Source organism: Agromyces sp. NPDC057865 (assembly GCF_042796995.1).
Lineage (GTDB): Bacteria > Actinomycetota > Actinomycetes > Actinomycetales > Microbacteriaceae > Agromyces.
Window position 1 is genome coordinate 167,539 of sequence record NZ_JBHVMJ010000004.1, and the last position, 52,286, is coordinate 219,824.

Annotated in this window: 45 protein-coding genes (1 of these 45 running past the window's edge); 12 read left to right on the plus strand and 33 right to left on the minus strand. The window is 71.8% G+C overall.

Annotated features, from left to right (window positions below):
* Together ACFVN5_RS18555 and ACFVN5_RS18560 are read left to right on the plus strand one after the other, a co-directional pair.
* Nucleotides 1-115, plus strand: the final stretch of a protein-coding gene (locus tag ACFVN5_RS18555; protein ID WP_376957161.1) for a lysophospholipid acyltransferase family protein. Its footprint begins 650 nt before the window's first position; the window shows 115 of its 765 coding nt (coding positions 651-765); its start codon lies beyond the left edge, outside the window; its stop codon occupies nt 113-115.
* Between the two features lie 46 nt (nt 116-161).
* On the plus strand, nt 162-1,076 hold the full coding sequence (locus ACFVN5_RS18560; RefSeq protein ID WP_376957163.1) for a hypothetical protein: 915 nt from the start codon (nt 162-164) through the stop codon (nt 1,074-1,076).
* Nucleotides 1,077-1,097: 21 nt separating this feature from the next.
* Here ACFVN5_RS18560 and ACFVN5_RS18565 read toward each other — a convergent pair whose 3' ends face one another.
* Nucleotides 1,098-1,574, minus strand: a complete 477-nt coding sequence (locus tag ACFVN5_RS18565) for an OsmC family protein (protein ID WP_376957267.1) — start codon at nt 1,572-1,574, stop codon at nt 1,098-1,100.
* Nucleotides 1,575-1,721: 147 nt separating this feature from the next.
* On the opposite strand from ACFVN5_RS18565, the gene gabT reads away from it, so the two are divergent.
* Complete coding sequence (gene gabT, locus ACFVN5_RS18570; protein WP_376957166.1) at nt 1,722-3,098, plus strand: 4-aminobutyrate--2-oxoglutarate transaminase; 1,377 nt, start codon at nt 1,722-1,724, stop codon at nt 3,096-3,098.
* Nucleotides 3,099-3,102: 4 nt separating this feature from the next.
* Nucleotides 3,103-4,092 carry an asparaginase gene (locus ACFVN5_RS18575; protein ID WP_376957169.1) on the plus strand — a complete coding sequence of 330 codons (990 nt, stop codon included), beginning with the start codon at nt 3,103-3,105 and terminating at the stop codon, nt 4,090-4,092.
* A gap of 129 nt (nt 4,093-4,221) precedes the next feature.
* On the opposite strand, the gene ACFVN5_RS18580 is transcribed toward ACFVN5_RS18575, so the two are convergent.
* From ACFVN5_RS18580 to ACFVN5_RS18645, 14 genes are all read right to left on the minus strand, one after another.
* Nucleotides 4,222-4,986: an ABC transporter permease gene (locus ACFVN5_RS18580; RefSeq protein ID WP_376957269.1), complete on the minus strand. Its 765-nt coding sequence runs from the start codon at nt 4,984-4,986 to the stop codon at nt 4,222-4,224.
* Between the two features lie 131 nt (nt 4,987-5,117).
* A complete protein-coding gene (locus ACFVN5_RS18585; RefSeq protein WP_376957171.1) occupies nt 5,118-6,029 on the minus strand; it encodes an ABC transporter permease in 912 nt (303 codons plus the stop codon).
* A 2-nt stretch (nt 6,030-6,031) separates the two neighbouring features.
* Complete coding sequence (locus tag ACFVN5_RS18590; protein ID WP_376957174.1) at nt 6,032-7,231, minus strand: ABC transporter ATP-binding protein; 1,200 nt, start codon at nt 7,229-7,231, stop codon at nt 6,032-6,034.
* Between the two features lie 19 nt (nt 7,232-7,250).
* Nucleotides 7,251-8,438: a PotD/PotF family extracellular solute-binding protein gene (locus ACFVN5_RS18595; protein WP_376957177.1), complete on the minus strand. Its 1,188-nt coding sequence runs from the start codon at nt 8,436-8,438 to the stop codon at nt 7,251-7,253.
* A gap of 181 nt (nt 8,439-8,619) precedes the next feature.
* A complete protein-coding gene (locus tag ACFVN5_RS18600) occupies nt 8,620-11,538 on the minus strand; it encodes an FtsK/SpoIIIE domain-containing protein (RefSeq protein ID WP_376957185.1) in 2,919 nt (972 codons plus the stop codon).
* A gap of 109 nt (nt 11,539-11,647) precedes the next feature.
* On the minus strand, nt 11,648-12,394 hold the full coding sequence (locus tag ACFVN5_RS18605; RefSeq protein ID WP_376957188.1) for a hypothetical protein: 747 nt from the start codon (nt 12,392-12,394) through the stop codon (nt 11,648-11,650).
* The gene (locus ACFVN5_RS18610) at nt 12,391-14,688 is read right to left on the minus strand and encodes a transglutaminaseTgpA domain-containing protein (RefSeq protein WP_376957191.1); all 2,298 of its coding nucleotides are present in this window, start codon (nt 14,686-14,688) and stop codon (nt 12,391-12,393) included. The genes ACFVN5_RS18605 and ACFVN5_RS18610 overlap by 4 nt, the downstream gene beginning before the upstream one ends.
* Entirely contained in the window at nt 14,685-16,004 is a 1,320-nt protein-coding gene (locus tag ACFVN5_RS18615) for a DUF58 domain-containing protein (protein ID WP_376957193.1), read from the minus strand. The genes ACFVN5_RS18610 and ACFVN5_RS18615 overlap by 4 nt, the downstream gene beginning before the upstream one ends.
* Nucleotides 16,001-16,972, minus strand: a complete 972-nt coding sequence (locus ACFVN5_RS18620; RefSeq protein WP_376957196.1) for an AAA family ATPase — start codon at nt 16,970-16,972, stop codon at nt 16,001-16,003. Before ACFVN5_RS18620 ends, ACFVN5_RS18615 begins: the two co-directional genes overlap by 4 nt.
* A 13-nt stretch (nt 16,973-16,985) precedes the next feature.
* Complete coding sequence (locus tag ACFVN5_RS18625) at nt 16,986-22,865, minus strand: Ig-like domain-containing protein (protein WP_376957199.1); 5,880 nt, start codon at nt 22,863-22,865, stop codon at nt 16,986-16,988.
* Nucleotides 22,865-24,280 carry a serine/threonine-protein kinase gene (locus tag ACFVN5_RS18630; RefSeq protein WP_376957202.1) on the minus strand — a complete coding sequence of 472 codons (1,416 nt, stop codon included), beginning with the start codon at nt 24,278-24,280 and terminating at the stop codon, nt 22,865-22,867. The genes ACFVN5_RS18625 and ACFVN5_RS18630 overlap by 1 nt, the downstream gene beginning before the upstream one ends.
* Before the next feature lie 133 nt (nt 24,281-24,413).
* Entirely contained in the window at nt 24,414-25,241 is an 828-nt protein-coding gene (locus ACFVN5_RS18635; protein ID WP_376957205.1) for a PP2C family protein-serine/threonine phosphatase, read from the minus strand.
* A 25-nt stretch (nt 25,242-25,266) separates the two neighbouring features.
* The gene (locus ACFVN5_RS18640; RefSeq protein WP_376957207.1) at nt 25,267-26,640 is read right to left on the minus strand and encodes an FHA domain-containing protein; all 1,374 of its coding nucleotides are present in this window, start codon (nt 26,638-26,640) and stop codon (nt 25,267-25,269) included.
* Between the two features lie 45 nt (nt 26,641-26,685).
* Nucleotides 26,686-28,137: a gamma-aminobutyraldehyde dehydrogenase gene (locus tag ACFVN5_RS18645; protein ID WP_376957209.1), complete on the minus strand. Its 1,452-nt coding sequence runs from the start codon at nt 28,135-28,137 to the stop codon at nt 26,686-26,688.
* 192 nt (nt 28,138-28,329) lie between these two features.
* On the opposite strand from ACFVN5_RS18645, the gene ACFVN5_RS18650 reads away from it, so the two are divergent.
* The 3 genes from ACFVN5_RS18650 to ACFVN5_RS18660 are packed head-to-tail and all read left to right on the plus strand — an operon-like array spanning nt 28,330 to nt 31,757.
* A complete protein-coding gene (locus tag ACFVN5_RS18650) occupies nt 28,330-28,812 on the plus strand; it encodes an Lrp/AsnC family transcriptional regulator (protein ID WP_376957211.1) in 483 nt (160 codons plus the stop codon).
* A gap of 27 nt (nt 28,813-28,839) precedes the next feature.
* Nucleotides 28,840-30,312, plus strand: a complete 1,473-nt coding sequence (locus ACFVN5_RS18655; RefSeq protein ID WP_376957213.1) for an aspartate aminotransferase family protein — start codon at nt 28,840-28,842, stop codon at nt 30,310-30,312.
* A gap of 2 nt (nt 30,313-30,314) precedes the next feature.
* Nucleotides 30,315-31,757, plus strand: a complete 1,443-nt coding sequence (locus ACFVN5_RS18660) for an NAD(P)/FAD-dependent oxidoreductase (RefSeq protein WP_376957215.1) — start codon at nt 30,315-30,317, stop codon at nt 31,755-31,757.
* 8 nt (nt 31,758-31,765) lie between these two features.
* On the opposite strand, the gene ACFVN5_RS18665 is transcribed toward ACFVN5_RS18660, so the two are convergent.
* Together ACFVN5_RS18665 and ACFVN5_RS18670 are read right to left on the minus strand one after the other, a co-directional pair.
* Nucleotides 31,766-32,953 carry a DUF4192 family protein gene (locus ACFVN5_RS18665; RefSeq protein ID WP_376957216.1) on the minus strand — a complete coding sequence of 396 codons (1,188 nt, stop codon included), beginning with the start codon at nt 32,951-32,953 and terminating at the stop codon, nt 31,766-31,768.
* A gap of 99 nt (nt 32,954-33,052) precedes the next feature.
* Complete coding sequence (locus ACFVN5_RS18670) at nt 33,053-34,021, minus strand: aldo/keto reductase (RefSeq protein WP_376957217.1); 969 nt, start codon at nt 34,019-34,021, stop codon at nt 33,053-33,055.
* Between the two features lie 167 nt (nt 34,022-34,188).
* Between ACFVN5_RS18670 and ACFVN5_RS18675 the strand changes: the two genes are divergently transcribed.
* Both ACFVN5_RS18675 and ACFVN5_RS18680 read left to right on the plus strand, forming a co-directional pair.
* Nucleotides 34,189-34,680 carry a methylated-DNA--[protein]-cysteine S-methyltransferase gene (locus tag ACFVN5_RS18675; protein WP_376957218.1) on the plus strand — a complete coding sequence of 164 codons (492 nt, stop codon included), beginning with the start codon at nt 34,189-34,191 and terminating at the stop codon, nt 34,678-34,680.
* Nucleotides 34,677-35,303, plus strand: a complete 627-nt coding sequence (locus ACFVN5_RS18680) for a DNA-3-methyladenine glycosylase I (protein ID WP_376957220.1) — start codon at nt 34,677-34,679, stop codon at nt 35,301-35,303. The genes ACFVN5_RS18675 and ACFVN5_RS18680 overlap by 4 nt, the downstream gene beginning before the upstream one ends.
* Nucleotides 35,304-35,401: 98 nt before the next feature.
* On the opposite strand, the gene ACFVN5_RS18685 is transcribed toward ACFVN5_RS18680, so the two are convergent.
* From ACFVN5_RS18685 to ACFVN5_RS18755, 15 genes are all read right to left on the minus strand, one after another.
* A complete protein-coding gene (locus ACFVN5_RS18685) occupies nt 35,402-36,160 on the minus strand; it encodes a YaaA family protein (RefSeq protein ID WP_376957222.1) in 759 nt (252 codons plus the stop codon).
* Nucleotides 36,160-36,732, minus strand: coding sequence for an AAA family ATPase (locus ACFVN5_RS18690; protein ID WP_376957224.1), 573 nt, complete (start codon nt 36,730-36,732; stop codon nt 36,160-36,162). Before ACFVN5_RS18690 ends, ACFVN5_RS18685 begins: the two co-directional genes overlap by 1 nt.
* A gap of 10 nt (nt 36,733-36,742) precedes the next feature.
* Complete coding sequence (locus ACFVN5_RS18695) at nt 36,743-37,003, minus strand: F0F1 ATP synthase subunit epsilon (protein ID WP_376957226.1); 261 nt, start codon at nt 37,001-37,003, stop codon at nt 36,743-36,745.
* Between the two features lie 2 nt (nt 37,004-37,005).
* Nucleotides 37,006-38,466, minus strand: a complete 1,461-nt coding sequence (atpD, locus tag ACFVN5_RS18700) for a F0F1 ATP synthase subunit beta (protein ID WP_376957228.1) — start codon at nt 38,464-38,466, stop codon at nt 37,006-37,008.
* 21 nt (nt 38,467-38,487) lie between these two features.
* Nucleotides 38,488-39,384: a F0F1 ATP synthase subunit gamma gene (locus ACFVN5_RS18705; protein ID WP_376957230.1), complete on the minus strand. Its 897-nt coding sequence runs from the start codon at nt 39,382-39,384 to the stop codon at nt 38,488-38,490.
* Between the two features lie 42 nt (nt 39,385-39,426).
* Nucleotides 39,427-41,067: a F0F1 ATP synthase subunit alpha gene (atpA, locus tag ACFVN5_RS18710; RefSeq protein ID WP_376957232.1), complete on the minus strand. Its 1,641-nt coding sequence runs from the start codon at nt 41,065-41,067 to the stop codon at nt 39,427-39,429.
* A gap of 97 nt (nt 41,068-41,164) precedes the next feature.
* Nucleotides 41,165-41,959, minus strand: a complete 795-nt coding sequence (locus ACFVN5_RS18715; protein ID WP_376957234.1) for a F0F1 ATP synthase subunit delta — start codon at nt 41,957-41,959, stop codon at nt 41,165-41,167.
* A 3-nt stretch (nt 41,960-41,962) separates the two neighbouring features.
* Nucleotides 41,963-42,532 (minus strand): F0F1 ATP synthase subunit B, encoded by a 570-nt coding sequence (locus tag ACFVN5_RS18720; protein ID WP_376957235.1) that lies wholly within the window; start codon nt 42,530-42,532, stop codon nt 41,963-41,965.
* A gap of 28 nt (nt 42,533-42,560) precedes the next feature.
* On the minus strand, nt 42,561-42,794 hold the full coding sequence (atpE, locus tag ACFVN5_RS18725; RefSeq protein WP_022888426.1) for an ATP synthase F0 subunit C: 234 nt from the start codon (nt 42,792-42,794) through the stop codon (nt 42,561-42,563).
* A gap of 46 nt (nt 42,795-42,840) precedes the next feature.
* Complete coding sequence (gene atpB / locus ACFVN5_RS18730) at nt 42,841-43,620, minus strand: F0F1 ATP synthase subunit A (protein ID WP_376957237.1); 780 nt, start codon at nt 43,618-43,620, stop codon at nt 42,841-42,843.
* Nucleotides 43,621-43,799: 179 nt separating this feature from the next.
* A complete protein-coding gene (locus ACFVN5_RS18735) occupies nt 43,800-44,279 on the minus strand; it encodes a hypothetical protein (protein WP_376957239.1) in 480 nt (159 codons plus the stop codon).
* Nucleotides 44,260-45,621, minus strand: a complete 1,362-nt coding sequence (locus tag ACFVN5_RS18740; RefSeq protein WP_376957241.1) for an MraY family glycosyltransferase — start codon at nt 45,619-45,621, stop codon at nt 44,260-44,262. Before ACFVN5_RS18740 ends, ACFVN5_RS18735 begins: the two co-directional genes overlap by 20 nt.
* Entirely contained in the window at nt 45,618-46,496 is an 879-nt protein-coding gene (locus ACFVN5_RS18745) for an L-threonylcarbamoyladenylate synthase (protein ID WP_376957243.1), read from the minus strand. The genes ACFVN5_RS18740 and ACFVN5_RS18745 overlap by 4 nt, the downstream gene beginning before the upstream one ends.
* 142 nt (nt 46,497-46,638) lie before the next feature.
* Nucleotides 46,639-47,463 (minus strand): ABC transporter permease, encoded by an 825-nt coding sequence (locus ACFVN5_RS18750; protein ID WP_376957245.1) that lies wholly within the window; start codon nt 47,461-47,463, stop codon nt 46,639-46,641.
* 2 nt (nt 47,464-47,465) lie between these two features.
* Complete coding sequence (locus tag ACFVN5_RS18755) at nt 47,466-48,383, minus strand: ATP-binding cassette domain-containing protein (RefSeq protein WP_376957247.1); 918 nt, start codon at nt 48,381-48,383, stop codon at nt 47,466-47,468.
* Nucleotides 48,384-48,459: 76 nt separating this feature from the next.
* Here ACFVN5_RS18755 and ACFVN5_RS18760 point away from each other — a divergent pair, with 76 nt between their 5' ends.
* A complete protein-coding gene (locus tag ACFVN5_RS18760) occupies nt 48,460-49,533 on the plus strand; it encodes a TetR/AcrR family transcriptional regulator (RefSeq protein ID WP_376957249.1) in 1,074 nt (357 codons plus the stop codon).
* A gap of 30 nt (nt 49,534-49,563) precedes the next feature.
* On the opposite strand, the gene prmC is transcribed toward ACFVN5_RS18760, so the two are convergent.
* Nucleotides 49,564-50,433, minus strand: coding sequence for a peptide chain release factor N(5)-glutamine methyltransferase (gene prmC, locus ACFVN5_RS18765; protein WP_376957271.1), 870 nt, complete (start codon nt 50,431-50,433; stop codon nt 49,564-49,566).
* A 136-nt stretch (nt 50,434-50,569) separates the two neighbouring features.
* Between prmC and cysK the strand changes: the two genes are divergently transcribed.
* Together cysK and epsC are read left to right on the plus strand one after the other, a co-directional pair.
* A complete protein-coding gene (gene cysK / locus ACFVN5_RS18770; RefSeq protein WP_376957251.1) occupies nt 50,570-51,505 on the plus strand; it encodes a cysteine synthase A in 936 nt (311 codons plus the stop codon).
* 4 nt (nt 51,506-51,509) lie between these two features.
* Nucleotides 51,510-52,088, plus strand: coding sequence for a serine O-acetyltransferase EpsC (gene epsC / locus ACFVN5_RS18775; RefSeq protein WP_376957253.1), 579 nt, complete (start codon nt 51,510-51,512; stop codon nt 52,086-52,088).
* The last annotated feature ends 198 nt before the right edge of the window (nt 52,089-52,286 follow it).

Here is a 52,286-nt window from a genome sequence, read left to right on the forward strand (position 1 = left end):
GGCCGCGATCCACGAGCTCACCGGCCAGGAGCTCGCCGGGCGCTACAACGAGGTCCCACCCACGGGCACGCTCGCGAAGCTCGCCGACCGCGTTGCGCCGCGCGAGCGGGTCTGACGGTATTCCCAGCGGAGACCGGGCGCGGCCCGGTATCGTCGGCACGATGAGCCTCGCCGACGTCGCCGCCCGCCTCGCCGCGGTCGCCCTCGTCGTCGTGTCGTTGGCAGCCTGCACCGCTCCCGCCGACGGTGGCGCGCCCGCCGCCTCCCTCTCCACGCGGGCGACGCTGCCCGAGCCGCCGGCCTCGGAGTTCGACCCCGGCTACATCGTCAGCGACGACTCGTTCTACGACAGCGACGCCATGACCGAGGATGAGATCCAGGCGTTCCTCGAGAAGGTCCCGTGCCGCCCCGACGCGGGCGTGAAGTGCCTCGCCGACTACACCCAGTCGACGACGACCCAGCCGACGGTCGGCGGCGCGCACTGCGCGGAGTACCGCGGCGGCATCCGCGAGCGCGCCAGCCGCATCATCGCGAAGACGGCCGAGGCCTGCGGCATCAGCCCGCGCACGCTGCTCGTGCTCCTGCAGAAGGAGCAGTCCCTGCTCACGCGCCCGAGCGCCTACGGCTACGAGCGGGCGACGGGCTACGGATGCCCCGACACGGCCGACTGCGAGCAGAAGTACTTCGGCTTCTTCAACCAGGTCTACAACGCGGCCTGGCAGTTCCGTCAGTACACCGAGGAGCCCGACCGGCAGTACAGGATCGGCACGGTGAACGTCGGGTACCACCCCGACGCCGCGTGCGGCGCGTCCCCCGTGGACATCCGCAACCAGGCCACCGCGAACCTGTACAACTACACGCCCTACCAGCCGAGCGCCGCCACCCTGGCCGATCCCGACCGGGGCGATGCCTGCTCGGCGTTCGGCAACCTCAACTTCTGGCGGATCTGGCACCGCTGGTTCGGCGACCCCGAGTCCGAGCGGCTCCCCGCGTTCTTCCCGCCCTGCTCGCGGCTCGTCGGCGGGCATCCGTGCCCGCCGTCGGAACCGCAGCTGCCGTCGCCGCCGCTGAGCTAGTCGCCGCCGGGCGCCGCCGGCTCAGCTCGCGACGACCACCGTGGGCTCGTGGCGCACCGGGAACGCGACGGATGCCGCGATGAAGCACTTCTCGCCGGCCTCCCCGTGGATCCGCCTCGCCGTGTCGACCATCGACTCGTCGGCCACGACGACGCGGGGTCGCAGCACGACCTCGCTGAACGCGCCGCCGCCGCGTCCGTCCTCGAGCATGGTGCCCGTCGGGGCATCCGTGTAGCCGTGCACCACCACGCCGTGACGGGTCGCCACGTGCAGGTACGAGAGCATGTGGCACTGGCTGAGCGCCGCGATCAGCAGCTCCTCGGGATTCCACCGCTCGCGGTCGCCGTGGAAGACCCGGTCGCTCGAGCCCGCGAGGTCGTGCAGCTTCCCCTCGGCCCGCACCACGTGCTGTCGCCCGTAGGCGCGGTAGTTCGAAGTGCCCTCGCCCCGATCGCCCTGCCACTCGACCTCGACCGCGTAGTGGTGCTCGCCGAACATCCGGGCCTCCTGTCGCTGCGACCCGTCGGGCGCGGGTCGCGACTCCGATTCTGCACCCTCGGAGGCTCGGGCGGCCACGCGCGACCCTCGGGCGGCCACGCGCGACCCTCAGGCGGCCGCGCGCGACGGCGATATGGTGGGAGCACCATGACTGACACCAACATCCCCGCAGAGACCGCGACCGCGCCGGTGTACTCCGTGCCGCAGGAGCGTCAGATCGTGACCGCCGTGCCCGGTCCGAAGTCCGAGGAACTGCACGCGCGACGCATGAAGGTCGTCTCGGCCGGCGTCTCCTCGGCCCTGCCGGTGTACATCGAGCGCGCCAACGGGGCGATCCTCGTCGACGTCGACGGCAACCGGTTCATCGACTTCGGGGCCGGCATCGGCGTGACCACCGTCGGCCACACCGAGGAGCGCGTCGTCGCGGCGGCCGCGAGCCAGCTGCAGGACGTCATCCACACCCTCTTCACCATCACGCCCTACGAGGAGTACGTGCGCGTCGCAGAGCTCCTCGCGAAGCACACGCCGGGCGGCTGGGAGAAGCGCACCGTGCTCGTGAACTCGGGCGCGGAGGCGGTCGAGAACGGCGTGAAGATCGCGCGCAAGTACACGGGTCGCCGTGCCGTCGCGGTGCTCGACCACGCGTACCACGGCCGCACCAACCTCACGATGGCCATGAACTACAAGGCGAGCCCCTACGGCACCGGGTTCGGCCCCTTCGCGGGCGACGTGTACCACGCGCCCAGCTCCTACCCCTACCGCGACGGCCTCTCGGGCCAGGATGCCGCGGCACGCACGATCGCGTACCTCGAGAAGGCCGTGGGCGCCAGCGACCTCGCCTGCCTCGTAGTCGAGCCCATCCAGGGCGAGGGCGGCTTCATGGTGCCCGCCGAGGGCTACCTGCCGATCCTGCAGCAGTGGTGCACCGAGCACGGCGTCGTCATGATCGCCGACGAGATCCAGAGCGGCATGGCGCGAACCGGCCGCTACTTCGCGAGCGAGCACTTCGAGTGGACGCCCGACCTCGTGCTCTCGGCGAAGGGCATCGCGGGCGGCCTGCCGCTCGCCGCCGTCACCGGCCGTGCCGAGATCATGGACTCGTCGCAGCCCGGCGGCCTCGGCGGCACGTTCGGCGGCAACCCCGTGGCGTGCGCCGCGGCGATCGCGGTGTTCGAGTCGATCGACGAGAACCACCTGCTCGCCGAGGCCGAGCGCATCGAGCAGACGCTCCGCGCCGGCCTCCAGCGCCTCAAGCAGCGCTACGACATCATCGGCGACATCCGCGGCCGTGGCGCCATGATCGCGATCGAGCTCGTGCAGCCCGGCACCGGCGCCACCACGAAGGTGCCGAACGCCGAGGCCGTGTCGCGCCTCGTCGCGTTCGCGGCGCAGCACGGTGTCCTGTTCCTGAGCGCCGGCACCTGGGGCAACGTGCTCCGGTTCCTGCCGAGCCTCGCGGTCAGCGACGCCCTGCTCGACGACGGACTCCGCGTGCTCGACGACGGCTTCGCGTCGCTCGGGTGACCCGGTGACCGGCACCTTCACCGTCAACGACGCCCTCGAACTCGCCGTGGTCGAGCGAAGCGGTTTCATCGAGTCCCGTCACGCCGGCTCCGCCGTCGTGCTCTCCCCCGAGGGCGAGGTGCTGCGCGACCTCGGTGACACGCGCACGCCGATCTTCCCCCGGTCCAGCCTCAAGCCGTTCCAGGCGGTCGCCGTCATGACGTCGGGCGTCACGCTCCGCGGCGAGGACGCGGCGATCGCGACGGCGAGCCACTCCGGCACCGCCGCGCACGTCGCGCTCGTGCGCGGGCTCCTCGCCCGCACATCGCTGCCCGTGTCGGCGCTCGGCTGCCCGCCGGCGACGCCGACCGATCACGCGGCGCGCGACGAGCTCATCCGCAGCGGCGCTCCGCGCGAGCGGGTCTACATGAACTGCTCGGGCAAGCACGCCGCCATGCTGCTCGCCTGCGCCGCGAACGAGTGGCCGCTCGACGGCTACCTCGACCCCGAGCACCCGCTGCAGAAGCGGATCCTCGACGTGCTCGAGCGCTTCACCGGCGAGCGGCCGGCGGCCACCGGCGTCGACGGCTGCGGCGCGCCCGTGCACGCGATCAGCCTGCACGCGCTCGCGCGCGGCATCCAGAAGATCACGACCGCCTCGCCGTCCTCGCCGTTCGCGCTCTACCGCGAGGCGGCGGCGCTCACCGAGGCGTCCCGCGAGCACGCGTGGGCCGTCGGCGGGCCCGGCCAGCCCGACACCGTCGCGATGGAGCGCCTCGGCGTGTTCGCGAAGGTCGGCGCCGAGGGCGTCATGGTCATGACCGCGCCGAACGGCACGACGACCGCACTCAAGGTGCTCGACGGCTCCTCGCGCGCCTCGACCATCATCGCGCTGCGGCTGCTCGCCGCCGCGGGAGCCGTCGAGGACGACGCGGTCGACGCCGTGCAGACCGAGCTCGACCTGTGGGTCATGGGCGGCGAGCGCCGGGTCGGGCGCATCCGCGCGACCGTCTGACGCTTCCGCCTTCGACGCAGACGAACGGATGCCGCGGCGGGATCGCTCCTGCCGAGGCATCCGTCGCCTGCGACCCGGGCGCGAGCCCGGATCCGGAGCCGGCGGTTCGGGTTTCCGCCGGCTCCCGTCTCATCCGAGCTTGGCCAGGCGCCGCACCCTCGCCGCGCGGGAGACCTGCGCGGCGACCACGATCACGAGCGCGATGATGAACACCGCGGAGGCGATGACGTTCGCCTCGGCCGGGATGCCGCGCGACGCCGAGATGTAGATGTACTTCGGGAACGTCGACACCGAGCCGGAGTTGAAGTTGGTGATGATGAAGTCGTCGAAGCTCAGCGCGAACGACAGCAGCGCGGCCGCGAGGATGCCGGGCAGCAGCAGCGGGAACGTCACCCGCCAGAACACCTGCGACGGCGACCCGTAGAGGTCGCGGCCCGCCTCCTCGAGCGCGGGGTCGAGGCTCGCGACGCGCGCCTTGACCGTGACCACGACGAAGCTGATGCAGAACATCGTGTGCGCCAGGATGATCGTCAGCATGTCCTTCGGGACGCCGACCGCGAGGAACTGCGCGGCCAGGCCCGCGCCGAGCACGACCTCGGGGGTCGCCATCGGCAGGAACAGCAGCAGGCTGATCGCCGAGCGCGCGCGGAACCGGTAGCGCACGAGCGCGATCGCGATCATCGTGCCGAGCGTCGTCGCGATGACCGTCGCCACGAGGCCGATGACGATGCTGTTGCCGAACGCCTGGCAGACCGCGCCGCCCTCGACGTTGCAGACGTTGAGCCACTTGTCGAGCGTGAACCCGCGCCAGGAGATGTTCGACTTGATCGAGTCGTTGAACGAGAACACGAACGTGTAGACGATCGGGATCAGCAGGAACACGAACGCGATGATCGTGTACGCCGGGAGGAGCCAGTCGCCGAGGCCGAGCCGACGCGGCCGGGCAGGACCCGCCTGACGGCGGTTGTCGAGCTCCTCGTTCTCCTGGAAGCCGCCGAGCACGGCGGCGGCCTGGACTTCGCCGCTCACAGCAGGTCCTCCGTTCCCGAGCGCCTCACGTAGATGCCGACGAGCACGAGGATCGCGGCCATGAGGATGATCGACAGCGCGGCGGCCGCCGGGTAGTTGAGCAGCACGAGGAAGTTCGCCTCGATCACGTTGCCCATCATCTGGGTGTCTGGGCCGCCGAGGAAGTCGCGGCTCGCGTTCACGTAGTCGCCCGCGGCGGGGATGAAGGTGAGCAGCGTTCCGGCCACGATGCCCGGCATCGAGAGCGGGATCGTGATCTTGCGGAACACCGTGAACGGGTTCGCGTACAGGTCGGAACCCGCCTCGAGGTACCGCAGGTCGAGGCGCTCGAGCGTCGTGTAGAGCGGGAGCGTCATGAACGGGATGAAGTTGTAGGTGAGGCCGAAGATCACCGCGAACGGCGTGCCCGTGAAGTGCGCGTCGGGTGCGAGCAGCGACAGCGCCTTCAGCGACGTGATGATGAACGACTCGTCCGACAGCAGCTGCTTCCACGCGAGCGTGCGGAGCAGGAAGCTGATGAAGAACGGGGCGATCACGAGCACGAGCATCAGGCTCTGGAGCAGCGGCCAGCGCCGCGCCTTGACGCCGATGAAGTACGCGAGCGGGTAGCTGAACAGCAGCGCCAGCACGGTGGCCACGAGCGCGTAGCCGAACGAGCGGAGGATGTGCGGCCAGTACAGCTGCACCACGTCGACGTAGTTCTGCCAGTTGAACGCGTAGTCGTACTGGCCGATGTCGCCGAACTCGCTCGGCACCTGCAGCGACGTGAGCGTCAGCGAGATGAGCGGGGTCAGGAAGAAGAGGACGAGGTAGAGGATGCCGGGCAGGAGCAGGAAGAGCGCGATGCGGCTCTTCCGCTTCGGTGCCTGTGGCTGCGCCTCCGTCGTCGCGAACGCTGCGAAGGCCATCGTCAGTGCTCCTCGAGCTCCGAGACCAGTGCCTCGCGTCGCTGCACGGCGATCGAAGTGGTCGAGTCGTCGGCGGGGAAGCGCCCGGTCTCGGCCGGCTCGTCGGCGAGGCCGAAGCCGTGCGTGACGTCCCAACTCAGCCACACCTCGGTGCCGAGGCCGGCGACCGGGGCGAAGCCGATGTTCTGCGCGAATACGAGCAGCGTGCCGAGGGCCCCGAGGTCGACGAGGTACTGGGTGCTCACACCCGAGAACGACACGTCGATGACGCGGCCCGAGCCGATGGTGTTGCGGTCGGCGGTCTCGGTGGGCTCCTCGGTGTGGAGGACGACCTTCTCGGGCCGCACGCCGACGGTGACCTCGCCCTGGTGCTTCTGGGCACGCGCGGCCGGCACGACGATGCGCGTCCCGGCTGCGTCGACCGTGATCGCGTCGGCGGTCGTGCTGACGACCTCGCCCGTGAAGAGGTTGGACTGGCCGAGGAAGTTCGCGACGAAGGAGGTGCGCGGCAGGTCGTACAACTCCTCGGGCGCGCCCATCTGCTCGATCGCGCCCTTGTTCATGACGGCCACGGTGTCGGCCATGGTCATGGCCTCCTCCTGGTCGTGGGTCACGTGGAGGAAGGTGAGGCCGACCTCCTCCTGGATCGTCTTCAGCTCGAGCTGCATCTGGCGGCGGAGCTTCAGGTCGAGCGCGCCGAGCGGCTCGTCGAGGAGGAGGAGGGCCGGGCGGTTCACGATCGCGCGGGCGAGGGCCACGCGCTGCTGCTGTCCGCCCGAGAGCTGCTGCGGCCGGCGCTGGGCGAGGTGGTCGAGCTCGACGAGGCGCAGCGCCTCGTGCGCCTTGCCCATCGGGTCGGCCATGCGGCGGCGCTTCAGGCCGAACGCGACGTTCTCGATGATCGTCATGTGCGGGAACAGCGCGTAGCTCTGGAACACCGTGTTGACCGGACGCTCATGCGACTTCGTGTCGGTGACGTCCTTGCCGCCGATGAGGATGCGACCGCGGGTCGGCTCCTCGAGTCCGGCGACGAGTCGGAGGGTGGTCGTCTTGCCGCAGCCCGACGGGCCGAGGAGGGCGAAGAACGAACCGGCCGGGATCAGGAGGTCGAGCTCCTCGATCGCCGTGAAGCCGGGGAACCGCTTCTGGATGCCGACGAGCTCGAGGTCGGCGCCCCGCTCGGCGAATTCGCGAACAGCCATGTCGTCGTTTCCGCTCGTCTCAGGAACCGAGCAGGATGCTCTGGAACGCGGCCTGGTACTTCTGCTCCTCCGCCGGGGTGAGCGTGCGGAAGATGTGCGCCTGCGACAGCGTGTCCTCGTCGGGGAAGATCAGCTGGTTCTCGGCGAGCTCGGGGTCGATCGCCATCGCCGCCTCCTTGGCGCCGACGACGGGGGTGATGTAGTTCACCCACGCGGCGACCTCGGCGGCCACCTCGGGCTCGTAGTAGTAGTTGATGAGCGTCTCGGCGTTGGTCTTGCGTGGCGAGCCGATCGGCACGAGGAAGTTGTCGTTCCAGAGCGTGCCGCCCGCCGTGGGGATCGCGAACTCCCACTTGTCGCCGGCCTCGGCGTTGATGACCGTGATGTCGCCCGACCAGCAGATGGCGGCCAGGGTGTCCTCGCTCTTCAGGTCCTCCAGGTAGGAGTTGCCCTTGATGTTGCGGACCTGGCCGGACTCGACCTGCTCGCGGAGGATCTCGTTCGCCGCCTCGAACTCGGCGTCGCCCCAGTCGCCCGAGATGTCGACGCCGTTCTGCAGCATGAGCAGGCCGATCGTGTCGCGCATCTCGGAGAGCACGCCGATGCGGCCCTTGAGCTCGGAGTTCCAGAGGTCCTCGACCGATTCGAGGCCGCCCGGGATCGCCTCCTTGTTCCAGCAGATGCCGGCGAAGCCGCCCTGCCACGGCACCGAGAACTTGCGACCCGGGTCGAAGTCGGGGTCCGCCAGCGCGGGCGTGAGGTTGGACAGGTTCGGGATGTTGGCGTGGTCCAGCTCCTGCGTGTAGCCGAAGCGGATCCAGCGGCCGACCATCCAGTCGGTGAGGCAGACGGTGTCGGCGCCGATGTCCTGGCCGAGGGCCAGCTGGTCCTTCACCTTGCCGTAGTAGGTGTTGTTGTCGTCGACGGCGACCTCGTAGTTGACCTCGATGCCGGTCTGCTCCGTGAAGGCCACCAGGGTGGGGTAGTTCCCGTCGTCGTCCTCGTCGATGTAGGCCGCCCAGTTCGCCCAGTTCAGGGTCTTGTCGGTCTCGGACTTGTCGGCGGCCGCGGAGGGCTTCGCCTGGCCGCCACCGGTGTTGGCACAGGCCGCGAGCGCGAGGGCGGTGGCGCCGGCGCCGGCGCCGGCGAGCAGCGTGCGCCGGTTGAAGTGCGCCTGACGGGCCTGCGCGATCAAGGAGCGGATCATCGGATCCTGGGGTAGGGGCCGAGCGGTCACGGGGGAACTCCATTCGGAATCGGGCGCGTGCTGGGGGTGGGTCGATACTGACACACTGGGGGGCGAGATTCACGGAATAATGTCCGAATCGTTAATTTCTGCGAACATCGTGTGCGGATTCAGTACCGATCGCGCAGGTTGACGCACGTTTTCAGTTGTCCACGTGGACAGGCCATGCGCATCTCATCGGTTCGCCGCCGGGTCGCATCAGCCAGCACTGCGCGACCGGATCGTCGAGCAGCGGCGCCGGTGCCGAGCCCCTCGAGAACACGCGGAACTCGCGCGATCCCCCGTGCACGACGATCACGGCCTCCTCGCGCACGAGCGCGGCGAGCGTCCAGTTCGCGGTCCACGCGTCGGCGTCGCCGACGACGACGAGCGGATGCCCCGCTCCCCCGCCCGCGCCCGCGGCGATCGCGGCGCGGAGGGTCGCGTCGGGGCCCGGCTCGAGGAGCACGGGCGCGGACCCGAGGCGCCCGAGCGTCGCGGCATCCGCTCGCGGTCGCGCGCTCACGACCGCGGTGAGCCGCGTCGTGCCGAAGCGGAGGATCGGCGATTCGACGCCGGGTTCGGCCGGGAGCGGCGGAACGTCGACCACCTGCAGCCGACGCTCGCGCCACTGGCCGGAGCCGGGTGGGTCGCCGGCCCTCCACAATCCGGTCGCTCCGCCGGCCTGCGCGAGGTCGGTCCGCGTCGGATGCCGCAGCAGCACGGTCGAGCCGAGCAGCTCGCGAAGGCCCGCCGGGAGGCGATGCGCCGAGCCCGCGGCCGCTGCGACCGCGAGTCCCCGTTCCCGGCCCTCCCGCAGCAGCCGCTCGAGCATGCCGACGGCCGCGACGCGGTGCTCGTCGGGCCAGTCCCGGAACGCCACGTCGAGGTCGTCGACGAGGAGGAGGACACGGCGGGACGATGCGCCTCGGCGATCGTCGAGGGCGAGTACCCGCAACGTGTCCCATCGAGCGCTGGGCGGTCCGGTGACGCGGCGCACCTCGAACGAGGACGCCTCCGCCGCCCGCGCGATCGCGGCGAGCGCCGTCGTCCGACCGCTGCCGGGCTCGCCGACGACGAGGAGGTGCCCGTCGGCCTCGGGGGTCCAGACCGCCGCGACGTGCCGCTGCCGCTCGGGGTCGTCCAGGACCCCGAACGGGAGCCCCCGGCCGCGCTCCCGGGTCCGGGCACCCTCGGCCACCGCACCGTCGGCGGCGACCAGCTCGGCGAGCACGGACGGCGTCAGTCGCGCCGGCAGCGGATCCATCCACGGGCGGCGGGCCGGCGCGAGCGTCGACGTCGATCGATGCAGGCGCTCGAGCGAGCCCTGGTCGACCAGGGCGGACTGGAACTGCACGGGGCATCGGTCGCCCAGGTCGACGATGCCACGGCCCGGCCGGTCGGGCCGGATCGCCGCGGCGGCCTCGGTGCCCACGACCGCCACACTGTCGGCCCGCTGCCGCACGCGCAGCGACACCCGGATCGCGCAGTTCGCCGACACCTGCTCGCGCACCACGCCGTTCGGTCGCTGCGAGGCGAGCACGAGGTGCACGCCGAGCGACCTGCCCCGCGCCGCGACGTCGGCGACGACCAGGCCCAGGTCGGGGAACTGCTCGACCATCGCCTGGTACTCGTCGACGACGAGCACGAGGCGAGGCAGCACGACCTGCTCGGGTAGCGCGGCGAGGTCGCGCGCGCCCTCCGCGAGCAGCACGGCCTCGCGATGCCGCAGCTCGGCGCGCAGGCTCAGGACCGCGCGCTCCGCCTCGGCCTCGTCGAGGTCGGTGACGATGCCCGTGACGTGCGGCAGCCCGCGCAGTGGCTCGAACGCCGCACCGCCCTTGAAGTCGACCAGCAGGAAGGCCACGCGATCAGTCGGATGGCGGGTCGCGAGCGCCGCGAGCCAGGCGACCAGGAACTCGCTCTTGCCGCTGCCCGTCGTGCCCGCCACGATCGCGTGCGGTCCGTGCTCGACGAGGTCCAGCGCGAGCGGCCCGTCGGCGGCCATGCCCACGACGACCCGGAGCGAGGTCCTCGAGGAGTCCGGCGACGGCTGCTCGAGCGCGTCGAACGCGACGCGCTCGGGCACGCCGGAGCCCGAACCCGCCTGCTCCCGCGCGGCCGCGGTGCGCACCCGGTCGGCCCACGCGGACGCCTCGGCCACGCCGACGAGGTCGGGCAGGATGAGCGTGGGAACCGCGGCCCCGCGCCGTTCGACGACCGCCCGCCGGTGGTCCGACATCCGGACGACCGTCTCGAGGCCGTGCGGCAGGTGCTCGGCCGCATCGGCCACGGCGATCGTGGCGACGGCATCCGTGTCCGCCGTCGTCCTCGCACGCGCCGGCTCCGTGCCGCGGTCCGGTCGCCCGACGACGCGCACGGCGAGCGGCCCGCTCCGGTGCGGCAACGCCGCCGACCACGCCCATGCGTCTCCGGCCGGCAGCGCGATTCCCACCGCATCGGGCCGGCCCGCGTGCGCGACCTGGACGACGAGGGCGCGGGCGAGCGCGCCGGCGATCGGTTCGACCCCGACGACGCCGATGCCGCCCGCGACGGACGCGAGCACGGGCGCGTCGTCGAGCGCACCCGCGGAGCGGAGCAGCGTGCGATCGTCATCGTCGTCGGGCACGCCGTCGATCCGGACGCCGCTGGCGATGGTGCCGCGACCGAGCACCACCCGGTCGGGCGGTCCGTGACGCCACTCGAGGGGGCGAGCGTCCTCGACGATCTGCCTCGCCGACGCGACGCGGCGCCAGTGCGCAGCGCGCTCCGCCGCGTGGCGGTCGGCGACGGCCGTGCGCAGCTCGGCCAGGAGCGCCGCCCGCTCGGCGGCGCCCCGCCGGCGCGCGCGGCGACCCTGGCGTCGCGCGTCGACGACCGACGCGATGGCGACCAGCGGGCCCAGTGCGGCGAACGCCAGGGAGAGGGCCGATCCCGTCACCGCCCAGAGCACCGCCGCACCGGCGAGCGGTGCCACCGCCGCGAGCCACGGGAAGCCCTGCGCGACCGGCTCGGGCGCCCGGGGCGGGAGTGCGAGCGGCGGGTCGCCGGGTGCGGCGAGCTCGGGCGGGGGGCGATCCATCCCGTCATCCGATCATGCGAGATCACTCGCTCGGGCGCGTCCGGGTCGGGCCGTTCCGGGCCCGCAGCGTCCGCTCGATTGGGGAGGACGGGACGAGCGCGTCGCCGCGTCAGGCCACGGTGAACGACTGCTCGGCCAGCTCCACGAGGCTCCCGCGCGGCACGAGGTACCGGCGCCCGGGCTCGCAGCGCAGCGCGCCGTCGTCGGGGCGGCGCACGACCGTGCCGTTGCCCGAGAAGCGGTCGGCGATCCAGAGCTGGCCCTCGTGCTCGCCGAACTCGAGGTGCGTCTTCGACACCGAGAGCGTGCGGTCGGCGATCTGGACGAGGTGGTCGAACTCCTCGCCCGGCTGGGGCAGCGGCCTGCGCCCGATGAGTCCCGTGCCGAAGACCGTGCGCGTCTCGCCGGTGCTGAACGACAGCACGAACCGTGGCGAGGTGCGCGCGGAGGCGAGCGTGGTGGGCGCAGCCGGCGTCGCGGCCGGCGTCGCAGCGGGCGCCGAGGGCGGCCCCGTCAGCGCGGACGACGCGGCGGCGTCGAGCACGCGGGCGATCGCGGCATCCGCTCGCAGGTCGTCACCGCCTTCGACCGCCGACGACGCCGCATCGTCGAGCACGCGCGCGATGCCGGCATCCGCTCGCTCGCCGTCGCCGTCGTCGTCGCTCGCATGGAACCCGTGCACCGGGATGCTGATGACGCCGCTGTTGCGGCGCGCCGGGCGCTCGATCGCGGTCGTGTCGCCGGGTCGCGGATCGGGCCGGCGGCGGGACTCGGGCGTCGCGCTCGTCGAGCTGCCGCACTCGCCGCAGAACATCGCCCCGTCGGGGAGGTGCGCACCGCAGATCCGACACGTCACGGCCTGGCTCCTCTCCGCGTCACAGCGTACCCGGCCAGCGAGTTCAGCGAGATCGCGGCGCGGAGCCGATCGCGGCGCGTGCGTGGCGCGGCGAGGCGCTCCTGCAGCTCGTCGACCGTGTCCCAGACCCGCTCGTCGTCGCCGTCCGCCGGCCCGTCGGGTGCGTAGACCGCCCGGTCGACGACCGACGCGAGCACGAGCGGACCGAGTCCGCCCACGGTCGCCGCCTGCTCGGCCCGCGTCGCGTTCTGGCGGATCGGGTACCCGAAGTCGACCGCGGTGTCGGCGAACTCCTGCCAGCCGCCCTCGATGCGCTCGACCGGGGTGGGCGCGCGCCGGCGGAGGCGCCGTCGCCGCAGCTTCGCGACGATGATCGCGAGGAACGGGCTCACGAGCACGGCGAGGCCGAGCAGCGCGAACCCGGTGACGGCGAGCGCGGCGAGCAGCGCTTCGACCCACGGCTCGACGCCCTGGTCGCGCTGGTCGAGCGTGAGGTCGGGATCGGGATCGAGGTCGTCGACGGGTGTCCGCTCCGCCGGCGGCGGCAGGGCGGACTGCGGCCGGGACACGACGGTCGGCTGGTCGGGATCGCGCTCAGGGATGTCGCTGCGCTCGGGATTCGGGTCGACCGTCGCCCAGCTGCCGTCGGCGTCCTGCACCTCGATCCAGGCCTGGAGGTCGTCACGGTGGAACACCACAGCCTCGCCGGCGCCCGCCGCCGCCTCGTCGAGGTCGGGCATGTAGCCCACGACGACGCGCGCCGGGAAGCCGATCTCGCGAGCCATCAGCGCGGCGGCCACGGCGTACTGCTCCCCGTCGCCGATCATGCGCTGCTCGTCAGCGAGCTCGATGATCCGATCGAGCGAGTGCCCCGAACGGCTCCACACCTCTCCCTCGGTGCCGTGGCTCACGTAGCCCGTCTCCCGGAGGCCCGCGACCATGGCCTGCAGCCGCACGCCCGGGGCATCAGACGCCGGTGCCCAGTCGTCGAGCAGGCGTCCGAGCTCCTCGGGCATCGCGGGCGACGCCGGAAGCACGCTCGTGCCCGGGCGCAACGCCTCGAGGCTTGCGGGCCGACGCGGCGTGATCGACTCCGTCGTATAGCGGTCACCGGCGGTGAGCCCGGTCTGCACCGCGCCCGTGCCCGTCACGTCGTTGTAGAAGAACCCGTCGGCCAGGACGGGCGCGCGGTCGCCCCCGAAGGTGATGCGCTCGAGCTGCCCCACGCCCGGCACCCACACGTCGTCGTAATCCAGTACGAGCACGTCGAGGCGCGTCGACGTCCCGTCGACGTCGCCTTGGTCGAGGCGGTACGGGACACGGGTGAACCGACCCGACTCGCCCGTGCCGTCGGCGCCCCCGACGTTGTAGACGATGCCGTCGTACGTGTCGAGCGTTGCGACGCGCAACCCAGCGCCCGCCGGCAGGCCACTGACCTCGAGCATCTCGTCATCGACGGCCTCGGGATCGAACGCGTTGCGGAACCCGGCGAGCGGGCTCTCGTGCTCGCGTGGCTCGAACGGCGGCTGCAGCTCGGCGCGCACCACGCTGCGCGGCGGCGTCGGAAGCGCGACGGCGGCCGCCGTGGCGCCGACGAGGGCGACGGCGACGAGGGCGGATGCCCCGAGCACGCGCCGCGCGTCGGCGAGCGCGGCCTCGACCGGCCGCCCGGTGGTGATCGCGCGCCGACGGGCGATGGCGACCCGCACCAGCCAGGCGATCGAGGTGACGAGGAACGCGAGCCCGGTCTCGACCGCGAGCGTCTCGTGCACGACCCCGAGCGCGATGCCCGCTACGAGCAGGAGCGCCGGCGGGATGACGGCCGCCGCGGGGCGTCGGCTGCGAAGCGCGATCGTGACGGCCGTCGTCGCGGTGACGAGCGCGAGGAGGAAGGCCGGGACCAGGAGCGCCTGGTAGGAGCCGACGGGCACCGCGATCGTGACGAGCTGCTTCCACGACAGCGCGGCGCCGGCGAGGAGCTCGACGAGTCCGTGCGGCGTCGCGATGACGCCCGCGATCGCGCTTCCCGGCACCGCAGCCGGCACGCCGAGGGTCAGGTATGCGCCGAACACCGCGACGACGACGGCCCAGGCCGGCCAGTGGAATCGTGCGCCCGCGAGCCCGATGGCCGATCCGGCGATGATGGCGACCGTCGCGGCCACGAGGAAGGCCGGACTCTCGTAGATGGGCCACCACGGGATCATCGCGGCGACGAGCATGGCGCCGACGAGGGCCATCGTGGTCGCGGTGGACCACACGCCCTCGGGCGCGGCCGGCCGTCGCTGCGCGTTCATGCGATCGACGCCGATCGAGCGAGCATGGCGCGGAGGTCCTCGAGGTACCCGATGCCGAACACGGTGAGGCCGGCGACGGTTCGGGCGGTGGCCTCGCCGCCGGGCGAGCACTGCACGGCGATCGCCTCGACGCCCGCGGGGAGCCGCGACGATGCCGCGCGCAGTGCGCCCGCGCCGCGGCCGGTGCCGGTGATGAGGAAGGCGAGCGAGACGCCGGGCAGCGATTCGGCCGCCGCCCGGGCGACGTCGGGCAGCAGCAGTGCGGCGTCGTCGCGCTCGACGACGCAGAGGGCGTCGAGCAGCCGGTCTCGCGACACCGTCGGCAGCTCGCGCATCCCGCTCCCCCGCGCGCCGACGCGACCGCGTCCGGAGACGACGAACGACACCGTGCGGGCGTCGCGGATGGCCCGGGCTCCGACGGACGCCGCCGCGCTCACCGCGAGCTCGAACTCCTCGTCGTCGGCGTACGCGCCGGGCTCGAGGTCGAGCAGCACCATGAGCCGGCTGCGTCGGGTCTCCTCGAACTGCCGCACCATGAAGGTGCCCGTCTTCGCCGTGCTCTTCCAGTGGATGAACCGCCGGTCGTCGCCGGGCACGTACTCGCGCAGCGCGTGGAAGGCGATGTCGCTCGCGGTGAGGTCACGCGTGGGCGAACCCTCGAGGTCGCGGATGAAGCCCGTACTGAGCGTGCCGATCGCGATCGTGCGCGGGTGCACGTGCAGGTCGACCGACTGCGACCACACGATCTCGCGGCGCATGAGCCCGATGGGGTCGGCGCGCACCGTGCGGGCGGGCCCGACGGGCACGATGCCGCGCCGCTCGGTCGGGATCTTGAAGTGGTCGTCGAACGCCCCGCCGCGCGGAAGCCCCGGCAGCACGCGCTCGACGACCTTGTTGCCGACCGGCACCTCGAGCTGCACGCCCCCGAAGCGCCGGCGTCCGGGGTTCGCCGCGATGAGGCGGGCCTGGGCCTGCTCGCCGACGACCACGCGCGGCGTCGGCAGCATGAGCTCGATCGTCGACGCGCCTCGGCCGATGAGCCACACGGATGCCACGGCGACGAGCAGCACGAGCCCCCACCCGATGGCGATGAACTCGACCCAGCCCCAGGTGTACCCGACGGCGAGCGCGGCGACCGCGCCCGCGACGACCGCCCAGCCGAGCGGCGTGACGACGCCCTGCACGGCGCGCGCCCAGTCCGCGACGACCCCCGCGGCGGCGACGATGCCGCCGACGGCGCGTCCGATGACGACCGCGAGAAGACCTTCCCTCTTCGCCTCCTCGGGGATCGACGTGCGGGTCTGGGTGAACGTCACACGGCCTGCCTGCTGGACGGCGGCGGGGTCTCGATGAGCACCTGGGAGATCAGGTTCGAGGTCGTCACCCCGTCGAACTCCGCCTCGGGGTCGAGGATGAGCCGGTGCGCGAGCACGGGCTCGGCGAGCGCCTTCACGTCGTCGGGCACCACGTAGTGGCGGCCGCGGCCGGCGGCGTGCGTCTTCGCCGCGCGGATGAGGGCGAGCGCGCCGCGGACGCTGACGCCCAGCCGCACCTCGCGTGCGGTGCGGGTGGCGTCGACGAGGCGCGACACGTAGTCGTGGATCGTGGGGTCGACGTAGACGGTGCGCGCGAGCGCGGCCATCTCGACGATCTCCTCGGCGCTCAGCTGCGCGCCGACGCGGTGGTCGTGGGCGCGCTGGTCGGCGCCCTCGAGGATGCGGATGGTCGACGCGTGGTCGGGGTAGCCGATCGACGACTTCATGAGGAACCGGTCGAGCTGCGCCTCGGGCAGCCGGTACGTTCCGGCCTGCTCCACCGGGTTCTGCGTCGCGATGACCATGAACGGATGCCCCACGGGGTGCGTCTGCCCGTCGACGGTGACCTGGCCCTCCTCCATGACCTCGAGGAGCGCGGACTGCGTCTTCGGGCTCGCGCGGTTGATCTCGTCAGCGAGCACGATGTTCGCGAAGACCGGTCCGGCGTGGAACTCGAAGACGCCGCTGCGCTGGTCGTAGACGGTGACCCCGGTGATGTCGCCCGGCAGCAGGTCGGGCGTGAACTGGACTCGGTTGCTCGAGCCGGCGACCGACTGCGCCATCGCGCGCGCGAGCGACGTCTTGCCCGTGCCGGGCACGTCGTCGAGCAGCAGGTGACCCTCGCTGAGGAACGCCGTGAACGCCAGTCGCACGACCCGGTTCTTGCCGAGGAGCACCTCCTCGACCGCGCCGACGAGTCGGTCGAGGTTCGCGGCGAACCGCGTCGCCTCCTCGGGGGTCATGGTCATGCTCGCTCCTCGTTCATCGGTTCCAGTAGCGGGCGACGACGCCTGCGACCTCAACATCCAACCAGACCCGGTCCCCGGGCTTGGCCTCCGGCATCTGGCACGTCGTGGCGGTCTGGGCGACGCGCGGCTGTCCGTTCCCGCCCTCGATGCCGCACCGGAACACGGTCGGCAACCCGGAGTTGTCGGGCGCGGCGGTCCACGACCACGTGGCGGTGGCCTCGTCCCAGACCCGGCTCGGCAGGGCGAAGGTCAGCGTCGGCTGCGCGTCGGCGGGGAAGATCGCCGACCACGGACCGCAGCTGCCCCACACCGTGCACGAACGCACCTGGAACCGCGCGGCCTCGCCGAACGGCCGGTTCAGGAGGGTCCGCAGCCAGCCGGTGCCCTTGAACTCCGTCGGGCTGCCGATCTGGGCGCCGTTCGCGTCGACCGCGATGATCTGCAGTCGCGGGCCCCCCGCGTCCACGCGGTCGATGTAGCGGTCCCACGTCTCGACGTTCATCCAGTCCATGTGGCTGTCGACCGCGCCGATGGCTCCGGGGGCCGGTCGCACCACGATCCCGGCGACCTCGGTGTTGACGCAGGCCGAGCGGTTGTAGCCCCAGACGACGAACGAGTAGCGCGTCGACTCGGTCGCGGTGCCGCCGAACTGCACGCTCGAGGCATCCGGCCCCACCTGCGCGACCTCGGCCACCGTGCCGCCGCTCGACGGGCCGACGACGCTGCCGGGGGCCGGGCTCGTCACGGAGCACGCCTGCGGACCGGTCGGCACCGCGGTCTGCCCGTCGGCGAGGCGCTGCACATAGTACCCACCGATGGGGTCGCCGTTGCCGTCGAACGGCGCCCACGAGACCGTGACCGTCCCGGCGAGGGCGTCACCCGTGACGGCTATCCCGCCGGCGATCGGCGGGCCGAACGGCGTGCCGGTGCCGCCGGCCTCCGTCCACGCGGCGAGGGCTGGATACGCCTGGTTGCGCGCGCTGACCGTGAACGGGACCTGCGTGCCGTTGGGGATGCCCTGCGACACGGTCGAGCAGACCGTCGCGGTGCACGCCGCGGCATCCACCTCGCTCGAGACGCCCGCCACCGTCACGACGTACGAGCGGACGGCGCTGCCGGCTCCCGTCGACACCGGCTGCCACTCGATCGAGAGGCGGCCGTCGAGCGGCAGCGCGCGCAGGCCCTGCGGGGCGGGCGGGATGACGTCGGACCAGATCGGGCCGGGTGCGTCGACCGGGTCGGAGAGGCCGATCGCGTTCCGCGCCTGCACGCGTACGATCACGCCGTTCGCCTGCCCGTTGCCGGGCGTGCCGACGGTGCACGTCGTCGCCGCGCACGTCGAGGTGCCCACGACCCCGCCGCTCGCGGGATCGACGAGCGCGATCTCATAGCCCGTGATGGGCGAGTTGTTGAAGCCTCCGGCGCCGAACACGACATCGAGCGTTCCGTCGCCGAAGCCCGTCACCTGCGGGGCGCTCACCGGGTCGGGGCGGTCCTGGACCGAGATGGTGATGGTGCCCCATGCGTAGCGGCTCGGATCGCCGGTCGCATCGGCGACCTGGTACTGCAGGGTCGTGTTCACGGCGGCCGCACCCTGGGACACGTCGACCGTGAGCGTGGCGTTGTCGCTGCTCGGCACGATCGACACGCCGTCGGGCAGGCTGTCGTCGAGGCCGCGCACGCCGACCACCTGCAGGGGGGTCCCGGGGAACGGGTTGGTGGCCGAGTCGTTCGCGAGCACGTCGATCGTCGTCGTGCGTCCGCGCGCCGCGACGGCCAGGTCGGGCGCCGGCTGGGCGAGCGGTCGCGTGGACGGGACCACGCGCAGCTCGATGCGTCCGGGCGTGCCGCGGCCCGAGGCGTCCTCGACCGCCATCGTGACGGACTGGCGGGTGCCCGTCGGCGTTCCCTCGTCGGCGGTGAGCTGGAGCTCCTGCCCGTCGACGGCCACGGTGAAGCCGTCGGGCTCGGGCGCGAGGACCCGGAACGTCAACTCGTCGATCGCGTCGGCGTCGGGGTAGTTGGTGAGCAGCACGAGATCGACGGTCCTGGATTGGCCGGGCTCGAAGTCGATCACGGCGCCGGTGAACGCGGGCGGCTGATCCTCGGTTGGCTCGACCGTGATCGGGATCACGATCGTGCCCGTGCGCGCGGTGGGGTCGCCGTCGGACTCGCCGTCGGTCACGGTGAACGACAGGGAGGCGAGGCCGGAGTAGCCCGGCTCGCTCTGGAATCGCAGGGTATCCGCGTCGACCACGAGATCGGTGCCATTGCTGTGCGAGGCGCGCACGCTGGCGCTGTCCGTGATGCGTACCGGCCGACCGGATGCCGCGATGACGTAGTCCTCGAGGTCGAGCACCACCTCGTCGCCGCTGTCGACCACGACGTCGGGAGCGTCTCGACGCAGTTGCGGCAGCGCGTCATCGCGGCCCGGCACCCAGATAAACGCGAGGGCCGACACGTCGGGGTCCTCGGGGTGCGTGACGCGGAACGGGATGATCCGCCGCTCATCCTGCACCGCTACCCGGATGCTGCCGTCGCGTCGCACGTCGGCGCCCTGCTCGTAGCCGTCGACCAACGAGACGTCGAGGTCGGCGGGATTGCCGTCGGCGAGGAACACGTTCCGAAGCACCTTCACGTCCACGAACTCCTCGTCGAGGATGTCGCTGAGGCTGAGCACCGTGTCGGATGCCTCGGGGCGCGCGAACGGCGCGTCGTCGTCTGCCGTCACCGTGAGGAACGTCGAGGCGGAACCGAGTCGCTCGTTCTCGATCGTGTACCGGAAGCCGTAGACGCCCTCGCTGTCGGGCACCTCGATGCGCACGACGCCGACGTCGTCGACCTCGGCTTCGGCTTCGTTGTCGTTGGGCTCGACCGCGACGAGCGACAGTGCGCCTCCGTCGGGGTCGGAGTCGTTCGCGAGGACGCGCACGGCGATGGTCCGGCCCGGGCGCACCGTCACCTCGTCGGGCATGGCCACCGGCGCCCGTGCTCCGTCGAGGCGGGTCGCGATGCCCACCCGAATCGTGCCGTCCGCACGGGCACCCAGTGCGTCGATGATCGAGTACTGGAAGGTGTCGGTGCCGGCGGAGTACTGGCCGGCCTGGTACTCGAGCCAGTCGCCGCCGCGGTCGACGACGGCTCCCTCCTGGGGATTGGACTCCTGGGCGAGCAGCTGCACCGAGTCCCCGTCGGGGTCGACGCCGCCGAGGGGGATCGGGATGCGCACGGTCTCGCCGGCCAGCACGCGCGCCGTGATCGTGGGCGGCACGGGCGCGCGGTTCGTCTCGACGACCGCCTCGCGGACCGAGATGTGCACGTCGGCCGTGGCGAACTGCCCGTCGGGCCCCTCGACCCGGTACTGCGCGTCGTACTCGCCGGGCTCGTCGGGCGCGAAGTAGCGCAGCCGATCGCCCGCGGCGAAGAGCAGGCCCGCCGTGGGTTGGAGCACGAGGTCGGGCGCAAGCGTCAGCGGCAGGCCGTCGGGCTGCTCGTCGTTGTCGAGCACCGGGATGTCCACGACGTCGCCGGTGCGCGCGGAGATCGTGTCGGCCACGGCCACGGGCGGCTGGTCGACCGCCGGCGGCGTGACCTCGACGACCGTGACCGTTCCGTCGGCCGACGCGAGTCCGTTGCTCACCCGGTACCCGATGACCGTGGATCCCAGCCCGAGCGGCTGCGAGAGCGTGATCCGCAGGATCCGGTGGTCGACGACCTCGACCCGCGCGCCCTCGTCCTCCGCGGTCTCGGTGAGGCCCGTGACGACGAGCACGCCGCCCGTCGGATCGATGTCGGTGGCGAGCACGTCCACGTCGAGCGGCTGTGCGATGCGCAGGAACGCCGTGTGGGGCACGGTGATCGGGGTCGTGTCGAGGTCGGGTGGTGCCGACACGTCGACGCGCACCGTACCGGTGGCGGTCACGGTTCCGTCGGTCACGGAGTATTCGAGGAGGTGCGTGCCGAGTGCCGAGCTCGTGAACCGGAAGCTGCCGCCGTCGAAGTCGGGCGTGATCTCCACCTCCGGCTTCGCCGGCACGGCGCTGAGGCGTGCAGGCCCGGAGCCCCCGTGCACGTAGCGGAGCGGATCGATCCGGATCTCCTCGCCGGCGGTCGCGAGCGCGACGAAGGGTTCCGCGATGAGCGGCACGTCGCCGGGCGCACGCACCGACACCGTCAGCTGCCCGGATCCGTCGGCGCGGCCGTCGGAGACCACGAGGGAGACGGCGCGCTCTCCGCCGACGCCGTCGCGCTCGTCGAAGACGACCACGCCCTCGGCCGTCGACGACACGGCGTCGCCGCCGGCGGTCGTGGCGGACTTGAGGAAGAACGGATCGCCGTCGGGGTCGAACCACTCACCGAGCACCGCGGTGGTGACGCGGCCGCCGACCTGCACCGCCGCGTGGTTCTCCCGCTCCCGGTACGGTGGTGAATTCTCGTCGTCATCGCGGACCGTGACGCTCACCTGTGCGCGCGCGGTGCCGCCCCGGCCGTCATCGACGGTGTACCCGAACGAGAGCACACCGGATGCGCCGTCGTCGAGCGTGAGCTGCAACTGCTGGTTGTTCGACACCCGGTCGATCCTCGCGCCGGCGGGCAGCGCGCCGTCGACGGAATCAACGACGAGCACGTCGCCGTTCGCGTCGTAGTCGTTGAGCAGCACGGGCAGGATCGTCGACCGTCCCGGTCGCGCGCCGAGTGCGTCGTCCTTCGCGACGGGGGCCACCTGGCCCTTCTCGAGGATCGGCGGCGTGTTGGGATCGTTCTCCTCGATCTTCTCCTCGGTGTAGTCGGTGTCGAGCAGGTCCGCCCAGTTGTCGATGAGCCCGTAGTCGGCGGAGGCGGCCCACGACTTCCCGGTCTGGCGGTCGTTGAGGACGAGCGCGTCGCCGTTCACTTCGAAGGCGGGGGTGTCGGCATTCTCGCCGTCATCGAGCTGGAAGCGACGCCCCTGCTGACCCGGGCACGCGACAGCCGCCTTGCCGCCCGCCCATGCCGCGTGGAGGCAGCCGTCGAAGCGCACCGGAGCGGCCGGGTCGCCGGTCACGTCGTCGATGACAGCCACCGGTGCGCCCCCGTCGAGGTCGACGACGACGAGTCCGTGGCGATGCGCGATTGCGACCGTGTCCCCGTCGGCAGCGGGCTGCTGCAGGCGGACCGCGTCGCCGATCTCGATCATCCCCGAGAGGTCGATGCGGCGGCCGTCGATCGTGAGCGCGAGGTCGGCCTCGTCGAGCACCACCCAGTGCTGGTCGATCGACGTGATCTGCACGTCGTGGTCGTCGTCGACGGGACTGGCCTGCCAGCGCGCCCTGACCGTCTCCTCGCCGGCGGCGTCGACCCGCGCGATCTCGCCCGTCGACGGCGTGAAGGCGAACAGCACGCCCTCGGGGTCCACCGACGAGACGGTGCCGCGGCCGAAGGTCAGCAGCGGGTCGGACTCGGCGTCGAAGTCGACGAAGTCGGCGGCGGGCATCGACCAGAAGTCGCCGTTCGCCGCGAGCACCACGCGGTCTCCTGCGAGCGCGAGCGTCGTCTCGCCGGGAGGCACCGGGACGGTCTCGACGACCTCCGAGGTGGTCGCGTCGAGGACGTCGACGCTCGCGCGGCTGGTGTCGAGCACGAACACGGACGAGCCCCGCTGCACGATCTCACGCTCCGGGGACGACCCTGGCGTCTGCACCACGGAGTTCAGCTCGTGGATCTTCGTGTTGGCGCGGCCGACCGCCTCGCGTTTCGCGTTCACCACCCAGACCGACGCGTCGCCGAGGTCGACCCGCTGCGCGGCGTATCCGCCCGACGCGACCGCGACACCGACGACGAGCGCGACCACGCCCGTGATCGCCCCCGCGGTGATGAGCGCGGAGCGGTGACGGCCGACCTTCGGCAGCCGCATCAGCCGACCCCCGTGACGTCGACGCAGCGCTCGGCGCTCGGAGCGCCGCTCTTGCCCCCGCGGGTCACCGTGACGGTGACGCACACCCGGTCGCCCTCCTGCACCGGGACCTCGACGCGGGCGACGCGCTGGACCGGCTCGGGATCGCCGTCGACCGCGACGAGGTACGCGTCGCCGCCCTGGATGCCCGGATCGTCCCACGTGAAGACGGCCGAGCCGTCGACGACCGAGCCCTGCACGTTCGCGACGACCGGGATGGACCGAGTGCCCTGCAGGACCGCCACGACGCCCGCGCCGACGAGTGCGACGATGAGCGCGGCGGCGATCGAGATGCCCCAGACGAGCCGCTTCGTGGTGGGCGGCGCGGTCCGCGAGCGGCCCGTCGAGAGCTCGCTCGAGCGGCCGTCGATCCCCTGCGCCGTGCTCTGCGTGCGCACGGGCGTCCGACGGGGGCGACGGCGACCCCCCTGGCGATCGACAGTCGAGGGTAGGCCGGTCACGCGCGTCCGCTCGTCGAGGTCGACCGCGGTGGCGAGGGCCCAGTCGTCCATGGCGACCTCGAGCGGCGTCTGCGGAAGGCCGAGCTCCTCCTCGACCGACTGCAGGTCGCGGATGAACTCGAGGGCGCTCGCCTGCCGGTCTTGCGGCCGCTTCGACATCGAGCGCGCCAGAACGCGCTCGAGGCTCGGCGGCACGTCGACCCGGCCGGTCGGGGCGGGCTTCGCCTTCTCGATGCGGCCCATGAGCGTCACGGGCGCATTGTCGCCGCCCGGCACCTCGAACGGGCTGCGCCCGGCGAGCAGCGAGTACACGGTGGCCCCGAGCGACCACACCTCGCTCGCGACGGTGCCCGACACGTCGTCGTGCAGCACCTCGGGGGCCGACCACGGGATCGAGAGGCCGACGGCCTCGCTCGTCTCGGCCTCGCCGAGGGTCGCCGCGATGCCGAAGTCTGAGAGCACGGGGTGGCCGTAGGCCGTGGTGAGGATGTTCGAGGGCTTGATGTCGCGGTGTAGCACGCCCTGCCGGTGGGCCGTCTCGACGGCGCTCGCGATGCGCACGCCGATCGAGAGCACCTCGGCGAGCGGCAGCTGCACCGCGCGGTAGCGCTGGCCCAGCGTCGACGAGCAGTACTCCATGACGAGGTACGGGCGGCCGTCGGCGGCGACGCTCGCCTGGTACACGGTGAGGATCGACGGATGCGACGACAGCTGGGCCATGAGGTTCGCCTCGGCTTGGAACATCCGGCGCAGGTCGTCGTTCACGACCTCGGCGAGCAGCACCTTCACCGCGACGAGCCGGCGGGGCATGTTCTGCTCGTAGAGGAACACGTCGGCGAACCCGCCGGAACCGAGCACGCGGATGAACGCGAACCCGGGCAGGTTCGGTGGAGTGGACGGCAGGCGCCTCGTCACGATCCTCCCAGCGTTCGAGTCCATCGGCGCCCGCACCAACGCCCGGCGGGCCCCGGTGACCCCCATTGTAGGCGGGCGTGCGGATGCTGCGACGACCCCTGTGGGGACGGGCCGGGGCGGCCCGCGGCATCCGTCAGTCGACGTCGCTGTCGGGGTGCCGGTGCAGCGGTGCGTGGGCCGGTCGGACCACCTTGAGCACGTCGAGCACGACGACCGTGATGTTGTCGCGGCCGCCGTTGCCGACCGCCGCCTCGACGAGCTGGCGGGCCGCCTGCTCGGGCTTCGGGTTGGCCACGAGGAAGTGCCGGATGCCGTACGACGTGAGCTCCTTGGTGAGCCCGTCTGAGCAGATGAGCAGGCGCATGCCCGGCTCGACCGCGATCGCGCGGTAGTCGGGGATCGGCGCCTCATGGAAGCCGACCGCGCGCGTGATCACGTTGGAGTGCGGGTGGGTGTCGGCCTCCTCGCGCGTGATCTGGCCGGCGTCGACGAGCTCCTGCACGATCGAGTGGTCGACGGTCAGCTGCTCGAGCACGCCGCCGACGAGCCGGTAGACGCGCGAGTCGCCGATGTTGAACACGATCCAGGCGGGCTCGTCGGAGATGCTGCCGAGCGCGGCCCCCGTGACGGTGGTGCCGCTGCCCTCGTCGGTGACGCCGGCGCCGCGGCCCATGTCCTGCACGGCGAGGCGCAGCGCCGCGTCGATCTCGGGGGTGCCCATCATCGCCTTGCCGCCGTGCTCGGCGAGCCGGGTGACCACGGCGGCGCTGGCGAAGTCGCCCGCGGCGTGGCCGCCCATGCCGTCGGCGACGGCGAAGATCGGCGCCTGCGCGACGAAGCTGTCCTCGTTGACCTCGCGACGGAGGCCCGTGTCGGTGACGGCCGCCCACGCGATCGTGATCTCGGTGCCGTCGGGCAGCGTCACGCGATGACGGGCGTTGCCGTTGCCGATCTGCGTCACGGGACGTGCCTGCTGTCTGTTCTGTTCACTCGGGGGGCGAGCTGGGGGCGGGGAGGATCTCGATGATCGTATCGTCTCCGAGGTCGAGCCGGGTCCCCGGTGCGACCACGATCGACTCGCCGGCGCGCATGCGGCGCGTCCCGGTCGCGCTGCGCACGATCGTGCCGTTCGTCGAGCGCAGGTCGGTCGCGACGACGCGGGTTCCCTCGACGCGCAGTTCGAGGTGCGTGCCCGACACGACGGCGCGCGGCGACGCGACCGTGACGAGTTCGGGCGCGAGGCCGTGCGGATCGGGCACGCGCGGCGCGAAGGGCCGCCGGCCGATGAGCACCGGGCCCGTGACCGGGTGCGGCTCGCCGCCGCCGATGCGGAAGGCGGGCACGTCGGGCGCCGCGGTGGGTCGGGCGGATGCCGCGGCGGCGTGCTCGGCGGGGGCCTCGGTCGGCTCGGCGGATCCCGCGGCCGCCTGCCCGTCCGCGGCCGGGCTCGGCTCGGCGGGAGCCGCTCCCGGGTGCCCGATCGGGGCGACGGCGTCGATCGCGCCCGGCTCGATGGTGGCCGGCACGCGCGGCGGGTCGAAGCGGACACCCGCGCCGAGGACGCGCGGCTCCCGGCCCGCGAGCGCGCCGTCGGGCGACGGTGATGGCGACGGCCTGACGGCCGGTCGGATGACGCGGAGACGGGAGGTCGGCGGCGAGGCGACGTCGAACGACGGCCCGTGCAGGGCCTTCGGCGTCGGTGTCCATGTCGGTGGTCGGCCGGGGCGCCGCACGGTGTCGGCGTCGGCATGCCCGTCGGCAGGCTCGCCGGCGACGGGCACGTCGTCGTCGGGGCTGCGCACGGTGTCAGGGTCGTGCGGACGCGGCAGGAGCACCGTGTCCGCGTCGGCGACCGCGGCATCCGGCCTTCGGGGCCGCGGCGGGGCAGCCGACCACTCGACCGCGGACGCCCGGATGCCCGCGCGTGCATGGCCAACGGGGTCGCCCGACTCGCCGAGGCGGTCGAGGGGCGCGTCGGCGCCGGTGGCGCGAAGCGCGATCACGGAGCCGAAGTCCGCCAGGTGCCATGGGCGGATGCCGCGGGCGTCGAAGCGCCGTGTTCCGCCGGGCGATGTCAGGTCGACCACGGCGTCGCCGCGCACGACGGCCGTCACCTCATCGGTGCCGGGGCCGGGCCACCACACGATGGCGAACGACTCGACGGCGTCGGCGCCGCCGAGCGGGATCATCCCGACGAGCGCCTCGACGGTCACCGTGTCGTCCGCCGCGGCGGCGGCCAACGCGGAGGTCGCCGAGTCGGGCGACGGCGCCGCGACGGCGACGATGAAGCGGTCACCGACCACGACGTCCCACGCGCATGCGCCGGGCACCGCCGAGCTCGTGACGGTTCCCGCGACCATGTCGAACAGTCTGGCACCGCGGCGCGCGGGACCGCGTGCGCGACGTCAGCCGATGTGGCTCATCACGTGCTTGATGCGCGTGTAGTCCTCGAAGCCGTAGTTGGAGAGGTCCTTGCCGTACCCGGAGTGCTTGAACCCGCCGTGCGGCATGTCGGACACGAACGGGATGTGGGTGTTGATCCAGACGCAGCCGAAGTCGAGGTGCTTCGCGAACCGCATCGCCCTCGTGTGGTCGCCGGTCCAGACGGATGCCGCGAGCGCGTAGTCGACCCCGTTCGCCATGGCGAGCGCCTCGGCGTCGTCGCGGAACGACTGCACGGTGAGCACCGGACCGAAGATCTCGCGCTGCACGGCCTCGTCGTCCTGGCGGAGACCGGTCACGATGGTCGCCTCCCAGAAGTAGCCGCGGTCGCCCTGGCGGCGACCGCCGAGGACGATGTCGGCGTGCGCCGGTAGGCGGTCGACGAAGCCCGACACGTGCGCGAGCTGGTTGGCGTTGTTGAGCGGGCCGTACAGGACGCCGTCCTGGCGCGGGCCGCCGGTGCGGGCGTTCGCCGACGCCTCGGCGACGAGGGCGGCGACGAACGCGTCGTGCACCGACTCGTGGACGATGACGCGGGTGGCGGCCGTGCAGTCCTGGCCGGCGTTGAAGTACGCGGCGGTGACGATGCCGGCCGCGGCCGCCTGCAGGTCGCTGTCGGGGAAGACGATGGCGGGCGCCTTGCCGCCGAGCTCGAGGTGCACGCGCTTGAGGTCGGATGCCGCGGCGCGCGCGACCTCCATGCCGGCGCGCACCGAGCCGGTGATCGCGACCATCTGCGGTGTGGGGTGCTCGAGCAGCGCAGCGCCCGTGGTGCGGTCGCCGGTGACGACGTTGAGCACGCCGGCGGGCAGGAACTCGGCCGCGACCTCGGCGAGCTTCAGCGTCGAGAGCGGTGTGGTGTCCGACGGCTTCAGCACGACCGTGTTGCCGGCGGCGATGGCCGGCGCGATCTTCCACACGGCCATGTTCAGCGGGTAGTTCCACGGCGTGACCTGGCCGATGACGCCGATCGGCTCGCGGCGCACGAACGAGGTGTGGCCGGTCATGTACTCGGCGGCCGAACGGCCCTCGAGGTTGCGGGCGGCACCGGCGAAGAACCGGAGCTGGTCGACGGACTGCAGGATCTCGTCGGCGACGAGCGACGCGCGCGGCTTGCCGGTGTCCTGCGACTCGAGGTCGGCGAACTCGTCGGCACGCGACTCCATGGCGTCCGCGATGCGGAAGAGCGCGAGCTGGCGCTCCGCCGGAGTGGTCTCGCCCCAGGTCTCGAACGCGTCGGACGCCGCACGGTAGGCGCGATCGAGGTCGGCCGCGGTCGAGATCGGCGCAGCGCCGTAGACCTCCTCGGTCGCCGGGTCGACGAGGTCGATCGCGTCATCGCCCTGCGCCTCCACGTAGTCGCCGCCGACGAAGTTCCGGAGGGTGCCGGTGCTCAGGAGGGTGCCGCTGGTCATGGGATATCGATCCTCGGATGTGATGCCGTCGGCGCGGCGCGCGCGCCCGCAGCGCCGGACCGGCGCCGTGGCGCCCATGATAGGCGGCTTCAGTGGTGAAATGCGAGTGAATGCATAGGAATCAGTTGTGAAAGGGGTGGAAATCGACGGAATCGCTTGCTTGCGGCATCCGCCACTGACACAATCGGTCGCATGACGAACGCCCCGCGCTCCAACTCGTCGCGCCCGGTGCACCTCGACGACGTCTCGAAGGCGATCATCGAGCAGCTCCAGGTCGATGGGCGACGCTCCTACGCCGACATCGGCAAGGCCGTCGGCCTCTCCGAGGCGGCGGTGCGCCAGCGCGTGCAGCGGCTCACCGAGTCGGGCGTGATGCAGATCGTGGCCGTGACCGACCCGATGCAGCTCGGCTTCACGCGACAGGCGATGATCGGCATCCGCGCCGGCGGGGACACGCGCGAGCTCGCCGAGCGACTCGCGGAGATCCCCGAGCTCGACTACGTCGTGCTCACGGCGGGGAGCTTCGACCTCATGGCCGAGGTCGTGTGCGAGAACGACGAGGAGCTCATCAACCTCCTCAATTCGCGCATCCGCAACCTGCCCGGCGTGCACAGCACCGAGACGTTCGTCTACCTGAAACTGCAGAAGCAGTTCTACAACTGGGGCACCCGCTGACCGCGGGCCGCCCGGAAGGAGATCCCGATGACCACCATCGACGCAGCGACGAGCCTCGGCTCGGCCGGCTACGACGACGCCGACCTGCAGCAGAAGGCGAAGGACCACCTCTGGATGCACTTCGCGCGGCAGTCCACGATGGAGGAGAACGGCGTCCCCATCATCACCCGCGGTGAGGGTCACCACATCTACGACATCCATGGTCGCGAGTACTTCGACGGCCTCTCCGGCCTCTTCGTCGTCAACGCCGGCCACGGGCGCCGTCGCCTGGCCGAGGTCGCCGCGAAGCAGGCGCAGGAGCTCGCGTTCTTCCCGATCTGGTCGTACGCGCACCCGTCCGCGATCGAGCTCGCCGACCGGCTCGCCGACTACGCTCCGGGCGACCTCAACCGCGTGTTCTTCTCCACAGGCGGCGGCGAGGCCGTCGAGACCGCGTTCAAGCTCGCGAAGTACTACTGGAAGCTGAAGGGCCAGCCCACCAAGCACAAGGTCATCTCGCGTGCGGTCGCCTACCACGGCACCCCGCAGGGCGCGCTCGCCATCACGGGCATCCCGGCGATGAAGGCGATGTTCGAGCCCCTGACCCCGGGCGGCTTCCGCGTGCCCAACACGAACTTCTACCGCGCGGCCGACGTCGGCGCCCCCGCCGACGACCTCGAGGCGTTCGGGATCTGGGCGGCCAACCGCATCGAGGAGATGATCCTGTTCGAGGGCCCCGAGACCGTCGCCGCGGTCTTCCTCGAGCCGGTGCAGAACTCGGGCGGCTGCTTCCCGCCGCCTCCCGGCTACTTCCAGCGCGTGCGCGAGATCTGCGACCAGTACGACGTGCTGCTCGTGAGCGACGAGGTGATCTGCGCGTTCGGCCGCATCGGCCACATGTTCGCCTGCGACGCCTACGGCTACGTGCCCGACATGATCACGTGCGCCAAGGGCATGACCTCGGGCTACTCCCCGATCGGCGCGACGATCGTGTCGGAGAAGATCTACGAGCCGTTCTCGAAGGGCACGACGAGCTTCTACCACGGGTACACCTTCGGCGGACACCCGGTGTCGGCCGCCGTCGCCCTCGCGAACCTCGACATCTTCGAGGAGGAGCGCCTCAACGAGCGCGTGCGTGAGAACTCCCCGCTGTTCCGGGCCGAGCTCGAGAAGCTCCTCGACCTGCCGATCGTCGGCGACGTGCGCGGCGACGGGTACTTCTTCGGCATCGAGCTCGTGAAGGACAAGGCCACCCGCGAGACGTTCAACGACGAGGAGTCCGAGTACCTGCTGCGCGGGTTCCTGTCGAAGGCCCTCTTCGACGCCGGGCTGTACTGCCGCGCCGACGACCGTGGCGACCCCGTCATCCAGCTCGCCCCGCCGCTCACGATCGGCGTGCCCGAGTTCCAGGAGATCGAGCAGACGTTGCGCTCGGTGCTGACCGAGGCATCCGACCGCGCGGCCGACTTCAAGGGTCACCAGCACGGCGGAGAGCACCTCCTCGTGCCCGCGCGCGTCTGATGGTGAGCCTGCACCGGGCCACCGACGGCACGGCTGCCGGCTACCGTCGGGCGAGCTTCTGGCTCGACGACCTCGTGACGGCGGGGCGCGACGATCTCGCGCCGCGCCCCGCCCTCACGGCCGACGCCCGATTCGACGTGTGCATCGTCGGCGGCGGCCTCACCGCGCTCTGGACCGCGTACTCGCTCGCGACGGCGGACCCGAGCCTGCGGATCGCCGTGCTCGAGCGCGAGATCTCGGGATTCGGCGCGTCGGGCCGCAACGGCGGCTGGTGCTCGGCCCTCTTCCCGCGGTCGCCCGGTTCGCTTGAACGCCGGCACGGGTACGACGCCGCGGTCGCGATGCGGCGCGCCATGGTCGACACGGTCGATGAAGTGGGCCGCGTCGCCGCCCTGGAGGGCATCGACTGCGACTACGAGCGCGGCGGCACGGTGGTGTTCGCCCGCAACGACGTGCAGCGCGAGTTCGCTCGCGCCGATGTGGCCGAAGCCCGGCTGTACGGCGTCGACCGCACCGAGTACTGGGACGAGCGCACGGTCCGCGCGCGCTTCGGCGCAACCGGCCGCGATGGCCGTCCGCCTGCCGCCGTGTTCGACCCCGCGTGCGCCAGCGTGCACCCGGCCAAGCTCGTCCGCGGGCTGGCACGGGTGGTCGAGGGCATGGGCGTCGCCCTCTTCGAGCGGACCGAGGTGCAGGACTGGGCGGCCGGCACGGTGCGATTCCGCGCGGTGGACACGGGGATCGAGGGCACGGTCTCCGCGCGTCACGTGATCATCGCCCTGGAGGGCTACGGCTCGCAGCTGCCGCGGGTGCGACGCCGGCTCATGCCGCTGTACTCGCTCATGATCGCCACCGAGCCGCTCGGCGACGACGTGTGGGACGAGATCGGCATCGACCACGGGCAGACCTTCAGCGACTACCGGCACCTGCTGATCTACGGACAGCGCACCGCCGACAACCGGTTCGCGTTCGGCGGACGCGGCGCCCGCTACCACTGGGGCAGCAGCGTCGACCCGTCGCATGAGCGCGTCGACGAGGTGTTCGATCACCTGCACGACGCGCTGCGCGACCTCTTCCCCGCCGTCGGCGACGCGCGGGTCACGCACCGATGGGGCGGCCCGCTCGGCATCGCGCGCGACTGGCACGCCACCGCGAGCTACAACCCGAGGACGGGCGTGGGCTTCGCCGGGGGCTACGTGGGCGACGGGCTCTCGACGACCAACCTCGCCGGGCGCACGCTCGCCGACCTGGTGCTCGGACGCGAGACAGAGCTGACGACGCTGCCCTGGACGAACCACCGTTCGCCGCTCTGGGAGCCCGAACCGCTGCGGTTCGCCGGCGCCAACCTCGGCATCCTCGGCATGCAGTTCGCCGACCTCGAGGAGCGCTTCACGAAGCGCCCGTCGCTCGCCGCCCGCCTGATCGCGCCGCTCGTCGGCCACTGACCCCGCGGTCACGGTCGTCGGGGGCTCGACGAGCGCGGGTCCGCGAACGCCCACTCGGGCAGCGTCCCGCTGCCGATGAACGCCGACAGCAGCGACGCCATCGAGTGGCCGGGCGAGGCCTCGACCGCCAGATCGATCAGCGCGCCGGCCGCGGACCCGCGACCCAGCGACCACGCCAGCCAGGCGGCGATGCACAGCGGCGCGACCTGGAGCTCGTCGGGCGCGTGCGCCGCCGCAAGGCGGGTGACCTCGAGCGCGCGCTCGATGCGGGGAGTGTCGGGCCGCAGCGTCGACCGGCCGAGCAGCAGGCGGCCGAGCAGCTCGGACACCTCGCCCTCGGCGCCGTCGGCCAGCTCCCGACGGACCAGCTCGTCGACCGTCTCGCCGTGACGCTCGGCGCGCTCGGCGGTCTCGAGGGCGTCGTCGTGCGCGGCGGCACCCACGACGGGGCCGAACGCGAACTGGAGCATCATCGCGTCGCGGATCGGCGGCCGCTCGGCGAGGTGGAGGAACCAGGCGAGCCGCAGGCCGCTCACGCTGCTCGATTCCGGGCCGTCGGGCACCTCCTCGACGAGCGCTTCGACGAGGGCGACGGGGTCGGCGACCTCACCGAGCCGGTCCAGCTGCGTCGCGACGTCGTCGAGCTCCGCGAACGCCGCGAGCTCGCCGGCGATCGCCTCCGCCAGTCCCTCGTCGCGCTCGGGCAGTCGTCCGCTCGCGGTCGCCGACGTCTGCCCGGGCTCCACCTCGGGAAGGGCCGTTGCCGCGGCGCTCTCGTCGATCATCGCCAGCGCATGCCCTCGAGCCGGCGTGGCCGGATCCAGCAGCGAGCCCCAGCCGTCGGTCGCGCGGCAGAGCGCATCGCGCACCTGGAAGCCCGCCTGCTCGAAGCGCCGCACCAGGAGCGAGAGCAGCACGCGCTCGGGGAGCCCGCGGGACGACGCGAACGTGCGGTCGGTGTAGGCGATCGGCACCACGGCGTCGACGCCCGGCATCCGGCACAGCGTGCCCACGATCGCCGACACGAGGGATGGTCGGTCGCGGGCGCGGCGGGGCAGGTCGTGGCGCAGCACGCCGGCCGACCTCGAGCCCCGGAACGCGACGCAGACGATCGAGCGCTCGGGCACGAAGCCGGCGAGGGCTGGGACGAGGGCGAGCAGGTCATGCGCCGCAGCGGCACGGATGATGGTGGTCATGCCGGGAGCCTGCCGCCCGAGGCATCCGTCGACCTCGTGCCGTCGCGATCTGCGCGACCGACTCGCGCCGCGACCCCCTGTGGAGGGCGAGTGCGTGCGTCAGCGCGCGGCGAACAGCTCCGAGACCTCGGCGACCTCGGCGTCGCTGGGCCGCCAGGCGGCTCCGGCCGCCGCGTTCTGCCGGACCTGCTCGGGCCGGGTCGTGCCCGCGATCACGCTGGCGAGCCCCGGTTGGGCGAGCAGCCACCCGAACGTCGCCTCCAGCATGGTGAGGCCGCGATCCTCGGCGAACGCCCGGTAGCGGTCGAGCACGTCCCATGGCGCGTCGTCGACGAGGTGCCGGCGCTGGCGCATGATGCGCGTGTCGGCCGGGTGCTCGTCGCGACGGAACTTGCCGGTCAGCAGGCCGTTGTGCAGCGGGAAGAACGGGAGGAAGCCCAGCCCGAAGTGGCGCGCGGCCGGCAGGACCTCGGCCTCGGCGCCGCGTGCGAGCAGGTTGTACTCGTTCTGCGCCGACACGAACCGCGTCGCGCCGAGCTCGCGGGCCACCAGGTCGGCCTCGGCGAGCTGCCATCCGCTCAGGTTGGAGTGCCCGATGTAGCGCACCTTGCCCTCGCGCACGAGGTCGTCGAGCGCCGAGATCGTCTCGTCGATCGGCGTCGCGGGGTCGGGCGTGTGCAGCTGGTAGACGTCGATCCAGTCCGTCTGCAGGCGGCGCAGCGAGCCCTCGACCGCCAGCCGGACGTACCGCCGCGAGCCGCGCGCGCCCCATGCGGGCAGCGGCGACGGCAGCGAGGCGTGGCCGAACTTCGTGGCGATGACGACCTCGTCGCGCCGGCCGCGCAGGGCCTCGCCGAGGAGCGTCTCGCTGAGCCCGTACTCCCTGCCGTAGATGTCGGCCGTGTCGATGAAGTTGACGCCGGCGTCGAGCGCCGCCTCGATCACCGCGCTCGTGCCCTCCTGGGTCTCGGTCGCGGTGCCCGTGCGTCCGAAGTTGTTGCCGCCGAGGCCGACCGCGGACACGCGGAGCCCCGACCGGCCGAGGGAACGGTACTCGAGATCGGTCATCCGACCAGCCTAGGCGGGCCCGCGCGCAGGTCGTGACCGGGTCGATCGGATGCCGCACCGCCGTGCCGCCGCCCCGACTCGTCCTCCCCAACCGGGCTGATCGGGCGGCTGCTCGCGATGTCCGATTCCCGCGAGTCGATGTCGGATGCCGCGGCTACGCTCGAAGCATGACCAACGTGTTCCTCATCCGCCTCGACAGCCCCATCGGGCGCCTCGAGCTCACCGGCGACGACGAGGCCGTGAGCGGCCTCACCATCGAACGCGACGGCGCACTCCCCCACGATGGGGAGCCCGAGCGGTCCAACGCCGTGCTCGACGACGCGAGCACCCAGCTCACCGAGTACTTCGCCGGCTCCCGCACCGAGTTCGACCTGCCCGTCCGCCTCTCCGGCACCCCGTTCCAAGAGGCCGTCTGGGCCGAGCTCGAACGCCTCGGCTGGGGCGAGGCCACCTCCTACGGCGCACTCGCCGCCGCGGTGGGCAAGCCCGGCTCCGCCCGTGCCATCGGCGGCGCCGTCGGCGCCAACCCGATCCCGATCATCGTGGGCTGCCACCGCGTGCTCGCCTCCGACGGACGCATCACCGGCTACTCCGGCGGCGAGGGCATCCCCACCAAGCTCTGGCTCCTCGGGCACGAGCAGATCGGCTTCGCCGCGTGAGCGTCGTCCCGCGGCCCGACGTCGTGGTGGGCGACGACGGCCTCGCGCGCTGCGCATGGGGCGCGTCCGATCCCGAGTACCGGCGCTACCACGACGAGGAGTGGGGCACGCCCCAGCATGATCCGGTGCGGCTCTTCGAGAAGGTCTGCCTCGAGGGGTTCCAGTCGGGGCTGTCGTGGATCACGATCCTCCGCCGGCGTCCGGCGTTCCGCGAGGTCTTCCACGATTTCGACGCGGAGCAGGTCGCGGCGATGACCGAAGTCGACGTCGAGCGCCTCCTCGGCGATGCCCGCATCATCCGGCATCGCGGCAAGATCGAGGCCACGATCCAGAACGCCCGCGCCACGCTCGCGCTCGACCAACCGCTCGACGAGCTCCTCTGGAGCTTCGCACCGCCGCCCCGCGACGACTCGCCCACCTCGTTCGCCGAGGTGCCGGCCACGACGCCCGAGTCGACGGCCATGAGCAAGCAGCTGCGCACGCTCGGCTTCCGCTTCGTCGGCCCCACCACGATGTACGCACTCATGCAGGCGGCGGGCATGGTCGACGACCACGTGGCCGGCTGCTTCCGCTCGCACGCCACGCGTCACGTCCACGAGGCCGCCGCCGCCGTTCCGGCCTGATCGGCTGCGGCGACGCCGCCAGCCTCGTCACGCCGCGTCTGCGGCGGCGGGTTCGAGCGGAGCGCGGACGCTGCGCCCGGCCGGGCCGTCGGTACGGCTCAGGCGACGAGTTCGAGCTCGCGCACGGCGTCGGGCCCGTCGGCCTCACGCAGGTCGAGGCGGAACCCAGCGCCGCGGGCCCAGCCGACGAGCTCGTCGAGCGTCGCGATCTCGGGGCGCGACTCGAGGAACGCACGCGTGAAGCGGCCCTTCGCGTGCTTGTTGAAGTGATTGAGGGCACGACGGCGACCGTCCGCCTCGACCGACACGACGCGCACGAACACACTCCCCTCGCGCGCCGGCGCGGGCCCGAGCTCGGCGTAGCCCTCCGACCGGAGGTCGAGGATCACGCCAGGGCTCGCGGCGAGCAACGCCGGCAGGGACTCGCGCCAGAACCTGCGGAGCCGCACGTCGGGCACCCGCGAGTCGTGCGAGAGCCGGTAGGCCGGGATCGGGTCGAGCGCCCGCACGAGGCCGAACAGCGCCGAGTGCACGACCACCGTGCGGTGCGCGAAGGCGCGGGCGTCGGCGTCCAGCGTGGCCGCGTCGAGGGCGTCGTACAGCACGCCCGTGTAGCGGTCGATCGCGGGCATCGTCGGCGCCTCGAGCAGACCGCGATTGCGCTCGACCTCTGGGGCCTGGCGCGGTCCGAGCTTCAGCGCGCGCATCGCGGCGTCGTGATCCCCAGCGAGCTCGACGACGCGCTCGACGAGCTCGGTGCGGGCGGCGGTGAGCTCGGGGAACGACAGCACCGACAGGTCGAGGACGCCGTCCCCGCCGTCGCGCTTCGTCTCCGACGGCGGCAGCAGGAGGAGCACTAGGCGGCGATGAACGCCAGCGCGGCGTCGACGTTCGACCCCAGCGACTCGACGCTGTCGATCGTGATGCGCGGCAGTGCCGACGAGGGGCCTGTCCACGGCGCATACCCGTCGAGGCTCTGCTCGACGGCGCGCCAGGTGGTCTCCTCGAGGTGCGGCAGGCCACGCTCGCGCTTCTCGAGGCGCGCGCGGTGCAGCGCCTCGTCGGAGCAGACGACCTCGATCACGCGCAGGCGCACGTCGGCGCGTGCGGCGAGGTCGCGCCACTGCAGGCGGGCGGACTCGGCGGCGTTCACGGCATCGACGATGACCGTGCGCCCCGAGAGCAGCTCCTTCTCGGCGATCTCCTCGGCCACGAGGTAGGCGGCGAGCCCGGTCGGCTGGTCGGAGTCGATCCCGGCACGCAGGATCGCCGACTCGATCGGGTCGACGGAGACGACCGTGGCGCCGAGGCGGGCGCCGACGATCTCCCCGATCGTCGACTTGCCCGCACCCGGCAACCCGGCCATGACGATGAGCTGGGTGACGCTCAGGTCACCGAACTGGCGGTCGATCGGCTGCTCCCCCTGCATCCGGACCTCCTCAGGCCAGCTCGGCTCGGGACGCGACCACCTGCACGGAGTCCGACTGGACCGACAGGAAGCCGTCCTCGGCGGTGGCCGTGACCTTCTCGCCGCTCGGCAGCGTCACGCGCACCTCGCCGCCGGCCAGGATGGCGAGCATGGGCTCGTGGCCCGGCAGGATGCCGATCTCGCCTTCCACCGTGCGGGCGACCACCATGGACGCCTCGCCCGACCAGACCTCCTGGTCGGCCGAGACGACGCTCACGTTGAGGGCGGCCATGCTCAGCCGTTCTCCTTCTGGATGCGGGCCCAGTTCTCCTCGACGTCGGTGATCGGGCCGACGTTGAAGAACGCCTGCTCGGCCACGTGGTCGAAGTCGCCGCGGGCGATCGCGTCGAACGACTCGATCGTGTCCTTGAGCGGAACGGTCGAGCCCTCCACACCCGTGAACTTCTTCGCCATGTAGGTGTTCTGCGAGAGGAACTGCTGGATGCGGCGCGCGCGGGCGACGGTGATCTTGTCTTCCTCGGAGAGCTCGTCGACACCGAGGATCGCGATGATCTCCTGCAGCTCCTTGTTCTTCTGGAGGATCTGCTTGACCGTGGTCGCGACGCGGTAGTGGTCCTCGCCCAGGTAGCGGGGGTCCATGATGCGCGACGTCGAGGTCAGCGGGTCGATGGCCGGGTAGAGGCCCTTCGACGCGATCTCACGCGAGAGCTCGGTCGTGGCGTCGAGGTGCGCGAACGTGGTGGCCGGGGCCGGGTCGGTGTAGTCGTCGGCCGGCACGTAGATCGCCTGCAGCGAGGTGATCGAGTGACCGCGCGTCGAGGTGATGCGCTCCTGCAGGACGCCCATCTCGTCGGCGAGGTTGGGCTGGTAGCCCACCGCGGAGGGCATGCGGCCGAGCAGCGTCGACACCTCGGAGCCCGCCTGCGTGAAGCGGAAGATGTTGTCGATGAAGAGGAGCACGTCCTGCTTCTGCACGTCGCGGAAGTATTCCGCCATCGTGAGCGCCGACAGGGCGACGCGCAGACGCGTCCCGGGCGGCTCGTCCATCTGGCCGAAGACGAGGGCGGTCTTGTCGAAGACGCCCGCCTCCTCCATCTCGTGGATGAGGTCGTTGCCCTCACGCGTGCGCTCGCCGACGCCCGCGAACACCGACACACCACCGTGGTCCTGCGCCACGCGCTGGATCATCTCCTGGATGAGGACGGTCTTGCCGACGCCCGCACCACCGAAGAGGCCGATCTTTCCACCCTGCACGTAGGGGGTGAGGAGGTCGATCGACTTGATGCCGGTCTCGAAGAGCTGGGTCTTCGACTCGAGCTGGTCGAAGGCCGGGGGCTTGCGGTGGATCGGCCAGCGCTCGGTGATCTCGACCTGCTCGCCGGGCTCGCCGTTCAGGATCTCGCCGATGACGTTGAAGACCTTGCCCTTGGTGACGTCGCCGACGGGGACCGAGATCGCCTCGCCGGTGTCCGTGACCTCCTGGCCGCGCACGAGTCCGTCGGTGGGCTTCAGCGCGATGGCACGCACGAGGTCGTCGCCGAGGTGCTGGGCGACCTCGAGCGTGAGGATGGAGGTCTCGCCGCCGATGGTGATCTCGGTCTTGAGAGCGTTGTAGATCTCGGGGATCGAGTCGTGCGGGAACTCGATATCGACGACGGGGCCCGTGACGCGGGCGATGCGGCCGACGGCGCCGGCGGTCGACTCGGCGACCGGCGCGGTTGCGGTGTCAGTCATTCTGGCTCTCTCTTTTCTGGATTACTTCTTGGCGACGAGCGCGTCGGCGCCGCCCACGATCTCGGCGATCTGCTGCGTGATCTCGGCCTGGCGCGCCTCGTTCGCAAGCCGGGTGTAGTCGGTGATGAGCTTGTCGGCGTTGTCGGACGCCGACTTCATCGCCTTCTGCGTCGCCGCGTGCTTCGCGGCCGCGGACTGCAGGAGCGCGTTGAAGATGCGGCTCTCGATGTAGACGGGCAGGAGCGAGTCCAGCACCGTCTCGACGTCGGGCTCGAACTCGTACAGCGGCTGCACCGTGGCGTCGGGCTCCTCGACGCCCTCGACGACCTCGAGCGGCAGCAGGCGCACGATCTCGGGCGACTGCGTCATCATGCTCACGAACCGGTTGTAGACGACGTGGATCTCGTCGACCCCGCCGTCGGCGGCGTCGCGGAGGAACACCTCGAGCACCGCGTCGGAGATCTCCTTGGCGAGCTCGAACTGCGGGTTCTCGGAGCTGCCGGTCCACTGCCGCTCCGACGCCCGGCGGCGGAACTGGAAGTAGCCCACCGCCTTGCGCCCGACGAGGAAGTACACGACCTCCTTGCCCTGCGAGCGGAGCAGCTCGCTGAGCTCCTCGGCTTCGCGCAGCACCTGCGAGTTGAAGGCGCCCGCCAGACCGCGGTCCGACGTGAGGATGACCACGGCGGCGCGCTCGATCTTCTCGGGCTCGGTCGTGAGCACGTGGTCGACGTTCGAGTACGTCGCGACGGCCGACACGGCGCGGGTGATGGCGCGGGAGTACGGCGACGAAGCCGTCACACGCGCCATCGCCTTCTGGATGCGCGAGGCGGCGATGAGCTCCATCGCCTTCGTGATCTTCTTCGTCGTCTGGGCAGACCTGATCTTCTGCCGGTAGACCCGAAGTTGCGCTCCCATGTCTCTCCTGTATCCCTAGAGTTCGTCGTCGATCGTGGTCGCCTAGCGGCGAGCCTTGACGATCTTCTCCTGGTTGACGTCCTCTTCTGCGCTGGCCTCGAACTCCTCGCGTCCGACCGAGGCGAGCGGCTTTCCCTCGCCGGTCTGGAACTCGAGCTTGAACTTGTCGACCTCGGCCTCGAGCGTCGAGACGTTGTCGTCCGAGAGGACGTTGGTCTCGCGGAGCTCGTTCAGCACGTTGGTGTTGCGGCCGAGGTAGTCGAGGAGCTCGCGCTCGAAGCGCAGGATGTCCTCGACGGGCACCTCGTCGAGCTTGCCGTTCGTGCCGGCCCAGATCGAGACGACCTGCTCCTCGACGGGGTACGGCGAGTACTGCGGCTGCTTGAGGAGCTCGGTGAGGCGAGCGCCGCGCGCGAGCTGGCGGCGGCTGGCCGCGTCGAGGTCGGACGCGAACATCGCGAACGCCTCGAGCGAGCGGTACTGCGCGAGCTCGAGCTTCAGCGTGCCCGAGACCTTCTTGATCGACTTGACCTGGGCGTCGCCGCCGACTCGGGAGACCGAGATGCCGACGTCGACCGCGGGACGCTGGTTCGCGTTGAACAGGTCGGACTGGAGGAAGATCTGGCCGTCGGTGATCGAGATCACGTTGGTCGGGATGTACGCCGAGACGTCGTTCGCCTTGGTCTCGATGATGGGCAGGCCCGTCATCGATCCGGCGCCCAGCTCGTCGGACAGCTTCGCGCAGCGCTCGAGCAGGCGCGAGTGCAGGTAGAACACGTCGCCGGGGTACGCCTCACGGCCCGGCGGGCGGCGGAGGAGGAGCGACACGGCGCGGTAGGCCTCGGCCTGCTTCGACAGGTCGTCGAAGATGATGAGGACGTGCTTCGAGTCGTACATCCAGTGCTGGCCGATGGCCGAGCCGGTGTACGGAGCGAGGTACTTGAAGCCCGCCGGGTCGGACGCGGGAGCCGCGACGATGGTGGTGTACTCCATCGCGCCGGCGTCCTCGAGGGCGCCCTTCACCGAGGCGATGGTCGAGCCCTTCTGGCCGATCGCCACGTAGATGCAGCGGACCTGCTTCGAGGGGTCGCCCGTCTCCCAGTTCGCCTTCTGGTTGATGATCGTGTCGATCGCGATCGCGGTCTTGCCGGTCTGGCGGTCGCCGATGATGAGCTGGCGCTGGCCGCGGCCGACCGGGATCATCGCGTCGATGGCCTTGATGCCGGTCTGCAGCGGCTCGTGCACCGACTTGCGCTGCATGACGCCGGGCGCCTGGAGCTCGAGGGCGCGGCGGCCCTCGATGCCGGTGATCTCGCCGAGACCGTCGATCGGGTTGCCGAGCGGGTCGACGACGCGGCCGAGGTAGCCCTCGCCGACGGGCACCGAGAGGACCTCGCCCGTGCGGGTCACCTCCATGCCCTCCTCGATGCCGGTGAACTCGCCGAGCACGACGACGCCGATCTCGTCCTCGTCGAGGTTCAGCGCGAGGCCGAGCGTGCCGTCCGCGAAGCGGACCAGCTCGTTCGCCATGACCGAGGGAAGTCCCTCGACGTGGGCGATGCCGTCGGCTGCGTCGGAGACGTACCCGACCTCGGTCTTCTGCGCCTGGCCGGGCTCGTACGACGAGACGAACTCCGAGAGAGCGGAACGGATCTCGTCAGGGCTGATGGAGAGTTCTGCCATTGCCATTTCCTTTTCTGAAGGGCCGGGCCCTCGTCTGTACCGGTTGTACAGCTACTGGTGTGTCGCGGCGGGGAACGCCGGTCGTTTCGTCCGGCGGTCAGCCGGCAAGCTTCTGCCTCAGCTCGCTGAGGCGCGAGGCGACGCTGCCGTCGATGACGTCGTCGCCGATCTGCACGCGGACTCCGCCGATGAGGGCGGGGTCGACGATGGTGTCGAATCGGACCCGGCGGCCCGCCTGCGCGACGAGGCCCTGCGCGAGGCGCGCGAGCTGGTCGGCCGAGAGCGGCACGGCCGTCGTGACCGTCGCGACGTCGAAGCCGCGCTGGTCGGCGACGACGGATGCCGCGTGCCGAAGCAGCTCGCCGATGCGGCGGCCGCGCGGCTGCTGCACGAGGTGCCGCACGATCGCCACGGTCTGCGGCGACGCCTTGCCGGCGAGCAGGCGGTCGACGAGCGCGAGCTTCGGGGGCAGCGGGCTGAGCTTGCTGCCCAGCGCGAGCTCGAGCTCGGCGTCGGATGCCACGGCGCGCTCGAACGCGAAGAGCTCCGCGTCGATCTGCACGCCCTCGGCGGCCGACTCCGAGGCGACGCGGTAGCCGAGGTCCTCGAGGCCGCCGATGAAGTCGTCGCCGGTCGACCAGCGCCGCGTCGCGGCCGCGGTGACGAGCGTCACCGCGTCGGCCGTGATCTTGGCGCCGAAGACGGACTCGACGAGCGTGCGCTTCTGCGCGTCATCCGCCTCGGCGTCGATGAGCGCCGAGCGCAGCTGCGACGACGAGCCCACGACCCGGGCGACGGCGAGGAGGTCCTCGGCGACCTGCAGCTCGGCCCGGCCGAGCTGCGCGAGCGCGGCTCGCGTGCCGACGAGGGCCCCTCTCGTAGCGCTACCCATGGATTACTTCTTCCCTCCGGCAGCGGCCTGCTCGCTCGCCTCGAGATCGGCGAGGAAGCGGTCCACGACGTTCTGCGCCTTGCGGTCGTCGGTCAGGCTCTCGCCGATGACGCCGGACGCGAGGTCGATCGCCAGGGTGCCGACCTCGGAGCGCAGCGACACGAGCGCCGACTGGCGCTCCGCCTCGATCTGCGCCTGCGCGGTCGCGGTGACGCGGGCCGCCTCGCTGGTGGCCTGGTCCTTCGCCTCGGCGACGATCTTGCGACCGTCCTCGCGCGCGGTCTCGCGGATGCGACCGGCCTCGGCGCGCGCGTCGGCGAGCTGGGCGGTGTACTCCTCGAGCGCGGCCTCGGCCTTGCGCTGGGCCTCGTCGGCCTTCGCGATGTTGCCCTCGATCGCCTCGGCACGCTCGTCGAGCAGCTTGCGGACGCGCGGCAGCACGTAGATCCAGAAGAACACGAGGATGACGACGAAGCAGACTGCCGACCAGACGATGTCGTAGGTCGCGGGCAGAACCGGGTTCGGGGTCGACTCGTGGCCTTCCTCAGCAGCCCTCAGTACTGCATGAAGCACGTTGGCCTCCTCAGGTGAGCGGGGTCGATCAGACGAAGATGAAGTAGGTCGCGATGCCGATGAAGGCCAGCGCCTCGGTGAAGGCGATGCCGATCCACATCAGCACCTGGAGGCGGCCGGCGAGCTCGGGCTGGCGAGCGACGCCCTCGATCGTCTTGCCGACGACGATGCCCACGCCGATGGCCGGGCCGATGGCCGCGAGGCCGTAACCGACGGTCGCGATGTTGCCGTTGATCTCAGCGAGAACGGTAGTTGCGTCCACGTTGGGGTTTTCCTTTCCTAGGGATGTTCTGGGCGGGTGCCCGGGCTCAGTGCTCTTCCGCCACCGCGAGCTGGACGTAGACCGCGGTGAGGAGTGCGAAGACGTAGGCCTGCAGGACGGCGACGAGGATCTCGAACAGCGTGAAGACGAAGCCGAAGGCGAGCGTCCCGACGCCGAGGGCCGTGTACCAGCCGCCGAGGTTGAAAATGAAGAACTGCGTGGCCGCGAAGAAGAGCACGAGCAGGAGGTGTCCGACGATCATGTTCATCATGAGTCGGAGGGTGAGCGTGATCGGGCGGATGATGAACGTCGAGATCAGCTCGATCGGCGTGACGATGATGTACACCGGCCACGGAACACCCGAGGGGAACAGCGAGTTCTTGAAGAAGTTCTTGGGGCTCTTCTTGATGCCCGCGTAGATGAACGTGACGTACGCCACGATCGCGAGCACCAGGGGAACGCCGATGACGGACGTGCCGGCGATGTTCAGGCCGGGGATGACGCCCGTGAGGTTCATGAACAGCACGAGGAAGAAGATCGTCGTGAGGATCGGCAGGAAGCGACGGCCGTCCTTCTTGCCGAGCAGGTCGTCGGCGATGTTCACGCGGACGAGGTCGAGGCCCATCTCGACGAGGCTCTGGAAGCGGCCGGGGACGACCTTCATGCGGCGCGTGCCGAGCCAGAAGACGAGCAGCAGTGCGATGACCGCGACCCAGCGGACCAGAATGATGCGGTTGATCTCGAAGGGGGTGCCCTCGAACGCGATCGGGTCGGGGAAGAACTCCAGAATCGACGGCCCGTGGAACTCACCATCATCGGTTGACATCGGAACCAGCAGGTTCAGAGCGTTAGCTAGCAGCGCTATCTCCTGTTTCGGGGCGTGGAGCTCGGCTCTCGCGTCGTCGAACATCGGAACAGTTTCCGCACACGTGAAAACACGCGGAAACCGGGGGGATCGCCATTACTCTAGCAAGACTTCTACGAGCAGACGAATTCAGATCGTGCTCAGTCGTCGGTCGGCGCCTCGGGCAGCTTCACATCGCTCGCGTAGGGCATCCGCGAGGTCGAGACGACGATCACGTCGACCACGAGCGAGGCGACGACGCCCCCCACCAAGCTGAGGAACAGCACGGTCGGATTGAGCCAGTCGGCGTCGCGCAGCACGACCACGAGCACGATGAAGACGATGAACTTCAGCAGCCAGCCGCCGAGCACGATGCCGAAGAAGACGCCGACGAAGACGTCGCTCCCGGCGAAACGGTTGGCGAGCAGGATGCTCGCCGCGGTGATGCCCATGAACACGACGGCCATGAGCGTGCCGACGAGGGCGCTGACGAGCCCCTCGGTGCCGGCGAAGACGAGACCGAGGACGCCGCTCACCACCAGCACGACGGCGGCGAGCACCCCTCCCCAGGCGAGCGCCTTGCGGAGGACCGGGTTCGAGGTCGGCGTGCGGTCGGCGGGCTCAGGACGTGGGTCGGTCATCGTGCTCCAGTTCGGGGTCGCCCGATTCTACCGGGCGGCCCTGACCGGATGCCGTGGCGGCGACGTCGGCCGAGCCCGTCGACACGGGCACGGAACCGGTCGCGACGGGCACGGACCCCGTCGCCACCGCGACCGGCTCGGGCGACTCGAGCTCGTCGAACACCGTCGCCGCGACGGGGTCGTCGCCGTCGGCCTCGGCCGCGACCGTGAGCCGCTTGCGCCGTCCGAGCGGGGCGAGCGTGAAGGCCGCGCAGACGAGGAACCCGACCGCCAGCAGGAGGAAGGCCCAGCCCGACGGGATCCCGAAGTAGACGGGGAACACGAACGAGAGGAGGCATCCGATCGAGGCCACCGCCGTCCACGCGTAGAAGATGAGCACGGCGTTGAGGTGCGAGTGGCCCATGTCGAGCAGGCGGTGGTGCAGGTGCTTGCGGTCGGCCGCGAAGGGCGACTTGCCGGCGCGGAGCCGCCGGACGACCGCGAGCCCGAAGTCGAGCAACGGGATCACGAGGACCGCGAACGGCAGGATGATCGGGATGAACGCGGGGAACAGTTCTCCGAGCCCGAGCGAGGCGGGGTCGATCTGCCCGGTGACCGCGATGGCCGAGGTGGCCATCAGCAGGCCGATGAGCAGCGCGCCGGCATCGCCCATGAAGAGCTTCGCGGGGTGCCAGTTCAGCGGCAGGAACCCGGCGCACGCGCCGACCACGACGATCGCGAGCAGCGACGCGAGGTTGAAGTAGTTGAGCGGCGACGTCTTCTGCACGAGGAGGTACGTGTAGAGGAAGAAGACGCCGTTCGCGATGAGGGCGACCCCGGCCACGAGCCCGTCGAGTCCGTCGATGAAGTTGATCGCGTTCATCACGAGGACGATCGTGAAGACCGTGATCGTGGCGCTCATCCACGAGGAGCCCACCGTGATGCCGCCGATCGGCAGCGAGACGATCGACACGCCCTGCCATGCGATGAGGCCCGCCGCGATGAACTGGCCCGCCAGCTTCGTCGTCCAGTCGAGGTCCCAGATGTCGTCGGCGACGCCGATGAGCACGATGAGCAGGGCCGCCCCGAGGATCGCGAGCATCTGCGTCGGGTTCTGGAAGATGATCGACACCACCGAGAACCGCGACGACCCCAGCGTCGACACGAACGCCGCCGCGGCGATGGCCGCCACGATGCCGACGAACATCGCGATGCCGCCGAGCCGCGGAGTCGGACGCGTGTGCACGTCTCGCTCGCGGATCTTCGGGTACAGGCGGTACTTGAGGCTGAGCTTCCAGACGAGCACCGAGCCGCCGAAGGTGACGAGCGCGGCCACGAGGGCGAGCGCGAGGAAGAGGGTCATGAGGCGGCGGCGTCCGCTCCATCGTCAGGGGTCGCGCGGGCGGATGCCGCGGGCACGTCGTCGGCGGCGGCGACGTCGTCGTCAGCGGGCGCATCGGATGCCGCGTCGGGAACCGCGTCCTCGACGGCGGTCGCCTCGGCGTCGGGTGCGACCGGCACGGTCTCCGCGGCCTCCTCGCCGTCGGCGGGTGCGAGCAGCTCCTCCCCCACGACCTCCGCGATGCGCTCCCGGGAGATGACGCCGGCGCGCACGATGCGCAGCAGCCCGCCCTCGCCCGACAGCGACGTCGCGTCGATGATGGTCGAGCTCGTGTCGCCCGGACGCTCGCCGATGGCCTCGTAGGTCTCGCCGGCCTGGCCGCCGTCGAGGTACACCGTCACGGACTCGCCGAGCATGGCCTCCGCGTCGGCCGCGGTCGTCGCGGACGGCTGCCCCGAGAGGTTCGCACTCGACACCGCGAGCGGCCCGGTCTCGGAGAGGAGCTCGAGCGCGATCTTGTTGGCCGGCATGCGCAGCGCCACGGTGCCCCGCGTCTCGCCGAGGTCCCACTGCAGCGACGGCTGCGCGTGCAGGATCACGGTGAGCCCGCCGGGCCAGAACTCGGCGACGAGCTGGCGCACCGGCCCGGGCACGTCGGTCGCGAGCGCGTCGAGCGTGGGGATGCCGGGGATGAGCACGGGGGGCGGCGAGGTGCGCTCACGGCCCTTCGCCTGCAGGAGGCGCTCCACGGCCTTCGGGTCGAACGCGTCGGCGGCGACCCCGTAGACCGTGTCGGTGGGGATCACGACGAGCTCGCCGCGGCCGATGGCGCCACGTGCGAGTCGCATGCCGGTGAGCAGCTGGGAATCGACCGAACAGTCGTAGATGGTGGTCATGACCGCTCGATTCTAGACCAGCGCGGTCGCCGTTCCCGGGGCATGGGGACAGCCGTGCGCGTCGCCCGGTGCGACCGCCTCGCACGAGACGACGGATGCCGCGAGCCCGTGCTGCCCGCGGCATCCGTCGTCGTCGTTCGCGTCAGCGGCGCCCCGCCTTGCGGCGGAAGAGCCAGGCGCCCCACACCGCGGCCACCGCGATGAACAGCAGGCACCAGCCCACCGCCCACCAGGCGGAGTCGCCCATCGGCGTGCCCATGAGGAGGCTGCGGATCGTCTCGATGATCGGCGTGATCGGCTGGTGCTCGGCGAACCACGAGAGCCAGTCGGGCAGCGTCTCGACGGGCACGAACGCGCTCGAGAGGTACGGCAGGAACAGCAGGATGAACCCGTAGGCGCTCGCCGACTCGGGGCTCGAGGCCGCGAGGCCGATCGCCGCGAAGAGGTACGTGATGGCGAGGATGTACAACGCGATCAGCGCGATCGCCGCGACCCACTCGAGCGGCGTCGCCGTCGGCCGGAAGCCCACGAGCAGCGCGACGCCGATGACGACGCCGGTCGCGAAGAGGTTCCGCAGCACGCTCGCGACGACGTGGCCGGTCAGCACGGCGCCAGCCCGCAGCGGCATGGTGCGGAACCGGTCGATGATCCCCGTCGTCATGTCGCGTGCGACGTACATCGCGGTCGAGCTCGCGCCGAACCCGGCGCAGAGCAGGATGATGCCCGGCACCACGTAGTTCACGTACCCGCCCGACGGGTCGAGCGCGCCCCCGAACACGTAGGTGAAGAGCAGCATGAGCATGGTCGGCAGGATCACCGCCATGAGCAGCGCTTCGGTGTCGCGCAGCGAGTGCGTGATGCTCCGGCGGATGAAGACGGCCTCGGCCGTGAGCCCGGCGGGGCGGGCCCGCACGAGCGCCGGCGCGGAGGCCGGGCGCGACGGCGCGGTGTCGATGAGGGTGGTCATGGTCAGCCCTTCGTTCCGATGAGGTCGGCCGCGCGCTCGGGCTCGGCCGGGTGCGAGGTGATGGCGAGGAAGACGTCGTCGAGGCTCGGGCGGCGGATGGCGACCCTCGCGCCGTCGACGGCGGAGGCCGCGAGCCGGTCGAGCTCGTCGATGGCGGCGCGGAGCCCGTGCACGGTGCCGTCGGTCGGCAGCTCGGCGAGGACCTCGTCGTGGGGCCCGAGGAGCTCGACGACCTCGCCGCCGACCTGCGCCTTGAGCACGGACGCCGTGCCCTCGGCCGCGATCCGCCCCCGGTCGAGCACGGCGACGCGGTCGGCGAGCCGGTCGGCCTCCTCGAGGTACTGCGTGGTGAGGAACACCGTCGCGCCCTGGTCGGCGACCTCCCGGATGATCCGCCAGAGCTCCTGGCGGCTCCGGGTGTCGAGGCCCGTGGTCGGCTCGTCGAGGAAGATGACGGGCGTCGGCACGACGAGGCTCAGGGCCAGGTCGAGCCGCCGTCGCATCCCGCCCGAGTACGTGGCCACGCGTCGGCCGGATGCCTCGGCCAGGTCGAAGCGCTCGAGCAGTTCGTCGGCCCGGGCACGGGCCGCTCGCGCGCCGAGGCCCGAGAGCCGGGCGAGCATCACGACGTTCTCGCGGCCGGTGAGGACCTCGTCGACGGCGGCCGACTGCCCGGTGAGGCTGATGCGGGCGCGCACGCCGTCGGGGTCGGCCAGCACGTCGGCTCCGGCGACGAGGGCCGTGCCGGCGTCGGGCCGCACGAGCGTCGTGAGGATGTTGATGGTGGTGGTCTTGCCGGCGCCGTTCGGCCCGAGGAGGGCGAATACGCTGCCGGTCTCGACCGCGAGGTCGAGGTCGTCGAGGACCTCGGTGGAGCGGAATCGCTTGGCGATCCCGCGCGCGTCGATCGCGAGGGTCATGGGCTGCGCCTTTCCGGTGTACGAGTTAAACTGTTTATGCCATGCACGACTGTTTAAGTAATACACAGTTCTATGCTTGACGCAAGCACCGCTCGCCGATTGGAGCCCCATGACCCCCGAGACGCCCGCCGAGCCCGAGCTGCCCCGCGCCGTCGCGCTGGCCTGGGGCGTCGCGGCGAACCCGCAGCGCGGACCGAAGCGCGAGATGAGCATCGAGCGCATCGTCGACGCGGCGATCGGCATCGCCGACGCGGAGGGCCTCGCCGCGGTGTCGATGGCTCGGGTCGCCCAGTCGCTCGGCTACACGACCATGTCGCTGTACCGGTACGTCACCGCGAAGGACGACCTCCTGCTGCTCATGCAGGAGCAGGCCAGCGAGGTGCCGATCCCCGAGACGGCGCACGCGGGCGGGTGGCGTGCCGGCCTCACGCAGTGGGTCGGATCGTCGCGCGCCGCCTACCGCGAGCACCCCTGGCTCAGCGACATCCCGATCTCGGGGGTGCCGATCACGCCGAACAGCCTCGCGATGGTCGACTGGTTCCTGCGCGAGGTGCGCGGCCTGCCGCTCGACCCCGGCGAGAAGATGGGGATGCTCCTGCTGCTCGCGAACTACGCCCGCGGCACATCCCGCCAGGAGCACGAGCTCGCCGCCGCCGACCCCGGCGACATCGACGGCGCGAACTTCATGTCGGGGCTCGCCCAGCTCGTCACCCCCGAGCGGTTCCCCGACTTCGCCCCGTTCCTCATGTCGGGCGGCTACCTGGGCGGCGACGAGCCCGAGGATCCCGACGTGGACTTCGCGTTCGGCCTCGAGCGCATCCTCGACGGGCTCGAGCTCTACCTCACCCGTCGCGCGGGCGAACCCGATGCCGCGACGGCCCCGGCCGGGGCGGCGCGCGACGAGGGTCGCGAGGCCGTCGGCGGCGAGGAGCCCCTCCCCCGCGATCCGAAGGTGCGCGAGGCGAATCGCCGTCGCCGCGACGCCGAGCGCGCCGTGCGCGAGGCGCAGAAGTCGCTGCGCGAGGCCCGTCGCCGCGAGCGCGACGAGATCGCGGCGGCGCGGCAGCGCGCGACCGAGCAGGACGCGAAGGCGGCCGAGCGCGCGGCGAAGGCCGCGGAGCGGGCGGCGCGGGACGCGGCGAGGTCGTAGCCCCGTCGTCGCGGTGCCCCGCCGGCGCGCTCAGCGCAGGGCGGTCGTGGCGCGGTCGCGCGACGTGAGGTCGCGGTGGTGCGCGATCGCGCGCCATCCGTCGGCCGCGAGGATCGCCGCGATCGCCGCCGACTGCGTCTCGGCGTGCTCGATGACGAGCAGGCCCCCCGGATGCAGCAGCTCGGCGGCGCGCGTCGAGAGCACGCGCACGACATCGAGCCCGTCCGCTCCGCCGTAGAGCGCCGCCTCCGGGTCGTGCAGGCGCACCTCGGGGTCGCGCGGGAGCTCGCCCGCGGGCACGTACGGCGGATTCGAGATGACGACCGCGGCGCGGCCGTCGAGCTCCGCGAGCGCGGTCGCGAGGTCGCCGAACACGAGCTCGAGGTTCGGCGCGCCGACCTCGTCGACGTTGCGACGCGTCCACGGGAACGCCGCGGGCGAGTTCTCGACGGCCCACACGCGGGCGTGCGGCACCTCGGTCGCCATCGCGAGCGCGATCGCGCCGCTGCCCGATCCGAGGTCGATCGCGATCGGCTCGGGCTCGGCGGTGGCGCGCAGCGCGTCGATCGCGAGCTGCGCGACCTGTTCGGTCTCGGGACGCGGCACGAAGACCCCCGGTCCCACGGCCAGGTCGAGCGAGCGGAACGCGGCGCGGCCGGTGAGGTGCTGCAGCGGCTCGCGCCGCTCTCGGCGGCGGACGAGCGACTCGAGCGTCGCGGCATCCGCGTCGCCGAGCGCACCGCCGACGACCAGCCGTGCCTGCACGCCGCCGCGCGAGAGCCCGAGCACGTGCCCGATGAGCAGTTCGGCGTCGACCTCGGGGTAGGGCACGCCCGCCGCCGCGAGGCGCCCGACCGTCTCGTCGCGCACCGCGCGCAGGTCGCGCCCTTCGGCCTGAATCCTGCCCTCATCCACGAAATGGAATGTAACGCACGTGACCGGCGGCAGGCGCCGCCGTAGGCTGGGCCGCGGCACCCGCCCCCGCCAGCGAACCCGGTCGTCGCCGACGACGACGCCCATCCGAGAGGAACCTCCCATGGCCCAGGTCTTCGACAACATCACCGAGGTCTTCGGACGCACGCCCCTCGTGCGGCTCAACCGCGTCACCGACGGCGCCGAGGCGACCGTGCTCGCGAAGCTCGAGTTCTACAACCCCAGCGCCAGCGTGAAGGACCGCCTCGGCATCGGCATCGTCGACGCCGCCGAGGCGGCGGGCGCGCTCCAGCCCGGCGGCACCATCGTCGAGGGCACGAGCGGCAACACCGGCATCGCGCTCGCCATGATCGGCGCCGCCCGCGGCTACCGGGTCATCATCGCGATGCCCGAGACCATGTCGAAGGAGCGCCGCGCGCTGCTGCGCGCCTACGGCGCCGAGCTCGTGCTCACCCCCGGCGGCGAGGGAATGAAGGGCGCCGTCGCGCGCGCCGAGCAGATCGCGGCCGAGACGCCCGGCGCGGTGCTCGCGAAGCAGTTCGAGAACGTGGCCAACGTCGAGATCCACCGCCTCACCACCGCCGAGGAGGTCTGGAACGACACCGACGGCGGCATCGACATCTTCGTGTCGGGCATCGGCACCGGCGGCACCATCACCGGCGTGGGCCAGGTGCTCAAGGAGCGCAAGCCCGAGGTGCAGGTCGTCGGCGTCGAGCCGGCCGAGTCGCCGATCCTCAACGGCGGCCAGCCCGGCCCGCACAAGATCCAGGGCATCGGCGCCAACTTCGTGCCCGAGATCCTGGACCGCGAGGTCTACGACGAGATCATCGACGTGAACATCGACCAGGCCGTCGCCACCGCGCGTCGCCTCGGCGTCGAGGAGGGCATCCTCGGCGGCATCTCGTCGGGCGCCACCGTGTACGCCGCGACGCAGCTCGCGAAGCGCCCCGAGAACGCGGGCAAGACCATCGTGGTCATCGTCGCGAGCTACGGCGAGCGATACCTGTCCACGGTCCTGTACGAGGGTCTGCTTGACTGATCGGGTGCCCATCCTCAGGACGTTCAGGGAAGACCTCGCGACCGCCCGCTCGCACGACCCGGCTGCGCGGAGCGATCTCGAGGTCTTCCTCGCGTACTCGGGGCTGCACGCCATCTGGTCGTACCGGCTCGCGCACCGGCTCTGGGTCGCCGGGTGGCGGTTGCCGGCACGGTTGCTGTCCCAGCTCGTGCGCTTCCTCACGGGCATCGAGATCCACCCAGGCGCGACGATCGGCCGCCGCTTCTTCATCGACCACGGCATGGGCGTCGTCATCGGCGAGACGTCGAGCGTCGGGGACGACGTGATGCTGTACCACGGCGTCACACTCGGCGGGAAGGCGCCGCGCCACACGCTCCCCGGCACGAAGCGCCACCCCACGCTGCAGGACGGCGTCACGGTGGGGGCCGGCGCGAAGATCCTCGGCGACATCGTCATCGGTGCGTGGAGCGCGGTCGGGGCGAACGCGGTCGTGACCAGGCCCGCTCCCCCGCACTCGCTCCTCGTGGGCGTGCCGGCCAGCGTCCGTCCGCTGTCGCACGCGACGGCCGACGCCGCCCGCGGCGTGCACGACTGGCACATCTAACGCGGGCCTCGCCGCCCGCGGGCCGACGGATGCCGCGCGGCATCCGCGCCATGCCGAGTCGACCGCGGCGCGGCATCCGTGCCCGGCCCCGTGAGTACCGTCGTGTGCGCAATTCAGGTGCGCGCTCGGCGTGTCGGGGTCGCGCACGGCGTGTCGGCGCGCGACACACCTCCGCACCTGAATTGCGCACGTCACACG

Bases quoted from the DNA above. Each gene is read 5' to 3' on its own strand.
- ACFVN5_RS18560 (WP_376957163.1), top strand. From the start codon at position 162: ATGAGCCTCGCCGACGTCGCCGCCCGCCTCGCCGCGGTCGCCCTCGTC.
- ACFVN5_RS18565 (WP_376957267.1), bottom strand. From the start codon at position 1,574: ATGTTCGGCGAGCACCACTACGCGGTCGAGGTCGAGTGGCAGGGCGAT.
- gabT (WP_376957166.1), top strand. From the start codon at position 1,722: ATGACTGACACCAACATCCCCGCAGAGACCGCGACCGCGCCGGTGTAC.
- ACFVN5_RS18585 (WP_376957171.1), bottom strand. From the start codon at position 6,029: ATGGCCTTCGCAGCGTTCGCGACGACGGAGGCGCAGCCACAGGCACCG.
- ACFVN5_RS18590 (WP_376957174.1), bottom strand. From the start codon at position 7,231: ATGGCTGTTCGCGAATTCGCCGAGCGGGGCGCCGACCTCGAGCTCGTC.
- ACFVN5_RS18595 (WP_376957177.1), bottom strand. From the start codon at position 8,438: ATGATCCGCTCCTTGATCGCGCAGGCCCGTCAGGCGCACTTCAACCGG.
- ACFVN5_RS18600 (WP_376957185.1), bottom strand. From the start codon at position 11,538: ATGGATCGCCCCCCGCCCGAGCTCGCCGCACCCGGCGACCCGCCGCTC.
- ACFVN5_RS18610 (WP_376957191.1), bottom strand. From the start codon at position 14,688: ATGAACGCGCAGCGACGGCCGGCCGCGCCCGAGGGCGTGTGGTCCACC.
- ACFVN5_RS18620 (WP_376957196.1), bottom strand. From the start codon at position 16,972: ATGACCATGACCCCCGAGGAGGCGACGCGGTTCGCCGCGAACCTCGAC.
- ACFVN5_RS18625 (WP_376957199.1), bottom strand. From the start codon at position 22,865: ATGCGGCTGCCGAAGGTCGGCCGTCACCGCTCCGCGCTCATCACCGCG.
- ACFVN5_RS18640 (WP_376957207.1), bottom strand. From the start codon at position 26,640: ATGGTCGCGGGAACCGTCACGAGCTCGGCGGTGCCCGGCGCATGCGCG.
- ACFVN5_RS18645 (WP_376957209.1), bottom strand. From the start codon at position 28,137: ATGACCAGCGGCACCCTCCTGAGCACCGGCACCCTCCGGAACTTCGTC.
- ACFVN5_RS18650 (WP_376957211.1), top strand. From the start codon at position 28,330: ATGACGAACGCCCCGCGCTCCAACTCGTCGCGCCCGGTGCACCTCGAC.
- ACFVN5_RS18655 (WP_376957213.1), top strand. From the start codon at position 28,840: ATGACCACCATCGACGCAGCGACGAGCCTCGGCTCGGCCGGCTACGAC.
- ACFVN5_RS18665 (WP_376957216.1), bottom strand. From the start codon at position 32,953: ATGACCACCATCATCCGTGCCGCTGCGGCGCATGACCTGCTCGCCCTC.
- ACFVN5_RS18670 (WP_376957217.1), bottom strand. From the start codon at position 34,021: ATGACCGATCTCGAGTACCGTTCCCTCGGCCGGTCGGGGCTCCGCGTG.
- ACFVN5_RS18675 (WP_376957218.1), top strand. From the start codon at position 34,189: ATGACCAACGTGTTCCTCATCCGCCTCGACAGCCCCATCGGGCGCCTC.
- ACFVN5_RS18690 (WP_376957224.1), bottom strand. From the start codon at position 36,732: ATGCAGGGGGAGCAGCCGATCGACCGCCAGTTCGGTGACCTGAGCGTC.
- ACFVN5_RS18695 (WP_376957226.1), bottom strand. From the start codon at position 37,003: ATGGCCGCCCTCAACGTGAGCGTCGTCTCGGCCGACCAGGAGGTCTGG.
- atpD (WP_376957228.1), bottom strand. From the start codon at position 38,466: ATGACTGACACCGCAACCGCGCCGGTCGCCGAGTCGACCGCCGGCGCC.
- ACFVN5_RS18705 (WP_376957230.1), bottom strand. From the start codon at position 39,384: ATGGGAGCGCAACTTCGGGTCTACCGGCAGAAGATCAGGTCTGCCCAG.
- atpA (WP_376957232.1), bottom strand. From the start codon at position 41,067: ATGGCAGAACTCTCCATCAGCCCTGACGAGATCCGTTCCGCTCTCTCG.
- ACFVN5_RS18715 (WP_376957234.1), bottom strand. From the start codon at position 41,959: ATGGGTAGCGCTACGAGAGGGGCCCTCGTCGGCACGCGAGCCGCGCTC.
- atpB (WP_376957237.1), bottom strand. From the start codon at position 43,620: ATGTCAACCGATGATGGTGAGTTCCACGGGCCGTCGATTCTGGAGTTC.
- ACFVN5_RS18735 (WP_376957239.1), bottom strand. From the start codon at position 44,279: ATGACCGACCCACGTCCTGAGCCCGCCGACCGCACGCCGACCTCGAAC.
- ACFVN5_RS18740 (WP_376957241.1), bottom strand. From the start codon at position 45,621: ATGACCCTCTTCCTCGCGCTCGCCCTCGTGGCCGCGCTCGTCACCTTC.
- ACFVN5_RS18745 (WP_376957243.1), bottom strand. From the start codon at position 46,496: ATGACCACCATCTACGACTGTTCGGTCGATTCCCAGCTGCTCACCGGC.
- ACFVN5_RS18750 (WP_376957245.1), bottom strand. From the start codon at position 47,463: ATGACCACCCTCATCGACACCGCGCCGTCGCGCCCGGCCTCCGCGCCG.
- ACFVN5_RS18755 (WP_376957247.1), bottom strand. From the start codon at position 48,383: ATGACCCTCGCGATCGACGCGCGCGGGATCGCCAAGCGATTCCGCTCC.
- cysK (WP_376957251.1), top strand. From the start codon at position 50,570: ATGGCCCAGGTCTTCGACAACATCACCGAGGTCTTCGGACGCACGCCC.